This window comes from Buttiauxella sp. A111 (assembly GCF_014189855.1).
Taxonomy (GTDB): Bacteria; Pseudomonadota; Gammaproteobacteria; order Enterobacterales; family Enterobacteriaceae; genus Buttiauxella; species Buttiauxella selenatireducens.
The window spans coordinates 573,452-631,122 of the sequence record NZ_BJFN01000003.1 but is presented as its reverse complement, the minus strand read 5'-3'; the positions used below and the strand labels follow the sequence as shown (position 1 = coordinate 631,122).

The window sequence follows — 57,671 nt, the reverse complement described above, 5'->3', positions numbered from 1 at the left end:
ATCGGGTTAAGAAATTCTTGGCCCGTTGCCGTGCACTTACGTCAGCAGTTATTGCAAATTCGTAGCGATGTTTATTTATTACCTCAACCGGGGCAGACGCTGGCGGAAGATGTCGTGGATATTAACGAGCACGATTGTGTCGTTGTTATCGCGTTTCGCAGGCGCCCGCGCATCATCAAGCCGTTGCTGGCAAATCTGCATGAACGCCAGGTGCCGCTTCTGGTAATGAGCGAAGCGCAAGGCTCTGGACTGACGCCATATTGTCGCTGGCACTTTGCAGCGCCGCTCGATAGCGTATCGGCGTTTGACAGTTACAGCAGTGCGATGAGTCTGGTGAATTTACTTTCCAACGCAGTACTGCATGAAGCGTTAACCACAGGCCGCCAGCGCATTCATCACATTGCAGAGTTGTATTCCGAGCTTGATGAGCTTGAGCAACGTTAACGCACTTTAATAGTGCGTTTGCACATGCCCTGGGAACCATTCTGGTTCATTCACTTGGGCAGGTAAGCATCAACATTAAATTGGAATACTGCATCTTCCTTTCCTTGGCATCAATGAAAGTGAGTGGCACATTAGTTGCAGAATATTTTCATAAAGAATCTTTTGTTTCAGACGAATAAAAGGAAATGCCATGTTCGATATTCAGCACTTCACGCAAATTAACCCGCCGCATCGTTTGTTAATGGGGCCAGGGCCAATCAATGCCGATCCCCGTGTGTTGCGGGCCATGGCAAGCCAGTTGATCGGGCAGTATGACCCGGTAATGACTGGCTATATGAATGAAGTGATGGTGCTGTATCGCGAGCTTTTCCGCACTCAAAACCGCTGGACGATGCTGGTGGATGGCACTTCTCGTTCAGGTATTGAAGCAATCTTGTTATCGGCTATTCGACCTGGCGATAAAGTGCTGGTGCCAGTGTTCGGGCGTTTTGGCCATCTACTATGTGAAATAGCGCGCCGTTGCCGGGCAGAGGTTCACACTATTGAAGTTCCGTGGGGGGAAGTCTTTACCCCTGACCAAATTGAAGATGCCATCAAAACCGTTAAACCGCGCTTGTTGCTAACCGTTCAGGGTGACACCTCCACCACGATGCTCCAGCCACTGGCTGAACTGGGTGAGATCTGCCGCCGTCACGGCGTGCTGTTTTATACCGATGCCACTGCTTCGTTTGGTGGCAACGCACTGGAAACCGATCGTTGGGGAATTGATGCGGTTTCTGCGGGTTTACAAAAATGTCTCGGTGGTCCATCAGGCAGTTCACCCATTACCCTAAGCGATGAGATCGAGGAGGTTATTCGCCGCCGCAAATGTGTGGAGGAAGGGATCCGAACAGTTGCGCATCAGGATGGCGATGACGAGATGATCTATTCGAATTATTTCGATCTCGGCATGGTGATGGATTATTGGGGGCCAGAGCGTCTGAATCATCACACCGAAGCGACCAGCATGTTATTCGCCGCCCGTGAATGTGCGCGCATTATTCTCGAAGAAGGCCTGGATGCTGGGATTGCACGTCATGAATTGCATGGGCGTGCATTGGTGGCCGGGATTCAGGGGATGGGGCTGGAAACCTTCGGCAATCTGCAACATAAAATGAATAACGTATTGGGAGTCGTCATCCCGTCAGTGGTTCATGGGGAAGAGGTGCGCAAAATGTTGCTGGAGGATTTCCATATCGAAATCGGCACCTCATTCGGCCCGCTGCAGGGCAAAATCTGGCGTATCGGCACAATGGGTTACAACGCCCGTAAAGATTGCGTGCTGCAAACACTCACCGCGCTTGAGGCGGTGCTTAATCGCCTTGGTTTTAAAACGACGCAAGGGGCTGCAATGCAGTCGGCGTGGGATGTCTATGCTCAGGAAAGTCGCTGATGCTAAAACATGTGATGAATCCGGCGCAGGCACGTGTTGCCGCAAAGCGTGTCATGTTGCGGGCAGATGAACTGGCACACATTAGCGAAACGGCTGGCCATCTGACGCGCGTCTATCTTTCCAAAGAACATCTGCATGCTAACCATCTGGTGGCTGGCTGGATGGAGCAAGTGGGGATGACGACCTGGCAGGACGCGGTAGGGAATATTTGCGGGCGTTATGAAGGTGCCAGGGAAGGGGCGCAGGCGATTTTGTTGGGGTCACATCTGGATACGGTACGCAATGCCGGCCGGTACGACGGTATGTTAGGCGTGTTGAGCGCACTGGAAGTGGTCGCTTTCTTATATCAACACGACATTCAATTGGAACAAGCAATTGAAATCGTGGGCTTTGGTGATGAAGAAGGCACACGTTTTGGTATCACGCTGCTGGGTAGCCGTGGGATCACCGGGACATGGCCGCAGAACTGGCTGGTGTGTGAAGATTCCACGGGAACCAGCGTCGCCCAGGCGTTAGTGAATGCCGGTTTTGATCCATCGCGAATTCACAGTGCTGCGCGTAATCCTGAGGAATTCAGTGCCTATCTTGAGCTGCACATTGAGCAAGGCCCGGTTCTGGAACAGGCAAATCTGGCACTTGGTGTGGTGACAGCTATCAACGGCGCACGTCGTTTGAAATGTAGCTTTATCGGTGAAGCGGGTCATGCGGGTACGGTGCCGATGGCGATTCGCAAAGATGCGCTCGCAGCAGCCGCTTGCTGGATGACGTACATCGAAAGCGCGACTCGCGCATTTAGCCCGGACATTGTTGCAACAGTTGGCACACTGCAATGTCAGCCGGGTGCCGCAAATGTGATCCCAGGCGAAGTTCAGTTGACGCTGGATATTCGCAGCCCAAGGGACGCTGACCTGGAATCGTTGCTGGAAAATCTGCTTAGCGAGGCACATAAAATCGCTGCACAGCGTGATGTCACATTCCACGCTGAAACCTACTATTCGATTCCCGCGACGCCGTGTGATGCCCATTTGCAGCAACAATTAAGCCGTGCAATTCGCGCGGTGCAGGGAAGAACGATGTCTCTGCCAAGTGGGGCAGGGCATGATGCCATTGCTATTGCCGAAAAATGGCCGGTCGGCATGCTGTTTGTTCGCTGCGAACGCGGGATAAGTCATCATCCGGCAGAGTCGGTTATTGAAGCTGATGTGATGCAAGCCGTGCAGGCTTATACGCAAACAGTGATCGCGCTGGCTACGAAAAATACGTTGGCAGAATTTAACGAAGCGTCGGTGAACGACGCGCTGAGTCTTATCACGCCATGCGTTGCGCTGCCTGCCTGGGCTGAAAGTTTAGTCATAGCGCGTCCCTATTCTAATATTGACGTGTTGCAGCATTATGCTTCACAACTCACCCACCAGTGGGGAAGTGCAGAGCTGAATCTGGCACTGAATGCGCATCCGCGAATTGGCGAAAAGGCGCAAGGCAGCAGCAAAGAAGCGGCGCTTTCTAAAGATGAACAATCTGCGGTAGATGGGCAAAACGCGGCATTAACGGTTGCACTGGCGCAAGGTAATGCCGATTACGAAGCACGGTTTGGGCGCGTCTTTTTGATTCGCGCTAAAGGGCGCAGCGGTGAAGAAATTCTGGGTGAGCTCCGCCGCCGTCTGAATAATTCGGACCTTGATGAAGAGGTTGAAGCGCTGGAACAACTGCGCCAAATCACCTTATTACGTCTGGAAGGAGTATTTGCACAATGAGCCAATTGAGTACTCATGTTCTGGATACCGCCCTGGGGAAACCGGCAGGTGGTGTTGTGATACAGCTTGAACAGCAGGTCGCTGAAAGCTGGGAAGTTATAGCCCGGGGTGTCACTGATATTGATGGGCGTTTGAAAGATTTCACCGGGGAGCCATTAGCGGCAGGGCGCTATCGCCTGACGGCAGAAATCGGGCTTTATTTTGCAGCAACGCAGCGGGAAACACTGTACCCCACTGCGCAAATTGATTTTGTTATCGCGCAAAGCGGCGGGCATTATCACCTGCCGTTTTTGATCACCCCCTGGTCGTGGTCGACCTACCGGGGGTCGTAGAGAATTTAGAGCGTAAACGGATCGGCATCCTGCCAGGCGGGAAACTTCTCACGATATTCCTGCAACGCAATCAATGACAAATCGGCATCGAGACGCATCGCCTGATGCGGTTCACCATTCGCCAGAATTTCGCCCTGTGGATTGATGATCTTGCTGTCGCCACGATAATGATGCCCATTGCCATCGGTGCCAACACGGTTGCAACCTGCAACGTATGCCTGGTTTTCAATAGCGCGGGCGACCAGCAAACTTTGCCAGTGCAGTGAGCGAGGTGCGGGCCAATTCGCAACATACAAAGCTAAGTCATAGTCGTTGCGATTGCGTGACCATACCGGGAAGCGCAAGTCATAGCAGACCTGCGGCAAAATACGCCAGCCGCGCCATTCCACCACCACACGCTCTTCGCCCGCCTGATAATGATGATGCTCATCTGCCATGCGGAATAAATGACGTTTATCGTAGAAATGGACTTTGCCGTCAGGCTGAACCAATAGAAAACGATTCACAGGCCCGCGCTCGGTTTGCAGTGCAGCACTCCCGCCGATCATCGCCTGAGTTTGCTGGGCTTTAAACTGCATCCAGTCAATCACTTCCTCTTCAGCGAGCGACTGTTTGGCTGCTTCCATCGCAAAACCGGTGGTGAACATTTCTGGCAGGATAATCAGGTCACGGCCATGAATACCATCTAACAGCACATCGAAATGACGTAAGTTTGCCGCGCCATCCATCCAGACCAGCGGTTGTTGCAGAACGGTGATTTTCAAACCAGACACAATCGGAAGCCTCATGATAAACAGTGATTCATTCACTTTAGCATGACTTATACCCTTCATACTTCAAGTTGCATGTGCGTTGGCTGCGTTCAATCACCCGAATCACTCACTTGAGTAAGCTCATCGGGGTTCTTTTTCTTGCCGCCTTCCTGCAACTCGAATTATTTTGGGTATAACTGGCTTATGTTGGGTAATAAAAAACCCCGCGAACGGGGTTTTTTTACTCGTCATAATTTGAGTCAGAGTCGTTATGCTGCTTCAATTTTGCGATGCTTTTCCGGCACCTTTACTGGCATGGTTGCCAGTTCCTCCGGCTCGAACTCATCGACGTTGATACTGCGCAAGCGACTGACTTCAGCTTTGGTGAGGATCGCCGCTTCGTCCGCGTTGATTTTCCCTTCAGCCAGCCATTGCTTAGCTTGTTCGTCCAGGCGAGTGAACGGTAAATTATGTCCAGTTTCTTTACAGATGCGCAGATGTATTGGCTCTGCGGCCATTACGTCCATCAATGCTTCTTCCAGTAAACCTGCCGGGTTGAACTCGCTTGGCGTCAGATACTGACCGCGACCAATGCGTGAACGGGTAGCGGACGGGATCTGCATGATCTTCGCCAGTTTATGATCCAACTTGTCCGATGGAGCATCGTAACGGCGGCCAAGTGGGAAGATAATTACACGCAACATGCCAGCGACAAACGCATTCGGGAAGTTACGCAGCAGATCGTCCATCGCTTGTTCTGCCTGGTACAACGCATCCTGAACGCCCCAGTGAACCAGCGGTAAATCGGCTTCGTTACGGCCTTCGTCGTCATAGCGCTTGAGCACTGAAGATGCGAGGTAAAGCTGGCTGAGAATATCGCCCAGACGTGCTGAAATACGCTCACGACGTTTCAGGCTTCCGCCCAGTACGGCCATCGAAACATCAGACAGCAATGCCAGGTTGGCACTCAGTCGGTTCATATATTGGTAGTAACGTTTGGTAGAGTCTTTGGTCGGCGTGGAGCTGGTCAAACCGTTAGTCAGCCCAAGCCAGAGGCTGCGCATTTTGTTGCTGCCAACGTGGCCGATATGCTTGAACAGCAGCTTATCGAATGCGTTGACGTCATTGTTTTGCGCTGCCGTCATCTCTTCGAGGACATAAGGATGGCAACGGATTGCGCCCTGGCCGAAGATAATCATGCTACGCGTCAGGATATTCGCGCCTTCCACGGTAATCGCGATAGGAGCACCCTGGTAAGCTCGAGCCACAAAGTTCGAGTTGCCGAGCATGATGCCTTTACCGCCGACAATATCCATTGCATCCAGAATCGCGCGTTGGCCGCGGTGGGTGCAGTGATATTTAACGATAGCCGACAGAACTGCTGGTTTTTCACCGAGCATAATGCCGTAAGTCACCAGTGATGCCGCTGCATCCATCACATACGCGTTACCCGCAATACGTGCCAAAGGCTCCTCAATCCCTTCCATTTTACCGATAGAGATTCTGAACTGACGGCGGATATGAGCATAAGCGCCCGTTGCCATCGCCACAGATTTCAAACCACCGGTAGAGTTGGAAGGTAGTGTGATACCACGGCCAACGGACAGACATTCCACCAGCATACGCCAGCCCTGACCGGCCATTTTTGGACCACCGATGATGTAATCAATCGGGACGAAAATGTCTTTACCGCGAGTTGGGCCGTTCTGGAATGGCACGTTGAGCGGGAAGTGGCGCTTACCGATTTCCACACCTGGGGTGTGAGTTGGAATTAACGCACAGGTAATGCCCAAATCTTCGCCATCACCGAGTAAATTATCCGGATCCGACAGTTTGAACGCCAGTCCCAGAACGGTGGCAATAGGTGCCAGCGTAATGTAGCGCTTGTTCCAGGTCAGACGCATACCCAGAACTTGTTGACCTTGCCACTCGCCCATACAGACTACGCCGGTATCAGGAATGGCACCTGCATCGGAACCCGCTTCCGGGCTGGTCAATGCAAAGCAAGGGATCTCTTGCCCGCGAGCCAGACGTGGCAGGTAATGATTTTTCTGTTCTTCTGTTCCGTAATGTTGCAACAGTTCACCTGGGCCTAATGAGTTAGGTACACCCACGGTTATCGCCAGAATGCCTGAAACACCAGACAGTTTTTGCAGTACGCGTGACTGAGCGTAAGCGGAGAACTCCAGGCCACCGTACTCTTTCTTGATGATCATCGCGAAGAAGCGATGTTCTTTTAAATAAGCCCACAACTCTGGCGGTAAATCTGCCATTTCGTGTGTGATTTGGAAGTCATTCGCCATGCGACATGCTTCTTCAACCGGCCCGTCAATAAAGGCTTGTTCTTCTTCAGTCAGCTTAGGCTGCGGGTAGTTATGCAGTTTTTCCCAGTCTGGCTTACCGCGGAACAGATCACCTTCCCACCAGGTCGTACCGGCGTCGATAGCCTCTTTTTCAGTACGAGACATCGGCGGCATGACTTTTCGGAAGCTACGGAATACCGGAGCGGAAATTAAAGATTTACGCATTGGGGTAAAGACAAACGGCACCAGAATTATCGCCAGCGGGACGAGCAACCATATTGACCAGATACCGGCGAAACCAAGCGCTGCCGTCCACACCAGCAAAATTGCGCTACTGAGCAGTAAATTGACCTGGTGATAGAAAAGCACACCGAGGAGAACAACCGTTGCAACAATACTCAAAATCAACATAAAGGAAACTCCCTTGCTTGTAGGAGGTCTGACCACTTGGATATATTGGTTTTAGTTCATGTGGTTTTTTTTAGCAATATCTTCACAAAATAATTACAACCTTGCTCACATTGTTATCGCACAGAACCGCAAAAGCAGGTGGATATGGCGCTTCTCGCGCTATCCGGTAAACTGCTTGGGTTTACTCAATCGAAAAATACTGAAGGACATCCTCATGTACCAGGATCTTATTCGTAACGAATTGAATGAAGCGGCAGAAACGCTGGCTAACTTCCTGAAAGATGACGCTAACATTCATGCAATCCAGCGTGCGGCGGTTTTGCTTGCTGATAGCTTCAAAGCAGGTGGCAAAGTTTTATCTTGCGGTAACGGAGGCTCACATTGCGATGCAATGCACTTTGCTGAAGAACTGACGGGGCGCTACCGTGAAAACCGTCCGGGATACCCGGCAATCGCTATTTCTGATGTCAGCCACATCTCCTGTGTTGGCAACGATTTTGGCTATGACCATATTTTTTCTCGTTACGTTGAAGCTGTAGGCCGTGAAGGCGATGTGTTATTGGGGATCTCCACTTCTGGAAACTCTGGCAACGTTATCAAAGCGATTGAAGCTGCGCGTGCGAAAGGCATGAAAGTCATCACCCTGACCGGGAAAGACGGTGGCAAAATGGATGGGACTGCGGATGTCGAAATTCGCGTTCCACACTTCGGTTACGCTGACCGTATTCAGGAAATTCACATTAAAGTGATTCATATTCTGATCCAGCTTATCGAAAAAGAGATGGTCAAAGCTTAGTTTGAGGGCAGAGGGTTTACGCCCTCACCCCGGCCCTCTCCCTCAGGAGAGGGAGAAAACAGATCCAATCCCCTCTCCCTCAGGGAGAGGGTTAGGGTGAGGGTGGTTTAAGCCTGGAGGTTAATATGTGCGAACTGCTCGGGATGAGCGCCAACGTACCAACAGATATTTGCTTTAGTTTTACCGGGTTGGTGCAGCGTGGCGGAGGTACGGGGCCGCATAAAGATGGCTGGGGAATTACCTTTTATGAAGGTAAGGGTTGCCGTACGTTCAAAGATCCGCAACCTAGCTTTAATTCACCCATTGCTAAACTTGTGCAGGATTATCCGATCAAATCTTGTTCTGTGGTTGCACATATCCGCCAGGCAAATCGCGGTAAAGTCGCGCTCGAAAATACCCACCCTTTTACGCGTGAGTTATGGGGACGCAACTGGACCTATGCCCACAATGGCCAACTCAAAGGCCATCGCTCTCTTGAAACAGGCCCGTTCCGCCCCATTGGTGAAACTGACAGTGAGCAAGCATTTTGCTGGTTACTGCATAAATTGACACAACGCTACCCACGAACACCCGGCAATATGCAGGCTGTGTTCCGCTACATCACCGAACTTGCTGGGCAATTGCGTGAGAAAGGTGTGTTTAATATGTTGTTGTCGGATGGTCGTTATGTGATGGCGTTTTGCTCCACAAACTTGTACTGGATTACCCGACGAGCACCCTTTGGCGTGGCAAAACTGTTGGATCAAGATGTGGAAATTGATTTTCAGGAAGAGACCACACTCAACGATGTGGTCACTGTTATCGCGACTCAACCCCTGACGGGAAACGAAACCTGGCACAAGATTGCACCAGGTGAGTCGGAATTATTTTGTCTCGGAGAACGCGTAGTTTGATGCCAACTGCGGTTGTGTCGTAGGCACAACCGGCTTACTGATCACATAGTTACCGCTAATAACAGAAACGCCTGGCGGCTGGTGATTTGCCATAAAGTAGTCATAACCCGGCTTCAGCTGTTTCCAGAAGTTGATGTAATACGAATACTTGTGGCGTTCCATATTGGCGTCAGTCATGCGGAACGGGTAAATGCTCACTTGCACGTTCGGCTGGCCGAATACCAATGCTCCAGTGACAAACTGGAAAATCTCATCAATGTTGGTGTCAGTCATTGCATAGCAGCCAACAGACACGCAAGCACCGTGAATCATCAGATACTGACCTTGATAACCATGTGAGCGATCAAACTCATTTGGGAAGCCGATATTAATGGCTTTATAGAAGCGGCTATCAGGTTTGAGCTGGTTACGGGTCACGTTATAAAAACCTTCAGGGCTCTTAAAATCCCCCTGACGTTGTTTTGGACCTAACCCACCGGAGTAGTTACAGATGCTATAGCTGTCGAGCAACTGAAACTGTTCGCCCATCTTCACATATAACTCTAATGTGCGCTCTTCCTTAAATATCTGAATATAAACAGGAGAGCCCATAAGTTGTTGCTTGAATTCTTTGCTGACAGGCGTGGTTGACGAATTGCTGCTTAATAAGCTGGCAAATGACACGCACGGTATCAGAAGCATCGCAATAACGAGTGCGATCTTACGCATACTGCTTTATTCCTTGATAGAACTTATACCAAATGCCAGGACGGCAAAATAAGAAACCCGAAATCAGAATGCTCTGGATTAGGAACGCTCACATTAGCATCGTTATGATTTTTCGCAAGCCTGAAAAGACACGTTTACACACATAACTGGTCGTTAAGATATACCTATGGAAAGGATAAGAGTTAGGTTTTTGCGTAATAGCTCGCATTGCTGCATATCAGAGTGTCGATTTCTCCCCATTCCAGACCCTATTGATGCTAAAATCCCCCGCGAATGTTGACCTGCGGATAAGAACGGAAACTTTCCATAAGTCAGTTGTCCCGGTTGTTTGGGCGACTTATCACTCCCTCTCGTAATAGTGAACGGATGCGTTTCCATTTTTAATCTGCTTTATGTGTCGCATTGGTTGAACCCTGTTTCGACCCCTCAGTTGTCGGCTACAGTTTTTGTCGGTATGTTTAAGCCAATTTTAAACGTGATAACCTTATGATAAAAATCAAAAAAGGTCTGGATTTGCCTATCGCCGGTTTACCGGAACAGCAAATTCATGACGGCCCAGCGATACCCTTAGTGGCCCTGCTCGGTGAAGAGTATGTCGGCATGCGTCCTTCAATGCTTGTGCAAGAGGGCGACAAGGTATTGAAAGGTCAGCCACTCTTCGAAGATAAAAAGAACCCTGGCGTTCTCTTTACTGCTCCTGCTAGTGGGACGGTAAAAGCGATTAACCGTGGCGAGCGTCGAGTGCTGCAATCTCTGGTTATTGAGGTTCAAGGTGATGAACAAGTCGTTTTCGAACGCTTTGCAGCAGAAAACCTTGCCAAACTGCCGCGTGAAACCGTTCAGGCGCAATTGTTAGCTTCTGGTTTGTGGACTGCGCTTCGGACTCGTCCATTCAGCAAAGCACCACAACCATCAACAATTCCTGCAGCCATTTTTGTCACCGCGATTGACACCAATCCACTGGCGGCTGACCCGCAACCTATTATTCGCGCCCATCGCGAAATGTTTGATGCCGGTTTAACGCTGTTATCCAGACTGACTGATGGCAAAGTCCACGTCTGTCAGGCTGGTGGCGGTAAGCTCGGTGGTCATCCCGCTGGGCAAGTGACTTTTAATGAGTTTGCTGGCCCTCACCCAGCTGGGTTAGTGGGTACACACATTCACTTCCTCGAGCCGGTTAGCCTGCAAAAAATAGTCTGGCACCTGAATTACCAGGATGTGATTGCCATCGGCAAATTGTTCGTGGAAGGCGAGTTGTGGACTGAGCGTGTTATTGCACTGGCAGGCCCACAAGTTAAAAAGCCGCGCCTGATTCGCACGCGCTTGGGTGCTTCACTCGACGTGCTGACGGCGGGTGAATTGGAAGAAGGCGAAAACCGCATTGTTTCTGGTTCGGTATTAAGTGGCACGATAGCTGCTGGCCCACGCGCCTGGCTTGGTCGTTTCCATTTGCAGGTTACCGTTCTGAAAGAAGGGCGTGAAAAAGAACTGTTTGGTTGGGTCATGCCGGGTGCAGACAAATACTCTATTACCCGTACGACTATCGGCCACTTCCTGAAGCGAAAATTATTCAATTTCTCAACAGATACCAATGGTGGCGAGCGTTCAATGGTACCGATCGGCAACTATGAACGTGTTATGCCAATGGATATTCTGCCAACGATGTTATTGCGCGATTTATTGGCGGGGGATACCGACAGCGCTCAGGCGTTAGGGTGTCTGGAGCTGGATGAAGAAGATTTAGCGCTTTGTACCTATGTTTGCCCTGGGAAATACGAATACGGTCCAGTGCTACGCGAAGTGTTAACCCGCATCGAGCAGGAAGGATAAGTCATGGGCTTGAAGCATTTATTTGAAAAACTAGAGCCGCACTTCACGCAAGGCGGAAAGCTAGAAAAATACTACCCACTCTTTGAAGCTACGGCGACATTGTTCTATACACCGGGCATCGTTACGCCTGGGGCCTCCCATGTTCGTGATGCTATCGATCTGAAGCGCATGATGATCCTGGTGTGGTTTGCAGTATTCCCAGCCATGTTCTGGGGCATGTACAACGTTGGGCTACAAACTATTCCCGCACTGAACAAAATGTACGGTGCAGAACAACTCCAACAGGTGATTTCATCTGACTGGCACTATGTCGTCGCACAATGGCTTGGGGTTAACTTTACGCCTGATGCTGGCTGGCTGAGCATGATGACGCTTGGCGCGGTCTTCTTCCTGCCAATCTACATCACTGTGTTTTTGGTGGGGGGTTTTTGGGAAGTCTTGTTCGCAATCATCCGTAAACATGAAGTTAACGAAGGCTTTTTTGTGACTTCTATTCTGTTTGCGTTGGTGGTTCCTCCAACATTACCGCTATGGCAAGCGGCACTCGGTATCAGTTTCGGCGTTGTTATCGCTAAAGAGATATTCGGTGGAACAGGTCGTAACTTCCTGAACCCAGCACTAGCTGGCCGTGCCTTCTTGTTCTTCGCATATCCAGCGCAGATTTCGGGCGATTTAGTGTGGACTGCGGCAGATGGTTTCTCAGGTGCAACACCTCTTTCTCAGTGGGCGAATGGTGGTAGTGAAGCACTGATGAATGTCGCAACCGGTCAGCCTGTGACCTGGATGGATGCATTCCTCGGCAACATTCCCGGCTCAATTGGTGAAGTATCAACACTGATGATCCTGATTGGTGGGGCGATTATCCTGTTTGGTCGCGTGGCCTCCTGGCGCATCGTCGCAGGTGTGATGCTCGGTATGATTGCCACAGCAACCCTGTTTAACTTCATCGGTTCTGCAACCAACCCGCTGTTTGCTATGCCATGGTACTGGCATCTGGTGCTTGGAGGTTTTGCCTTTGGCATGATGTTCATGGCGACAGACCCGGTTTCTGCTTCGTTTACTAATAAAGGTAAATGGTGGTACGGGGCGCTCATCGGTGTGATGTGTGTCCTGATTCGTGTTGTAAACCCAGCCTATCCAGAAGGGATGATGCTGGCGATTCTGTTCGCCAACCTCTTTGCACCGTTGTTCGATTACCTGGTTGTGCAAGCCAATATCAAGCGGAGGAAGTCGCGTGGCTGAAGTAAAAAGTAACGATAGCATCGGCAGAACGCTGCTGGTGGTGCTGGTGCTTTGCCTGGTCTGTTCCGTCGTGGTGGCAGGCTCAGCTGTAGGGCTTAAAGCGCGTCAGCAGGAGCAAAAAGCGCTCGATAAACAGCGTAATATTCTGGATGTTGCGGGCTTAGCAACACCAAAAATGACCGGCGAAGACGTCAAAGCAATCTATGAAACACGCATTACACCGCGTTTGCTGGACCTTAAAAGTGGTGAGTTACTGGATAAAGACGCCTCTAAATTTGACCAGGCTGCGGCATTGCGTGACCCCGACCAGAGCATGACGCTCGCTTCCAGTGAAGATCGCGCCGGGATAAAGCATCGCAGCAATATCGTCGAAATTTATCTGGTTCGCGATGAGCAAAACAAAGTGCAGGAAGTCGTATTGCCTGTTTATGGTAAAGGCTTGTGGTCGATGATGTATGCCTTTGTTTCTCTGCAAACAGATGGCCGTACGGTAAAAGGTATCACTTACTACGATCACGGCGAAACGCCAGGGTTGGGTGGTGAAATTGAAAACCCAGTCTGGCGTGAGCAGTTTATCGGCAAGAAAGTCCTTGATGATAAAGGCCAGCCTGCACTGCGCATTGTGAAGGGTGGCGCACGTCAGGGCGATGAGTTCGGGGTTGACGGTTTATCGGGTGCCACGCTGACGGCTAACGGAGTACAACACACTTTTGATTTCTGGATGGGTGAACTTGGTTTTGGCCCTTTCCTGAAAAATGTACGTGAAGGAGCGCTCAACAATGGCTGATATTTCAGACATGAAAGAGGTCAAACGGGTACTGGTTAGCCCGTTGATAGATAACAACCCCATTGCCTTGCAAATACTCGGCGTCTGCTCGGCGCTGGCGGTAACCACAAAGCTGGAAACCGCGTTTGTCATGACGCTTGCGGTCACCGTGGTGACGGCGTTTTCCAGCATGTTCATCTCGATGATCCGTAACCTGATCCCAAACAGTGTGCGAATTATTGTGCAGATGGCGATCATTGCTTCGTTGGTTATCGTTGTGGATCAGATTTTGCGCGCTTACGCCTACGAGATTTCCAAACAACTTTCGGTCTTTGTCGGCCTTATCATCACCAACTGTATCGTCATGGGGCGCGCTGAAGCGTACGCCATGAAGTCGCCACCGTTGGCAAGCTTTATGGATGGTATCGGTAATGGCTTGGGATATGGCGTGATTCTGCTGCTGGTTGGCTTCCTGCGTGAGCTTATTGGCAGTGGTAAATTGTTTGGTATCACGGTGTTTGAAACGGTGCAGAACGGTGGCTGGTATCAGCCAAACGGGCTGTTCCTTCTCGCGCCGAGTGCATTCTTTATTATCGGCCTGCTTATCTGGGCCCTGCGTACGCTCAAGCCTGCGCAGCAGGAAAAGGACTAACTGACTATGGAACATATGATTAGTCTGTTTGTGCGCGCAGTGTTTATTGAGAACATGGCGCTCGCGTTCTTCCTTGGTATGTGTACCTTCCTTGCGGTCTCCAAGAAAGTCTCTACTGCATTCGGTTTGGGTGTAGCGGTAACCGTCGTTTTAGGGATTGCTGTCCCTGCGAATAACCTGGTTTATAACCTGATTCTTCGTGATGGCGCGTTGGTAGAAGGCGTTGACCTGAGCTTCCTGAACTTCATTACCTTCATTGGTGTGATTGCCGCGTTGGTGCAGATCCTCGAAATGATCCTTGATCGTTTCTTCCCGGCTCTCTACAACGCGCTGGGTATTTTCCTGCCGCTTATCACCGTTAACTGCGCAATTTTTGGTGGCGTATCGTTTATGGTGCAGCGTGACTATAGCTTCGGTGAATCCATTGTTTATGGTGTTGGCTCTGGTGTGGGCTGGATGCTGGCGATTGTCGCGATGGCAGGTATCCGCGAGAAAATGAAATATGCCAATGTGCCCGCAGGATTGCGCGGCTTAGGAATTACCTTTATCACCACTGGATTGATGGCGCTGGGCTTTATGTCATTCTCCGGTGTGCAGCTGTAAGGGCGAAAACGTATGGAAATTATTCTTGGCGTGGTGATGTTCACGCTCATTGTTTTGGCTCTGGCTCTGTTGATTTTGTTTGCCAAGTCAAAGCTTGTGAACTCCGGTGATGTGCTGATCGAGATTAACAACGAAGCAGACAAACAGTTTCATGCTCCGGCGGGTGACAAACTGCTTAATACACTCTCAAGCCAGGGGATTTTTATCTCTTCTGCTTGTGGTGGCGGTGGTTCTTGCGGGCAATGCCGCGTGACAATTAAAGAAGGTGGTGGAGATATTCTGCCAACCGAGCTTTCGCATATCACTAAGCGTGAAGCGAAAGAAGGCTGCCGCCTTGCCTGTCAGGTTGCTGTTAAGCAAGACATGAAAATCGAGCTTCCGGAAGAGATCTTTGGCGTTAAAAAGTGGGAGTGTGAAGTTATCTCTAACGATAACAAGGCGACTTTCATAAAAGAACTCAAACTGCGCATTCCTGATGGTGACGTGGTGCCGTTCCGTGCGGGGGGGTATATCCAGATTGAAAGCCCACCTCACGAAGTTAATTACCAGGACTTTGATGTTCCGCAGGAATATCGCGGTGACTGGGATAAGTTTAATCTTTTCCGCTTCAAATCTGTGGTGAAAGAGCCCTGTGTTCGCGCTTACTCCATGGCGAACTACCCGGATGAGAAAGGCATTATCATGCTGAACGTGCGTATTGCTACGCCACCGCCGAATGTGCCAGATGCACCACCGGGGATAATGTCCTCCTATATCTGGTCGTTGAAAGCGGGTGACAAAGTGACAATTTCCGGGCCGTTTGGTGAATTCTTTGCCAAAGATACGGACGCTGAAATGGTGTTCATTGGCGGTGGTGCAGGTATGGCCCCAATGCGTTCACATATCTTTGACCAGCTTAAACGCCTTCATAGCACGCGTAAAATCAGTTTCTGGTATGGGGCTCGTTCTCTGCGCGAGATGTTCTACGAAGAAGAGTTTGAAAAACTGGCGCAGGAAAACCCGAATTTCACGTTCAATGTTGCCCTTTCTGATCCACAGCCAGAAGATAACTGGACGGGTTACACCGGTTTCATCCACAACGTATTATTGGAAAACTATCTTCGCAGCCACCCGGCACCAGAAGACTGTGAGTTCTATATGTGTGGGCCGCCGATGATGAATGCTGCAGTTATTAAAATGCTTAAAGATCTTGGCGTAGAGGATGAAAATATCATGCTCGACGACTTTGGCGGCTGACGGGAGCCATTATGCTGACACTGTTTTTAGCCACCTTCGTTATATTTCTTCTGGTGATATTTGGAATGTCACTGGGTGTTATCGTGAAGCGCAAAACGCTTCAGGGTAGCTGTGGTGGCATTGCCGCACTAGGCATGGAGAAAGTCTGCAACTGTCCTGAACCTTGTGATGCTCGTAAGAAGCGCATCGCGAAAGCTGAGCGGCAGGCAAAACTTCAGCAAAACCGCATCTTGTAATCGACTAAGACCTCCCGCATTGTCGGGAGGTTTCTTTCCCTAAGACTTTCCTCTTTATTTATTTTAACTGTATACTTATCCAGTTATGTAACTGGTGCGAATACGTATGCGTAAAATCATTCATGTTGATATGGACTGCTTTTTTGCAGCTGTTGAGATGCGTGATAACCCTGCATTGCGGGATGTCCCGTTGGCAATCGGCGGGAGTGCACAACGACGTGGCGTCATCAGTACAGCAAATTATCCAGCCCGAAAGTTTGGTGTGCATAGCGCGATGTCGACAGCTATGGCACTCAAATTATGTCCACACCTGACTCTTTTACCGGGGCGCTTTGAAGCATACAAAGAAGCTTCAAATCATATCCGTGAAATTTTTAGCCGATACACCACACTTATCGAACCGCTGTCACTGGATGAGGCTTATCTGGATGTCACCGATAGTCTGAACTGCCTGGGGTCTGCAACGCTCATGGCAAAGGAAATTCGTCAGGCAATTTCGGACGAACTTAATCTCACCGCTTCTGCGGGTATCGCCCCGGTAAAATTCCTCGCCAAAATCGCTTCTGACCTTAATAAACCCAACGGGCAATACGTGATCACTCCGGAGGAAATTCCCGCGTTTTTGCAAACCCTGCCGCTTGGCAAAATTCCAGGCGTCGGCAAAGTCACGGCGGGAAAACTGGAGAGTTTGGGATTACGTACCTGTGCTGATGTGCAGAGCACCGATCTCGCCTCGTTACTTAAACGGTTTGGTAAATTCGGGCGCGTGTTATGGGAGCGAAGCCAGGGAATAGATGAACGTGAAATTAATAACGAACGGCAACGTAAATCGGTTGGCGTTGAGAAAACGCTCGCTGAAGATATTCATGAGTGGCATGAATGCGAGGCCATCATTGAACAGCTTTACCCAGAACTTGAACGACGTTTGAAAAAGGTTAAACCGGACTTACTGATTGCCAGGCAGGGTATCAAACTCAAATTTAAAGATTTCCAGCAGACCACCCAGGAACATGTCTGGCCGCAGCTAAATAAAGCCGATTTAATCTCAACTGCGAAGAAAACATGGGAAGAACGCCGGGGTGGGCGAGGGGTAAGGTTAGTGGGTTTGCATGTGACTTTGCTGGACCCGCAGATGGAGCGTCAACTGGTGCTGGGGCTATAAAAAAACCCTCACTCGGTTTTCTCCTTCTCCCTGAGGGAGAAGGCCAGAATGAGGGTTATTTAGTGCTTACTTAGCAGGAATGGCTTTCAGCAATTCTGTCAGCAAGATCCAGTATTGACCTACGCTTTCGATATGAACTTGTTCATCAGGAGAATGTGGACCCGTGATGGTCGGCCCAATGGAAACCATATCCATATCTGGGTAAGGTTTCTTAAACAGACCACATTCCAGACCCGCATGGATGACCATGATGTTCGGAGTCTTATTGAACAGCTTCTGGTATGTTTCACGAACCAAATGCATAACTGGTGAGTTTGCATCCGGCTGCCAGCCAGGGTAGCTGCCTTTCGCCACGGTTTGCGCGCCAGCGAGCTGGCCCAAAGCGTGGAGCATGCCAACCACGTAATCTTTACCGCTATCAATCAGTGAACGAATCAGGCAGATGATTTCTGCGCTTTCGTCAGTCATTGTGACCACACCTACGTTCAGTGAGGTTTCCACAACGCCTTTTACTGCATCGGAATTACGGATTACACCATTTGGCATTGCGTTCAGCAGACTCAGGAAAGTGTCGCGACTTTTCGCAGTCAGCGCTTTCTTGTCTGTAGTGACTGTCTCGAGTAAAACTGTGATGTTTTTCTCGACGGCTGCCAGTTCATTTTTCAGAATCGAAAGGAACTTGTTAGCCAGTAATTCCAGCTGCGCTGCTTTATCTGCCGGAACGGCCAGGGTAGCAAAGCCTTCACGTGGAATAGCATTGCGCAGCGTACCGCCGTTCAGATCAATCAAACGAGCATCCAGTTCTGCTGCGTGAGCGAACAGGAAACGAGCCAGCAATTTGTTTGCGTTGCCCAGACCCAAATGGATTTCACCACCTGAGTGACCACCTTTCAGACCTTTGATGGTCAGCTTAAAGGTTTCGTAACCGGCAGGAATCGCTTCGCGTTGCAGTGGCAGAGTGGAGATAAAATCAATCCCACCAGCACAACCCATATAGATCTCACCTTCTTCTTCAGAGTCGGTGTTGATCAGAATATCAGCTTGCAACCAGCCCGCTTGCAGACCAAAAGCACCGTCCATACCGGCTTCTTCAGTCATGGTAAGCAGAACTTCTAATGGGCCATGAGATACCGAATCATCTGCCAGCACCGCCAGAGCGGACGCCATACCAATACCGTTATCTGCGCCCAGCGTAGTTCCGCGCGCTTTAATCCACTCACCGTCAATGTACGGTTGAATCGGATCTTTGGTGAAATCATGGACAGTGTCGTTATTTTTCTGCGGCACCATATCAAGGTGAGCCTGCAGGACCACCGCTTTACGGTTTTCCATGCCCGCAGTTGCAGGTTTACGGATCAGGATATTGCCGACCTGGTCGCGCTCTACATGAAGGCCTTTTTCTTTTGCCCAGGACAGAATATGTTCCGCAAGTTGTTCTTCATGATAAGAAGGGTGCGGAATAGAACAGATTTTGGCAAAAATATCCCACAGCGGTTGCGGAGATAATTGAGACAATTCAGACACGATAAGTCTCCTTGACATCGACTCTGCCGACTATTTTGGTAAGCAGAGACCAGGATTGATCTAAATGAAATACAACACAAGTAAGCATTGTGTGCTGGCTTGAGAATACCACTTTAACTCACGCTATGACGATCTAAAGCACGTAAAAACGAAGGGGGCGAGCCCACAGCACTGGTTTTTAGTGCGCCAGATCTCTATAATCTCGCGCAACCAAAACCCCTTTGAACATTTTTAAGCCGTTAATAACTGGCTGGGATAATTTCACATGAGCGAAAAATACATCGTCACCTGGGACATGTTGCAGATTCACGCGCGTAAGCTGGCAAGCCGTCTGCTTCCTGCTGAACAGTGGAAAGGCATTATTGCCGTTAGCCGTGGCGGCTTGGTTCCTGGCGCACTGCTGGCACGTGAATTGGGGATTCGTCATGTTGATACCGTTTGTATCTCCAGCTATGACCACGACAACCAGCGCGAACTCACTGTGCTGAAACGTGCTGAAGGTGATGGTGAAGGCTTCATCGTTATTGATGACCTGGTAGATACTGGCGGCACCGCAGTGGCTATCCGTGAAATGTATCCAAAAGCGCATTTTGTCACTATCTTCGCTAAGCCTGCAGGTCAGCCTTTGGTTGACGATTACGTTATCGATATCCCGCAGGATACCTGGATTGAACAGCCGTGGGATATGGGCGTGGTGTTTGTACCACCTTTAGCTGGCCGTTAATAACCGTCATCCTTTGAGCCACAGCGGTGTTGGCTGCACTCATTCACCCCAGTCACTTACTTGAGTAAGCTCCTGGGGATTATGAGCCTCGTCCATGAGGCTCACCCTTCGGGCCAGCGCAAGCGCTGTTCAAATCTGTTCCAGACAGATTTGAACAGCGCTTGCCGCCTTGCTGCAACTCAAAAGATTTAGGTTATACATTTCGATATTTGCACTGATTTACGCCCGGCAATGCCGGGCGTTTGTGTTATTTGGTTGCCGACAGAGTACAATAGCTGCATTCCTGACGTTTATATGGAGGCAGAAGGCGATGGTACAGGCCAACCTTAGCGAAACGCTATTTAAACCCCGATTTAAGCATCCCGAGACATCGACTTTAGTTCGTCGCGCTCAACACCAAACTGCCCCCGTTATCCAGTCTGCTCTGGACGGTAAATCTGTTCCTCACTGGTATCGCATGATTAACCGCCTGTTGTGGGTTTGGCGGGGTGTCGATCCACGTGAAATTCTTGAAGTGCAGGCTCGCATTGCGGTTAATCCAGCTGAGCGCACTAATGCCGATCTGTTTGATACGGTTGTCGGTTACCGCAGTGGAAACTGGATTTTTGAATGGTCGAAGCAGGCAATGCTTTGGCAGCAGCGAGCCAACCAGGAGACCGATAAAGTTCTTAGCGGCAAATATTGGTTACAGGCTGCCAATCTTTACAGTATTGCTGCCTATCCCCACCTGAAAGGTGACCAACTTGCCGAACAGGCTCAAGTTTTGGCAAATCGAGCCTACGAAGAAGCAGCCCCACGTCTCTCTGGCGGCTTGCGTGAACTGGAATTTACTATTCCTGGCGGCGGTGCGATAACAGGGTTCCTTCATGTGCCAAAAGGAGGGGAAGGTCCATTCCCAACGGTACTGATTTGCGGCGGTCTGGATGCGTTGCAAAGCGATTATTACACTTTATTCGAGAAATATTTTGCGCCCGAAGGTATCGCGATGTTAACCATCGATATGCCATCCGTCGGATTTTCTTCAAAATGGAAACTGACTCAGGATTCGAGTCTGTTACACCAGCATGTTTTGAAAGCTCTGCCCAATATTCCCTGGATAGACCACACCCGCGTGGCGGCGTTTGGTTTCCGTTTTGGGGCAAATGTCGCGGTGCGTTTGGGGTATATCGAGGCGCCTCGTTTGAAGGCCGTTGCATGCCTTGGCCCGGTTGTTCATAGTTTATTGAGTGATGCATCACGTCAGGCTCAGGTGCCGGAGATGTATATTGATGTGTTGGCGAGCCGTCTGGGAATGCACGATGCATCTGACAATGCGTTACGCGTAGAGTTGAACCGCTACTCGCTAAAAACTCAGGGGCTATTAGGGCGTCATTGTCCAACACCTATGTTATCGGGTTACTGGGCGAACGATCCGTTCAGCCCGGAAGACGATTCTCGTTTAATCACCTCGTCATCTGCGGATGGTAAGTTGTTAGCGATCCCATTTAACCCGGTGTATCGCAACTTTGACAAAGCGCTGAAAGAAATTACTGGATGGATCAAGCAGAGATTACGTTAATGATTTGCTAAATTTTGTTGGTTTGGTAAAACAGATGCTTCACAACAGGAGATCGGAATGACGTTACCAAGTGGACACCCGAAAAGTAGATTGATTAAAAAATTTGCCTCGCTTGGCCCATATATCCGGGAAGAGCAATGTGAAGATAACCGTTTCTTCTTCGATTGCCTGGCTGTGTGCGTCAACGTAAAGCCTGCACCTGAGAAGCGTGAATTCTGGGGCTGGTGGATGGAGTTGGAAGCTCAGGAAAAACAATTTACCTACACCTACCAGTTTGGTTTGTTCGACAAAGACGGTAAATGGACTGCGACGGCAACAAAAGACAAAGAAGTGGATGAAAGACTTGAGCAAACACTGCGTGGTTTCCACGAGCGTTTGCGTGAGTTATTAAGCACACTGGATCTTGAACTGGTACCTGCACAAGATTTTGCGGAAAAACCGGTAAAATTATCAGCATAAAAAAAAGCCCCACTTAATGAGTGGGGCTTTTTTGTCAGACTCTTAGAACTGATAAACCAAGCCTAATGCGACAACATCATCGTTGTTCAGATTAAGTGCATTGTCATCGCTCAACTGGTTAATTTTGTAATCAACAAAAGCTGACATGTTTTTATTGAAATAATAAGTGGCAGCCACATCAATATATTTCACCAGGTCCGCATCGCCCACGCCTTCAATATCCTTACCTTTTGACTGGACATAGCCCAGGGATGGACGCAGTCCAAAGTCAAACTGATATTGTGCAATGACTTCGAAGGCCTGGTTTTTATTTGCAAAACCGTTGATGCTTCTGTTAACACCATTAATAGATGCAGTACCAGAAATTGGCGTCATATTACGCGTTTCAGCATACATTGCTGCCAGATAAACATTGTGATCATCGTATTTCAAGCCCGTTGTCCAGGCTTCGGCATTATCACCCGTACCCACCGCCAGGTTTTTTTGTGCCAAAGTGCGATTGGAATTAGCATAACCAGCACCGATAGTCAGACCCGTATCTGCAATGTCATATGACAGTGAAGTACCGAATCCGTCGCCATTTTGCTTGCTAGTTGCACGTCCATCGCTCTCGTTTTTTCCCTGATATTGCAAGGCGAGTTTCAGGCCATCAACCAGGCCAAAGAAAGTGTTATTACGATAGGTTGCCACACCGTTAGCACGGCCAGTCATGAAGTTATCGGTTTTAGTGTAAGAGTCGTCACCAAACTCAGGCATCATATCTGTATAAGATGCGATGTTATAGAGCACACCATAGTTACGGCCATAATCGAAAGAACCGATATCACCCGCTTTTAACCCAGCAAATGCCAGACGAGTTTTGGTGGTGTTAACATCACCTTCAACTTTGTTAGCAGCAACTTGATATTCCCACTGACCAAAACCCGTTAACTGATCGTTAATTTGTGTCTGGCCTTTAAAGCCCAGACGAACATAAGACTGATCGCCATCTACAGAATTATTATCACTCAGATAGTGTTCAGCTTTTACTTTTCCGTAAAGGTCGAGTTTATTGCCATCTTTATTATAAATTTCCGCTGCCTGCGAAGAAGTTGATGACGCCAGAAAACCCAATACCATTACTGCCAACATGCTTTTATTCATTTTTCATCCCATTAGTGTCTACGCGCTAAAAATTTAATCAGGAGAGATCCCGTTAAAAAACGCAGAGAGTTTTATCGTCTGGAGATGAAACATTTATGACAAAGTAAGAGAAAGTTTAAATAAACGTAATTATTTATATTTGTCATAAAACTGTAAAAATTTACCGCTACGTTTTCCGATCATTTTTCCTCTGGATCCCTATTTTCCTTCCGAGCCTGTTGGCAAGCTGCGTCACTCCTGTTACAACGTCATCTGGCATTTTAATTTTTCCAATTTCGTTGAAACGGCAGAGAATCATGAGTGACAGCCAGACGCTGGTGGTAAAACTAGGCACTAGCGTATTAACCGGTGGCTCGCGCCGCCTGAATAGAGCTCATATTGTTGAGCTGGTGCGCCAGTGCGCACAACTTCATGCCTGCGGGCATCGCATTGTTATTGTGACCTCCGGGGCGATTGCTGCGGGGCGCGAGCATTTAGGTTACCCCGAACTGCCCGCAACGATTGCATCCAAGCAATTACTGGCGGCGGTTGGCCAAAGTCGATTGATCCAGCTTTGGGAACAGCTATTTTCTATTTACGGCATTCATGTTGGACAGATGCTACTGACCCGTGCCGATATGGAAGATCGTGAGCGTTTCTTGAATGCGCGAGACACTTTGCGTGCATTGCTTGATAACAACATCGTACCGATAATCAATGAAAACGATGCTGTTGCGACCGCAGAAATCAAAGTTGGTGATAATGACAATCTTTCTGCGCTGGCAGCTATTTTGGCTGGTGCCGATAAACTATTACTGCTGACCGACCAACAAGGGTTGTTTACTGCTGACCCACGTAATAACCCAGAAGCAGAGCTCATTAAAGAAGTTCACGGCATTGATGACGCACTTCGAGCGATAGCAGGTGATAGTGTTTCAGGGCTTGGAACGGGCGGTATGGGCACGAAGTTGCAGGCTGCTGATGTTGCCTGTCGCGCGGGTATCGACGTTGTGATTGCGGCCGGTAGCAAACCTGGGGTGATTGGTGATGTTATGGCGGGGACGCCAGTAGGGACCCGTTTCCATGCCCAACAGTCGCCATTAGAAAACCGCAAGCGTTGGATATTTGGTGCACCTCCTGCGGGTGAGATTACGGTTGATGATGGCGCGCTTGCAGCTATCCTCGAACGCGGAAGCTCCCTGTTGCCAAAGGGCATCAAAAACGTTACTGGAAACTTTTCTCGTGGCGAAGTTATCCGCATTCGCAGCCTTGAAGGGCGCGATATTGCTCATGGTGTATGTCGATACAATAGCGACGCTTTGCGTCGTATTGCTGGTCATCACTCTCAACAGATCGGTGAAATACTTGGCTACGAGTATGGCCCAGTAGCCGTTCATCGTGACGATATGATTGTTAACTAAGGAGCTGGCAATGCTGGAACAAATGGGCAAAGCAGCTAAAGCCGCCTCTTATCAGATGGCACTGCTTTCCAGCCGCGACAAAAACCGTGCGCTGGAATGTATCGCAGATAATCTGGAAGCTCAGGCTGCAGCAATTTTAGAAGCTAACGAAAAAGACCTGGCTGAAGCAAAGGCCAACGGTCTAAGCGAAGCGATGTTAGACCGTTTACAGCTGACCCCCTCACGCCTGAGTAGTATTGCAAGTGATGTTCGCCAGGTTTGTAATTTGGCCGATCCTGTTGGTCAAATCATTGATGGCGGGATACTGGACAGCGGGTTGCGTATCGAGCGTCGTCGTGTTCCGTTAGGTGTGGTTGGCGTAATTTATGAAGCTCGTCCTAATGTTACGGTTGACGTTGCCTCACTGTGCCTGAAAACAGGCAATGCAGCGATTCTGCGTGGTGGGAAAGAAACCTGGCGCACCAATGCTGCAACAGTGAAGGTCATTCAACAAGCGCTGACGGAATGTGGCTTGCCTGCCGCAGCGGTTCAGGCGATTGAAAGCCCCGACCGTGCGCTGGTGAATGAACTGCTACGCATGGACAAATACGTAGACATGCTAATTCCGCGTGGTGGTGCAGGTCTGCATAAACTTTGCCGTGAACAATCAACCATCCCGGTCATTACCGGTGGTATTGGTGTGTGTCATATTTTTGTAGATGAAAGCGCTGAATTTGAGCCTGCACTGAAAATCATTGTTAACGCCAAAACTCAGCGCCCTAGCACCTGTAATACCGTAGAAACCTTGCTGATCCATCAAGGAATTGCTGCGAGTTTCTTGCCTTCGCTAAGTCAACAAATGGCAGAATCTGGCGTGACATTGCATGCTGATGAACAGTCCATGGTTCTATTGCAAAACGGCCCAGCGGAAGTATTACCAGTAAAAGCAGAAGACTACGACGATGAGTGGTTGTCACTTCATCTGAATGTGAAAGTTGTCGATGATATTGATGACGCCATTGATCATATTCGTGAACATGGAACACAACATTCTGATGCGATATTGACTCGTACGTTACGTAATGCGAACCGCTTTGTGAATGAAGTCGATTCTTCTGCCGTCTATGTGAATGCTTCAACGCGTTTCACCGATGGTGGGCAGTTTGGGCTGGGTGCGGAAGTGGCGGTAAGTACTCAAAAGCTTCATGCTCGTGGCCCAATGGGACTGGAAGCACTAACAACTTACAAATGGATTGGATTCGGCGACGATACTGTCCGATCGTAAGATAATTTCTGAGGTAATACATACAAGTCGGGCTGTTAAGCGATTTTATGTATTACCTTTTTATTTATAACTATTTATATTTTCACCTCTCCCTGAACGAGCATTTATTAAATGCAGAGTTTCAAAAAGCACTCCATTTTTTCCAAATAAAAATACTTTCTGTAGACGTAAATCGCTACTCTAATGAGTTTTCATTTAACCAAATGTTGTTCATTTAATTATTGTCGCTTTCGTTAATGAATAGGTTATGTGCAGCAATTCATTATTTATATGTGTCATTGCATTTATAATAAATACTAATGATATCTAGCAAGTTGTATTTCTCTGTGCACGCCAACTCTTTTTGATTATTTGTCTGTTTCCATACTTACCCAAGAAATTAATTGAACGATTTGCTTTGGGTACATAATAATCCTTCCACTAATACGGTTATGTAATTAGTGATCGCCGCTTACTGCATTGATTATTGATGGACCAACATAAGATTAAATCCCTTGGGAGGGATGAAAAATGCATTCTTGGAAAAAGAAACTCGTTGTATCTCAACTAGCATTGGCTTGTACTATGGCAATTGCCGGTCAGGCAAATGCTGCAAGCAATGATGTCTCAGGTACGACGTACAATACTTTCGTGCACTATAACGACTCTACTCATGACGATAGTGTTTACTATCGTGGATACGTTGGCTGGAATAACTATGGTACTGATAGCTTTTACAATGGTGATATTTATCCAGTAATCAACAACTCAACTGTAAATGGTGTTGTTTCCACGTACTACCTGGATAATGGTCTTTCCACCAACACCAATGACAATAACCTGACAATCAAAAACAGTACCATTCACGGTATGGTAACTTCCGAATGTATGACCGTCGATTGTGCTGATGATCGTACGACTGGTTATATTTACGACCGTCTGGCACTGACCGTTGATAATTCAACGATTGATGATAACTACGAACATTATACCTACAACGGTACTTACAATGGCGCAGCAGATTCACATGTTGTAAATGTATACGATGACGGTACAGCTATCACTTTGGATCAGGAAGTTGATCTGGTCATTAAAAATAATTCACACGTTGCGGGAATTACGCTGACTCAGGGTTATGAGTGGGAAGATATTGATAACAATACTGTGAGTACTGGCGTAAACAGTGGTGAAGTATTCAATAACACCATTACTGTGACCGATTCTACCGTGACCTCTGGATCATGGACTGATGAGGGTACCTCTGGTTGGTTTGGTAACACCGGTAACGCAAGTGATTATTCTGGCGATGATACCCAAGATGATATAGCGATCGCAGCAATTGCTAATCCGAATGCTGACAACGCTATGCAGACAACTGTTACTCTCAACAATTCCACACTGATGGGGGATGTTGTTTTCTCAAGTAATTTTGATGAGAATTTCTTCCCGGCTGGTGCGGACTCTTATCGTGATACCGATGGCAATGTCGATACCAACGGCTGGGACGGTACTGACCGTATGGACGTTACCCTTAACAATGGTAGCAAGTGGGTCGGTGCAGCAATGTCTGTACATCAGGTTGATGCTGATGGTGATGGTTCTTACACATATGAAGTAGGCACTGATGCGACTGCAAAACTGATCGATATCACTGCTAACAGTTTGTGGCCATATTCGACTGGCGGTATTGATAATCCAGATACTGCATATGATGAGAGCCATATTGCTGGCAACGCAGTTTATCAGAGTGGCTTGTTCAACGTAACGCTGAACGGTGGTTCAGAATGGGATACGACCAAAGAGTCTCTGATTGATACATTGAGTATTAACAGTGGTTCTCAGGTAAACGTTGCTGATTCCTCTCTGGTTTCTGACTCAATTACTCTGATCGGGGCTTCTTCTCTGAACATTGGTGAAGATGGTCATGTTGCAACTAACTCGCTGACTATTGATAACAGTACTGTATCTTTGGCTGACGATGTATCTGCTGGCTGGACAGTGAATAATGCAGCTTTGTATGCAAACACCATCAGTGTGACTAATAATGGTCTGTTTGATGTGAAGACTGATCAGTCGAATATTAGTGCGTTCCAGACTGACGTACTGAATGTGACCAGTACCACTGATACTGGTGGTAACATCCACGCTGGTACATTTGACATTCACAGCAACCGTTATGTGCTGGATGCCGACCTGAGCAATGACCGCACCAACGACAATTCTCAGTCTAACTATGGCTTCGGTGTTATTGCCATGAATTCTGATGGTCACTTGACCATTAATGGCAATGGCGATGCTTACGATGCAGACCAGACTGAAGCAGGTCAGAGCGAAGTTGATAACTCAGGCGACAAAGTAGCTGCTGCTACTGGTAACTATAAAGTACGTATTGATAACGCGACTGGTACTGGTTCTGTTGCTGATTATAATCGTAACGAGCTGGTCTATGTTAACGACCAAAACAGCACTGCCACTTTCTCTGCTGCTAACAAAGCTGATCTGGGTGCCTACACCTATCATGCTGAGCAGGAAGGTAATTCAGTTGTTCTGAAACAAGATCGTCTGACTGATTACGCTAATATGGCGTTGAGCATCCCTTCTGCAAACACCAATATCTGGAATCTGGAACAAGATGCTCTGGCAACTCGCCTGGCAAATGGTCGCCATACTTCAGGTGATATGGGGGGCGCGTGGGTAACTTATACCGGCGGTGGCTTCTCTGGCGATAACGGTGTGCTGAATTACGATCAGGACGTTAACGGTATTATGGTTGGTCTGGATAAACAGATCGACGGTAATAACGCTAAGTGGACTGTTGGTGCAGCAGCAGGCTTTGCAAAAGGTAGCATCAGTGACAACAGTGGTAACGTAGATCAGGACAGCCAGTCTGCTCGTATTTATTCGTCTGCTCGCTTCCAGAATAATATCTTCTTGGATTCAAACCTGAGCTATAGCCATTATAGTAATGATTTAACTGCAACCATGAGTAACGGTGATGCGGTTGATGGTGATGTCTCTTCCGATGCCTGGGGCTTTGGTATGAAGTTGGGTTATGACATCCAGCTTAACCAGCAAGGTTATGTAACTCCATATGCTTCTATTTCTGGTCTGTTCCAGGACGGTGATAATTACCAACTGAGTAACGATATGAAAGTTGGCAGCCAATCGTATGACAGTATGCGCTATGAAGTGGGTATGGACACAGGTTATACCTTTAACTATGGTGACCAGGCTGTAACCCCTTACTTCAAACTGGCTTACGTCTATGACGATTCCAATGGCAACAGCGCTGATGTTAATGGTGATAGCATCGACAATGGTGTAGAAGGTTCTGCGGTTCGTGTGGGTCTGGGTACTCAGGTTAGCTTTACCAAAAACTTCGGTGCCTATGTTGACACTAACTACCTCGGTGGTGGTGATGTCGATCAGGATTGGTCAGCTAACTTGGGTGTGAAATATACCTGGTAATAATATATATAATAATGTGGCTCTTTGGATATGAGAGCTGATGCCCTATTAATATTATTTCTAGTTTGAATCAAATTGTTATAATAGATGCCTATCCGTGATACGGATAGGCATGTTACTGGGCCATTAGGGTAAAGGAATATCTTTTATGTATGTAAAACCATTAACCCAGCTAGAGGCTATTCGTAGTAGGTTGGTGGATGTTGGTAAAGAGTTTAGATTGCCAGCAGACAATGAATTGAGCATGTTTAAAGAGGATACCCAACCATTAGTTTGGTTTTTTAGTGAAGGCAGTATCATACTGCATCGAGAAATGGATAACCTTTTGATGGAACTGGTTTCCGCCCCAACATTGATTGGCCTGGCCAATATGTTTCATACAACTCAGATTAAATATCGAATAACGACTCAAACTGAATGTCAGGGTTTTACTCTTCCTGCAAATCTTGCTTTTGATATTATTGAAAAATACAAGCTTTGGCAACCCGCTTTTCACTGGGCAACTTACTTACTGCGTAATCTTGAGCATCGTGATTCTCGTTTCATTGGCACGACAACTTATTCTCAGATTAGGGCCACTTTGCTCACCATGGATTCATGGAGTCCTGATTTACGTGCGCGTACAGGGGTTATTAATTTCGTGCAAAAAAGAACTAAAATATCCCGCTCAGTAGTTGCTGAAGTATTGTCTGCTCTACGTAAAGGTAATTATATTGAGATGGATAAAGGTAAGCTGGTTTCGATAAATCGTCTACCTGTCAGTTATTGAGAAAAGCAGGTCGACAAATCGACCTGCTCAATTATCAGGATGAAGGGCTGGCTTGAGAGGTAAACCCGCTTAATTCCGAAACTAAATCATTTACCCCATCACTCATATTCACGAAACGAGTTAATGGTGAGCGAGTTACAACAACAAAAACCCCGACATTACTTTGCGGAACCATCGCCATATACGTGATGAATCCACCACCCCCTCCGGTTTTTTGCACGATGCCCGGACGACCATTCTTCGGTGCCATATATACCCAACCCAGCCCTAAGGCATCAGCTTTTCCTGGTACATCCATACCAATAACTTTGGTGAGTTGCGCACGTTGATAGATAAGCGTCTGCATTCTGTCGGCTTGGGTGTTACGACGATGGAAATCAGAACTCAGGAATTGCTGCATCCAGCGCATCATGTCATCAGGTGTCGAATAAACGCCACCACTGCCAATTGCTGCGAGCGTATTATCACAAGGGCTGGCACCTTTTTCTGCCACCATCAGGCGCTTGCATTGGTCAGGTGAAGGCGTAAATGTAGTGTCCTTCATACCCAATGGACGGGTGATTTGTTCTTCGAACAGCTGAGGATAAGGTTTGCCTGCAGCACGCCCCAGCGCATCGGCGAGAAGATCAAAGGCGAGATTTGAATATGAGGCAATAGTACCCGGTGCGCTTTTTAAACTCGCATTGGCGAGCCAATTCCAGCGTTGGTCACGCGTCGGCCAGGTAAACACTGTTCGATGTGCGGCACCGCCAGGTTGTTCACGAGGTAATGAACTGGTGTGCGTTGCCAGATTCACCAGAGTAATAGGTTTGCCATTGAAAGTAGGGACTCTGGCTCCGGCAGGGGCATATTTGCTTAATGGATCATGGAGCTGAACCTTTCCCTGATCCAACATTTTCACCAGCATTTCACTGGTCATGAGCTTGGTCAGTGATGCAATGCGGATAACCGAATCAAGTTGCGGGCGAACATTGTTGCCAGGTCGAGTCTCACCAAAACTTCTGAACACGCGTTGGTTACCATCTATCACCACCATTGCCATGCCCGTAGCACCGCTGCCGTAATAAATATGATTGGCATAACGATCTGCTATTTCCGAAGCAAAAACAGGATCGGGAGATGTTTGTGCAAAACTTAAAATTGGCAGCGCAGCAATGACAAGCGCCGCGAGACGCGGGAGACGAATTTTCAACGCGGGTAACCCATTAAACGAAGTGAAGCGATATTGATCGTATTTATACTACTCTAAGGCGCTACGCAAACGGGAAAATGAGGATTGTGATGAGAAAAAGCGTAACGTGGCATTTCAAGAGTATTTTCGCTTAGTAATGCACCACAGTTTACGGCTGCGGTGCAATCTGCATTAATTTGTTTTCTGTACGTCTTTTTGCGTTACGTCGTCAGTTGTGCCGCCTTGCTTGAGCATTTTATCATCACTTTTATGCTCAGAGCGCATCTCGTGTCCTGATTCGCAGCCTTTTTTGTTTTCGTTTCCAGCTGCGCGGCAGTCATCAATAATATGACCGGGATTATTGAGCTGCTCCTTCTCTGCTTGCAAACCCGATGTGCTGGTCGCTGGATTCTCGGCAAAGGCGCCGGCGCTTGCGAATAGAAGAGTGCTGGACAGTAAGGCTAAAGCTAGTTTTTTCATTGTGCCAGGTTCCTGAAGAGTGTAGGGAAATCCCAATAAGTATTAGTCCAGAAATTGATTTTCGATAGCTGAAAAGACTAAAATTTATCCGTTAGAAATCACACTTTTAACTTCGTGTTCTCACAGACTCTTCAGGTGCAGGCAAATGAAACATTCTCTACTGGCTAATCGTCGAAATTTGATTTAAAACGTCTATTTTTTAAACGACTATGTGTGTGTAACTCATAATCTATACGCAATGAAGCGAAATACGTAAAAAAACTGACAACATCTATACATGGCTTGATCAGAAAATGCGTATTATCAGAGTCACTTTGATCTCCCTGCTGCAACTATTACCGCCGTGTGGCGCCATAGTTCGAGCTTACGCTGTACCGCTAATGAGTGACTTCTTTATGCGATACACACCAATTACGCATACAGAAGCTGATAATGTCTAGTAAACCGCGCTTTCAAACTGAACTTCTCCACCCCCGTTATTGGCTAACTTGGTTTGGTCTGGGTATTTTGTGGCTCTGGGTGCAATTGCCTTACCCCGTACTACTGAAAATGGGCGACTTCATTGGTCGTGCATCCATGCGTTTTCTCAAACGCCGGGTTTCCATTGCTCGACAGAACCTTAAACTGTGTTTCCCGCACTATACCGATGCGCAGGTTGATGCCATCGTGGTACAAAATTTCTCGTCGCTCGGTATGGGCTTAATTGAAACCGGAATGGCATGGTTCTGGCCGGATGCACGAGTACGTAAGTGGTTCGAAGTCAGTGGGCTTGAACATATCACTACGGCTTGTGAAAAAGGTCAGGGCGTGATGGCTATCGGCGTTCATTTTATGTCGCTGGAATTGGGGGGCCGCGTGATGGGGCTTTGCCGTCCGATGATGGCAATGTACCGTCCGCACAACAACAAAGCGATGGAGTTTGTTCAAACGCGGGGGCGTTCTCGCTCCAATAAAGCCATGCTGGATCGTCGTAATTTGAAAGGTATGGTGAAGGCTCTTAAAGCAGGCGAAGCCGTCTGGTTCGCACCCGATCAGGATTACGGTCCTAAAGGCAGTTCTTTCGCTCCGTTCTTTGCTGTGCAGAAGGCTGCGACAACCAACGGAACTTACACGATTGCTCGTCTGGCAAAACCAGCGATTCTGACTATTGTGCTCATCCGTAAGAAAGATGGCTCGGGTTATCAACTCGTTATCGAACCTGAGTTTACGGATTATCCATTGGATGACGAACAGGCCGCCGCTGAGTACGTGAATCGTAAGATCGAACGCGAAATCATGCGTGCGCCAGAGCAATACTTATGGCTGCATCGTCGATTCAAAACCCGTCCACCGGGTGAGCCTAAACTTTATACGGTTTAAAGCCAAAACAGGAATGTGTTACGCTCCTGCATTCCTCGTTTAGTGAGAGCTTAATCATGCCTGCCCAACGCGTACTGATGGTTATTGATATGCAAAATGGGGTATTTGAAGCCCCACGTATTAACCGGGACATCTGCACGACACGCATTAACCAATTGATCAACGCCGCCGATAAAGTCATTTTCATTCAACATACGGAACAGGGGTTGGAGCAGGGAACTGCGGCGTTTGAGCTTTTACCTGAGTTAATACAACCCGTTGACGCGCTTTACGTGACGAAAACAGCGTGCGATGCGTTTTACCGTACTGAACTTGCTGAAGTCCTCAATCATCACCAGATAAACGAATTTGTGGTTTGCGGTTGTGCAACGGATTACTGCGTGGACGCTACTATTAAAAATGGAACCAGCCGCGGTTATGCCATGACTGTCGCAGCAGACGCGCATACAACAGCAAATCGCCCGGCGGCGCTTGCTGAAGTGTTGATCGAGCATTACAACGATGTCTGGCGTAACTTTACGATCCCGGGAAATACTCTGTTGGTAAAACCCACCGCGGATATCCTGGAACAGTGGTAAAGCAGTAAACCTTACATCTCTTGATACAACATTGAGTGAGCCTTATTTAGTCGGGATGGTTATAACAATAAAAGTGTGTTTTCAGGAGTGTTGTAATGTTTAAATCGTTTTTCCCACGCCCGACAGCGTTTTTCCTGTCGGCTTTTCTTTGGGCAATGATCGCCGTTGTTTTCTGGCAGGCTGGCGGTGGTAATTGGCTTGAACATCTTGCTGGGGTGAAGGGCGAAGTACCAATCAGTGCTGCCCGATTCTGGTCTTTGGGCTATCTGGTGTTTTATGCCTACTATGCCTTATGCGTCGGTGCGTTTGCGCTTTTCTGGTTTATCTACAGCCCGCACCGTTGGCAATACTGGTCCATTCTGGGCTCTTCACTCATCATCTTCGTGACCTGGTTCCTGGTGGAAGTCGGGGTCGCGGTGAATGCGTGGTATGCCCCGTTCTACGATTTAATTCAGACGGCGCTTAGCTCCCCTCATAAAGTAACCATTGAGCAGTTCTATCATGAGGTTGGAATATTCCTGGGCATTGCACTGATTGCAGTGATTGTTGGCGTGATGAACAATTTCTTTGTCAGCCATTATGTATTCCGGTGGCGCACCGCAATGAACGAATACTATATGGACAACTGGCAAATGTTGCGCAACATCGAAGGTGCTGCGCAGCGTGTGCAAGAAGACACCATGCGTTTTGCCTCAACGCTAGAGGATATGGGCGTCAGCTTTATTAATGCCATTATGACGTTAATCGCCTTCCTGCCTGTGTTGGTGACTCTATCCGCACATGTTCCTGATTTGCCTATTGTCGGGCATATCCCTTATGGACTGGTGATCGCCGCGATTATTTGGTCATTACTGGGGACCGGTTTACTGGCGGTTGTTGGGATTAAACTGCCTGGGCTCGAATTTAAAAATCAGCGTGTAGAAGCGGCTTATCGTAAAGAGCTGGTTTATGGTGAAGATGACCCGTCTCGTGCCTCCCCACCAACGGTTAAAGAGCTGTTTGACGGCGTGCGCAGAAACTATTTCCGCCTGTACTTCCATTACATGTATTTCAATATTGCACGTATTCTCTACCTGCAAGTGGATAACGTATTTGGTTTGTTCCTGCTCTTCCCGTCAATTGTTGCGGGGACCATTACCTTAGGTCTGATGACGCAAATCACCAACGTATTTGGCCAGGTACGCGGCTCATTCCAGTATTTGATTAGCTCATGGACAACGCTGGTTGAGCTGATGTCTATCTACAAACGTCTTCGCAGCTTTGAGCGTACGTTGCAGGATATTCCTGTCGAAGCGGCGGGGGAATCAGCCTAAACAGTAAAATCTGGCGGGGAGCCCCGCCAGATTGATTTAGTGTCCCGCCGCTGGAGCACCAGGTGCACCCGAGCGAATAAACGGTGGACGAGCGAACCAGATAATCACAATCAGCCCCATAAACCCCCATCCCAGAATCCAGAAGTAGTCAATGGTCGACATCATGTAGGCCTGCTGCTCTATGGTTTTATCGACAAACGCCAGATGCTGCTGTGTCGCGCCACCCATCTTATCCAGGTAATCAACTGCTGACGGATTATAAATCGATACGCTCTCGGTCAGATTTGCATGGTGGAAAACTTCCCGACGTGACCAAATCCAGGTGGTCAGTGACGAGGCAAATGAGCCCCCCAATACGCGGAAGAATGTGGCTAAGCCTGAACCTTCCGCCACTTCGGCACCCTGAAGATTCGACAACACAATCGTCGTCAAAGGCATAAAGAAGAATGCCACGCCAATGCCCATAAACATCTGTACTTCCGCGATGGTGCGGAAATCAACATTGGTATTGAACTGCGCACGGAACAAGCAGGATGCGCCCATAATCAGGAACGACATCGACGCCAGGATTCGTAAATCTACTTTGCTGGCATAACGACCGACAATCGGCGTAAGTAACAGTGGCAGGAAGCCCATCGGTGCAGCAGCAAGCCCGGCCCAGATTGCCGTGTAGCCCATCTGCGTTTGCAGCCATTGCGGCAGGATAATGTTGATGGCGAAGAAGGCTGCATACCCCAGCATCAATGCTGTGGTACCAATCGCAAAGTTGCGTTCTTTAAACAGACGCAAATTCACAATCGGATGTCGCTCGCCCAATTCCCAAATAACAAACGCTATCAGGCCAATCGCAGAAATCACCGACATGATGATAATTTCTGGCGAGGCAAACCAATCAAGGTCGTTGCCTTTATCCAGCACCACTTGCAGCAGCCCAACGCCGATCACCAGCAAACCGATGCCGATATAGTCGATGGGTGCTGTGGTGGTCGTTTCTTCGCGCCCACGCATTTGTGTCCAAACTGCAATCGAGGCGAAAATGCCGATTGGCACGTTGATATAAAAAATCCACGGCCAGGAGTAGTTATCGGTGATCCAGCCGCCGGTAATTGGCCCAACTATCGGAGCAACCACTGTCACCATCGACAGCAGCGCCAACGCCATACCGCGTTTCATGGGCGGGAAAATGACCAGCAGCAGTGTCTGGCACATCGGGAACATAGGCCCGGCGAAAAAGCCCTGCATGGCGCGGAAGATAATCAACTCCGTCATGCTGTGGGCGAAACCGCACAGGAAAGAGGTGAGGGTGAACATCACCACCGAGCCAATAAACAATTTTAGCTGCCCAAAGCGCCGGGTAAACCAACCGGTGAGCGGTAATGCAATAGCGTTACACACTGCAAACGAGGTGATAACCCATGTGCCTTGATCTGCGCTGACTCCAAGGTTGCCGGCAATCGTCGGCAATGCGACGTTTGCGATAGTCGAGTCCAGTACCTGCATGAAAGTTGCCAACGACAGCGCGAGCGTCGCAAGCAGCAGACTGGGGGGCGTATACGCCGCCTTATCTTGCATAACGTCTCTCTTAATGGGTGCGTAAAGTTATCGCATTGCTGTTGTCATGAAGGATTTTCGCCACCAGTTTGTCAGCTTCTTCCAGAGAATCTTGATAGACATCGGTGGTGAAGCGAGGCGAGCTAACCGTTTTCTGTGGCAGCAGGTGACCATCCTCGTTGCGAATATCCACTCGTGCATTCATCGACAAACCAATACGCAGCGGATGTTTCTGCATATCGTGTGGATCGAGCGTGATACGAACGGGCAAGCGTTGAACGATCTTTATCCAGTTACCACTGGCATTCTGCGCAGGGAGCAAAGAAAACGCGCTGCCGGTACCGATACCCAGACTTTCAATGGTTCCATGGTATTCAACATCGTCGCCATAGAGGTCGGCGTTGAGTGTCACTTTCTGCCCCAAACGCATGGTGTTCATCTGGCTTTCTTTGAAGTTGGCATCAACCCACACCTCATTGAGCGGCACAATCGCCAGCAATGTTGTACCTGGGTCCACACGCATCCCTAACTGCACGGCACGTTTAGCGACGTAGCCACTCACCGGTGCAACAATGGTCGTCCGCGAGTTATCCAGATAACGCTGCCGAAGCGTTGCTACGGCGGTTTTGATTTCCGGATGGCTATCAATCACGGTGTCATCAACCATCGCCAGGTTGGTATGCAATGCCTGTTGCGCGGCGGCTAAGTCACTTTGTGCGCTGGTTACTGCATCGCGGTAATGCGAAAGATCTTCAGCCGCAATCGCACCCGTCGAGAATATTTTCTGGCGGCGGGCATAGTCATTTTGAGCAGTTTGCAGGGCGACCTGTTTGGTGGCGACCTGTGCACGGTAATTATCCGCTGTGCTGTATAACCCGCGAACTTGCCGCACAGTATTTGCAAGGCTGGCTTCTGCTTGTTGAAGTGCAATCCTGGTATCGCTGGGGTCAAGTAACACCAGCGGCTGACCTTTTTCGACAAAATCCCCTTCATCCGCGGTGACCTGAGTGACTGTTCCGCTGATTTGTGGCGTTAGCGCGACCTGGTTGCCGTTCACATAGGCATCATCTGTGGACTCATAAAAGCGAGCGTACAAAAAATACCATGCGAGACAGCCTGCGGCTGCCAACACAAGAATCAGGATAAAAATAATAAAATTACGTTTGCGCTTACTGGAGCGCTGAACGTGTTCTTCTGGAGTCGTTTCCATCTTTTGGCCTTTATACGGTGTTAACGATGTGGCGCAGTGATGTCGTCCGGTAGCATTTTGGTAATTAATGCGACCAGTTGTTGAGATTCATCTTGCGTCAGGCGTGCGGTGAGAGAGCCGATAATTGAGGCGAGTGCTTCATTCTGAAAGCGGTCACAAATCAACAGACCTTTGTCAGTCAGAGCCAGAATCACCTGGCGTTTATCTTGCGGATTCGGGTGACGAACGATGAGTTCGCGCTTGACCATGCGGTCAACCATACGGCTCATTGCACCTGCGTCCATGACCAGGGCTTTGCTTATTTCCGCTGGGCTAGTCACACCTTTATAAATATTAATCAGCACTTTAAATTGTGGCGCAGTGATATCCATGCCAGAGAAGTATTGGCTGATAAGCTGATCTTTAAACTGGTTTGCGAGGTGAATGAGCAAACCGAGATGGAATTTGTTATCGATAATACCCGGATTGTTTTTCATGATACTTGCCTGGTCAATAATTACATATGAAATTACTGACCAGGCAAGCAACTGTCAAGTTTGCGTCAAGAAGACCGCACTTTATGTCAGTGCGCGAGTTTGTACTTAACTCTAAGCCAATCTCCGATAAACGCCCGGGCTCAGAACTGTTATTGTTTGCAAGTCTTACAAAAACAATCACAACGGAACGTTATGACCACAGCCACTTTAAACAGACAGCATGGATTTTTCGTACTTAGCCTGGGCGCACTTTTTGTTTTGGCGGGGTGTACAACTAAAACTGCACCTTCAGTATCAGAAACATCAAAACCGGTAGACGTCGAAACGGTGGTAAAGCAGAAAATCCCTGCCAACGTAAAAGACCGCAACAACCTGGCGAAAGAGTTAGCGACTACCTTTAAGAGCCAGAAGATTGCACCAAGCGAAGAAAATATCTGCTCTGTCCTGGCTGTCGCGCAGCAAGAATCCAATCTGGTTGCTGATCCGGCAGTGCCAAACCTGAGTAAAATTGCCTGGAAGGAGATCGACCGTCGCGCTGAAAAAATGCATATTCCGGTTTTTTTGGTGCATACCGCGTTGTTAATCAAATCACCGAACGGCAAGAGTTACAGCGAACGTCTGGATAACGTGAAAACGGAAGGGCAGTTGAGCGCGATTTTTGATGATTTCATCGATATGGTGCCAATGGGGCAAAAGTTGTTTGGCAATCTGAACCCGGTTCATACTGGCGGCCCGATGCAAGTGAGTATCGCTTTTGCTGAACAGCACACTGCGGGTTATCCATGGAAAATGGAGGGAACCGTGCGGCAGGAAGTGTTCACACGGCGAGGGGGCTTGTGGTTCGGCACCTACCATTTACTGAACTATCCGGCGAATTACACCCAACCACTCTACCGTTTTGCAGATTTCAACGCCGGATGGTACGCCAGCCGCAATGCTGCATTTCAGAGTGCAGTCAGCAAGGCAACCGGCGTAAAACTGGCGCTGGATGGCGACTTAATTTTGTATAACACCGATAAAGCTGGCAGCACCGAACTGGCGGTCAGGAAGTTGGCAAACCAACTCGGGATGAGTGAAAGCCAAATTCATCGCGCTTTGCAAAAAGGTGACAGTATCGACTTTGAGAAAACCGATTTATATCAGCAGGTTTATGCGCTAGCGGAGAAGAAGACCGGTAAGAAGTTACCGCGAGAAATGCTGCCGGGTATCACACTGGAAAGCCCGAAGATCACCCGCAACCTAACGACAGCATGGTTTGCAAAACGGGTAGATGAGCGACGAGCTGCGTGTATGAAATTGTAGTCAATTCCCTCCGTAATTATCGTCTGCTAAGCGATCACAACTCGCAAGTAACCAACAATCCGTAGTGAGATGGTCTAAATAATCTCACTACGGATATAATCATTTCTTGATTAAATAATATAAATTGTCATTTGGCGATAAAAGGAAATTATCCTTTTGTGAGAACTTTTGTATAAACATAAGTAAGTCAATTTTATTTTTTAAATTAAACTTCAACATCATATTGTACTTGCGAGAAAAAGCTGTTTTATACGGTATACCCAACTCTTCAGCTATCTGCCTGATTGACATATCATATAGAAGATTCAATATCATAAATTCTGCAGTTGTGATTTTCTTTATTGAGCAACCTTCACATGGATTTTCATTGCTTTTATTTGCATTACAATTTTTTTCTTTGTTCTTAACCGCAAGAGACAGCCTTTTTTGTAGGGTAACTTCTGTATCATTTTTTGTCAGGAAAACAGTGCTTTTTATACACTTTGGCAATTCTGAAGTGGAAGGTGCTTTGTCTGCTATACCGATTAAAACACTGTTGTTTCTCTTTAAGTAACGAGCGTGGCAAATATTTTCGTCACCGGGATTAAATCGAAAGAAGATAACGTCAGCTTTTTTTAAATTTTCTTCTGACTCATTTAGCATGAAGTCTATGTCACTATTATAGCACTGACTTAATAGATTTTTTATTCCTTCGTTAAGATATAAGTTTGAATCGTTTATTATTATTTTCATGACTATCACTCTCTTCCTGTCAATGCTAATTATTGCAACTCCAGTTTGTCCCTATTTTGAATTTCATAAAAGTATAATAAAACACTTTCCTGTGTCTATTTTTGGGGGTGAGGCAGTGAATGCGGTATTTATAGAGTCGAAGCAGTAGTTTAAGCACTGGCCCGGTATTCTAAATGAAGCGTTTCGCAATGACTATAGATAATAATAAAAATGGTGGATTTTAATCAAACAAAAGCAACATAAAGATTTTAACTTTAAGTAATTGTATTTGTTATGAATTACATCAGTGATTAGTATCCTGATGGTAATTTGTTCATTTCAACTAATTTCCCTCTGTTCATTTTGATATAGCCGCCAGACACGAGGTCTTTAAGTACTTTATTAAGAGAGCTTCGAGATACTGGTGTTCTGTTCAGGATGAAATCAAATACTGATATTTCATCAAGCTTATCCCTTTTAAATCTCCAGAGAATTTCAAGATGATTCTTTATAACATTGTAAACACTATCTTGATATAAAATAGAATCTCGTAAATAGCAAACATCTAAATAGTGTGACATTATTGTTGAAATATACATCCAAAGATTTTTTTCATTGGCGGTTTTTACTAATTCTGACATCGGTATTGAAACAAGCTCTACGTCTGTAACAGTATTTATATAAAATAAATCATTAGACGTAAATATACTCGAAAGCCCAATAATTGCAGGGGCGTAGACATTGAGAACAATTAAGTTACTATTCGTGCTTCGTAGTTCTATTTCGCCAGAAATTAAATGGTAAACTGATTTTTCTTTATTGTTGTAAAAAGAAATTTCTTGCTTTTTTGATGAAATGATTCTCATTTTATGAGGGCTGCTATCAATTTCTAAACCTATTTTTTCATGGGCTTCCTGTACGATTTCGCTAACAACTAACATATTGGTAAACATAATCAAAAGTCCTTCGAGATAACTTACTCAATGTAAGTATGATCCATACTGTAGTCTTTGCCTGTCCAATTCATTGTTAGCGATCGATCACTGTATGTGATAAGGCTAAAAAGAACAATGTTAAAATAGTTTTGTAAGTTAAAAAACTAATAGTGCATAAATATAATAATATTTTATAAAACAAAATATTATTATGGCAGAAGATGAAATTATTAAAAAGAAATTTTATGTGTAAAAAAGAACTTTGCTATATGTATATATATACATGATAAATTTTCATGATGAGGTGTAATCAGAATGAAGTTTCAAACACCTTTGGGATAATGAGATTTTATTCGACTCATGATTAGAGATCGAGTGCGTCAGGCTTTTGAATATAGCAGCTCTGCTGAAATAAGCGAGGTTTGTGTTATACCTTGCGTGTTTTCCAGGATAATCACACATATTACCGATGCGAGAACTTTCTAGTGTCTGCACTTTTGATATTTAATTTCAAAAAGCCGAGTCAATTCTTGGGCCGATTATCGATAAGTAAGCCATCAATGATCTAGAGTTGATGTGTTGTTTTTTGTAATGAAATCATGATGTTGAATTTTTCAGCTGTAAGAGTGCACATTGTGTTATTTATTTTTGGTTAATCATTTGTCTATTTTTGGCTATTTAATTGTTTGCAAGCAGGCTTTATTTCATTTTGGTTGAATGATACTTTGGTGTATCTAAATAATAGTTTTAATCTTTGTAAAAATGCGATTTTAGCAATAGCTAATTGGCATTGGTCGGTTTTCCTTTATTGAATCTTTCATTATGTATTAATAATGCAATTAATTTAGACGTCGCTTTGGCAATGTTTAAATTAAAAGGTAATTTTTGAGAGTGTGGGGTTCATAATATTAGCATCGCTGCGTACATCAGTGCGTACGGAACCCATTTTATATAGGTAATGCAGGGACGTTAACGATCGATAGTGAGATAGTATGCTCGTTGCTAATGATGAGTTAGGCCGCGGAAAGGCTGCTGTTTGGAGGAGGTAACGGTACTCTGGATAGTCAGGACGGCAGTAAAGTTTACACGATGCTTATTAACATCGGGTAAAACTCCGGTGGTACTGGGGCCATTACCTTGGAGGGTGCGAATTCGCTAATATTAGCGACCACCGGCAAAGATATTTTTTAATGAGCCAGGGTTAAAAATGATGGCGGTGGTGGATTCTCATCACCAGGCAAACCACGCCGAGTAACATGCATCCAGCAAGAAACGGCACCAGGCCAAAAACAGTGCTAATTGCAAATCCCATTTCAATGCGCGGGCGTGTGGCATCGTTACCTTGGGCGAGATGTTCAAGTACGCCAGGGGCGTGAACCATCAAACTTAGGATCTGGGTACCAACCCAAAAGCAGAACAAAATGAACGCGGCGTATGCCAAATTACTCCGGGTAGATCTCTCTGCTTTCATTGTTGAAACCGTGGTTATGACCGGAACAACCTGTTTTGACAAACTCATATCAGTCATCACGCCCCCCATGAAACAGTAAAACGGTCCAGGCATCTGCCTGATACTTCAATTGCGTTGAGTTTGGCAGGTCATACTGTTTGTCAATATCAGATTGTTGGTAATTATTGGGGCAGAATAGTCCTGGTTTGTGAATATATGTCTGAGATCACATATTCGTAACTTAGGTGAAATTTCCGTAACATTATCCTGTTTGTCTCGCATTAACGTGGGGTTTAACGTCGCGCGCTATGCCACAATAAGTATTCTTTTTAGCCCTGACGGATTGCACCATGTCTGCGAAAACATTGTCTTTGAAAATGCGCCGTGACTGGCACTATTACGCCGTAGCGATTGGCCTGATCTTTATTTTGAATGGTGTAATTGGCTTGCTGGGATTTAAAACCGAAGGCTGGCAAAACTATGCGGTTGGGCTGGTGACCTGGATTATTTGTTTCTGGGTAGCGGGATTTATCATTCGCCGCCGTCCGGAATCAGAAGAACCGGCGGCGGCGAAAGAGTAGGGCTTAAGCCGTAATCGAACTTTTCAGAGCGCTATCTTGTTGGTGGCGCTCAAGAGCCAGCTCAATCAAACGGGTAATCAGTGTTTGATAATCTAAGCCGCTTGCCTGCCAGAGTTTTGGATACATGCTGATATTGGTGAAGCCTGGTAGTGTATTGATCTCATTGATAATAACTTCATTATCAGCGGTCAGGAACACATCCACCCGCGCCATTCCACTGCATTCCAGCGTCTGATACGCACGTACTGCAATTTCACGGATTTTATCGTTGATATCAGCGGTAATCGCAGCAGGCACCACAACTTGCGCACCTTTATCATCGATATATTTGGTGTCGTAAGAGTAGAAATCACTGTTTACGACCACTTCACCGCAGGTGCTCGCTTGTGGTGCATCATTACCCAAAACCGCACATTCAATCTCACGGCCTTTGATGCCAGTTTCCACCACAACTTTATGATCAAACTCGAAGGCTAATGCCACAGCCGTTTCATACTGCTCTGCGGTGCTGACTTTGCTAACACCAACAGATGAGCCCTGGTTGGCAGGCTTAATAAACAATGGTACGCCCAGTTTTGCTTCGACTTCAGCAAAGCTGATGTTGTGACGGTTTGCACGGGTAAGGGTAATAAAAGGTGCGATATTCAGCCCGGCATCGCGCAGCAGGCGTTTTGTCACGTCTTTATCCATACTCACGGCGGAACCCAACACGCCGGAACCGACAAACGGTAAGTTAGCCATGCGCAGCATCCCTTGCAGGGAGCCATCTTCGCCTAACGTGCCGTGAACGATTGGGAAAATAACATCTACTGGCGCTAAAAACTGTGCGGAGGAGGATTCAATCAGCTGGTTTTCTGTTTGGCCTGGCACCACGGCGACATTTGTCCCTGAGCGATTCAAGGCGATCAATGCCGGGTTTTCTGCGTTTAACAGATAGTTGGATGCATCATTGACGTGCCACTGGCCCTGTTTATCAATCCCCAGTAACACCACTTCAAACTTTGATTTATCTATGGCGTCGACAATATTTTTCGCCGACTGCAGCGACACTTCGTGTTCTGCTGACTTGCCACCAAACACGATACCCACCCGCAGTTTTGCCATGCCTAAACCCATCCTTAAACTGTACAAAGGCGGACAACATACCACGCTCATTGCGAGGATTCATGTGCTTCCTGCAGCTTAAAATCGCGCAACTTCTATAATGATTATTCCTTAATCAATGATGTGCGGATATCAGCGGTTTTAGTTTGGCCAATTTCATTTTGGGATGCGCGACTACGACATATATCGTTAATTTAAAATTTTATGATATGGTTCAAAGTATTCCGCTTATTTATTTCACTTATAAAGCGTGCACGGTATGGAATCCTGGAAGGTCAATTTAATCTCGGTATGGTTCGGGTGCTTTTTTACCGGATTAGCCATCAGTCAAATTCTGCCGTTTTTGCCGCTCTATGTTGAACAACTCGGCGTTACTTCTCATCAGGCATTGTCAATGTGGTCTGGGCTGACCTTCAGTGTGACGTTTCTGGTTTCTGCTATTGTCTCGCCAATGTGGGGTAGCCTGGCCGACAGGAAAGGCCGGAAATTGATGCTGTTGAGGGCATCGCTCGGGATGGCGGTCGCCATTTTATTACAGGCGTTTGCCACTAACGTTTGGCAGCTCTTTATTCTACGCGCTGTTATGGGGCTCACCTCTGGCTATATTCCCAATGCGATGGCGTTAGTGGCCTCTCAAGTCCCTCGGGAACGCAGCGGCTGGGCTTTAAGTACACTTTCAACCGCACAAATCAGTGGGGTTATTGTCGGCCCACTTCTGGGCGGATATATGGCAGACACCCTCGGATTGCGGGTGGTTTTTTACGTCACAGCAGCGTTATTAATGGTCAGTTTTTTAGTGACACTCTTCCTGATAAAAGAAGGTGCGCGGCCTAAAATAAGTAAAGCCGATCGTTTATCAGGCAAAGCGGTGTTTGCTTCTCTTCCTTATCCTAAATTGATGATCAGTTTATTTGTCACCACTATGGTCATTCAGCTCTGTAATGGTTCGGTGGGGCCAATACTTGCTCTGTTTATAAAACATCTTTCCCCAGAAAGTAACAATATTGCGTTTATCAGTGGTTTTATAGCGGCGGTTCCGGGGATCTCAGCCCTTATTTCAGCGCCACGATTAGGTAAGTTGGGTGACAGAATAGGTACCGCCCGAGTATTAATGGCGACGCTGATTTTTTCGGTAATATTATTTTTTGCTATGTCGTGGGTGACTTCACCTGGGCAGCTGGCCGTATTACGTTTTTTATTGGGTTTTGCCGATGGTGCAATGCTACCAGCGGTTCAAACGATGCTCGTGAAGTATTCCAGTGACCACGTGACCGGGCGAATTTTTGGATATAACCAATCGTTTATGTATCTGGGGAATGTGATTGGCCCCTTAATCGGTGCTGGCGTGTCAGCCGTGGCGGGTTATCGCTGGGTGTTCATTGCTACAGCGTTGGTCGTCCTACTTAACGTGTGGCAGTTGGCCATTATGTTACGGCGTAAAAAGCAGCAAGATGCCATGCGAGATCAGATGCTGCCGTAATCTTTAATGTTTGTGCTGCATATTACTCCTTTTAATAGGGGCAAAAACTAACCAAAATTACATCAGCTATAAAGTATGCTGTTAATTTTAGATCTGAAATAACTTCGCGATGCTATTTTTAAGTTAGCAGGCTGAAGATATTTTGCACTCTGACACAAATTCGCTAAGACATATAAAAATAGTCGTGATCCCCTCTAGGCAACATGAAACCAGAATGATAACGTCATGCTTCAAATCCTTTGGGGCAATTAAGATGAGAAATCTCATTTCTGAGTTACTGACCAGACTCGCCGAAAAAGAAGAAGAGTCAAAAGAGTTTGTTGCACAGATAGAAGCCCTTGAAATAGTCGTTACCGCAATTCTCCACAAAATGGAGTGCAGTCAATTACAGGCAATAACGACCAGCATTGAAGACGCTTTATCCAATGTCAGACCCAGTGATACGATTACATCTCATGACGCTCACCTCTTGAAGAAAAACTTAACGAGGCTCCTGAACCGCCCTTGCGTTTAAATTTTTTTATAATTATTTTGGACTACATTTTATTATTACCCTTCTTAATAGTTAGTAAGGGTAATTAATGTTATGCCATATACATTTTTATCTCAGCTATAATCTATTTATTCTCATTACTCCTCTGAAAAGGTTCCAATAAATAGCGAAGCGGCAGGATATCTCCCTCTGACAGTTCGCCTTTTCGCCATAAACATACCAAAATTAAAGCACTCCATTAAAAGGGATAGTGCTATGAAAACAGTATTAATGATGGCTTTATTGGTCAGTGTTATGGGTTCTGCGGTGGCAGCAGACAAAGTGCAGACGCCGCAGCAACAGCGTATGACGACGTGTAATCAACAAGCTACCGCGAAAACCCTTAAAGGGGATGAACGTAAAACCTATATGAGTAATTGCTTGAAAAATAGAGAGTCAGCCCCCGCAGATAAAAGCCTGACTCCGCAACAGCAGAAAATGAAAGAGTGTAATGCTGAAGCCGGGAAACAAACATTATCCGGTGATGCGCGTAAAACCTTCATGAGTAATTGCCTGAAAAAACAGCCTCAGTAAGCTAAATGGGTGAGTCGCTTCGCTGACTCACCCGAAAAATCATACTTTCCCCCAAAGTACGCTTTCTATAATTACGGCAAATGTTTCAGAATATTCCTAAATATCATGAATGATGATCATAACTCTGGTAAATGGCTTCCTGGGGGATTTATGGATAGCTCGACTTACCTCGATGAAGACCGGCATCGCTCAGGACGGCGATTTGCCCGTCGCATTTATATACCGAGAACTATTGGGTTAGGGACGGGCTTTTTCTGTGTCGCTTCAGTGCTGGTTATGCAGCCGATATCAGGATGGTGGTGGTTACTCCTGGTTGCCAACGGTTTTATCTGGCCGCATTTAGCATGGCAAACAGCCGATCATGCGCCAGACCCTGCTCAGGCAGAAATCCGTAATTTAATGATTGATTCTTTGATGGGCGGCGTTTGGATTGGGGTAATGGGTTTGAATGCGCTTCCCTCAGCATTAATACTTGCGATGATATGCATGAACAATGTCGGTTGTGGCGGGCTGAAATTGTTCTTTAACGGCTTAGGTTTTATTGTGCTGAGCTGCCTGTTGACGCTTGGCCTGTTTCTTATCCCGCTGAATCTACAGACCATGCCTTCTCAGGTATGGGTTTGCTTACCGTTTTTATTGATTTATCCCACTTACTTTGGACTGGTCAGTTACCGTACTGCACTAAAACTGTCCGAGCATAAACGTCGCTTTATGCAATTGAGCACACGCGATGGCATGACGGGGGTATATAACCGCCGTCACTGGGAACATCTGCTGCACGGGGAATATGATAACTGCCAACGCTACCAGCGAAATGCAACCTTGCTTTTGATTGATATCGACCACTTTAAGTCGATTAATGATTCATTTGGCCATGATGTTGGAGATGAAGCTATTCTGGCCATCACCGAACATTTGCAGCTCACATTGCGTATTACAGATGTAGTGGGGCGCTTCGGTGGTGACGAATTTGGTGTGATCATGTCCGGCACGTCGCAAGAGAGTGCGATACAGGCAATGGCTCGTGTACGAGACTATCTTGATGAGTTCCGTTTACCTCATGCACCGCATTTCTCACTGCGTATCAGTGTTGGTGTGGCGGAATTTGATCACAATATGGTGAGCTATCGCGAATGGTTAAAAGCGGCTGATGTGGCGTTGTATAAAGCGAAAAAACTTGGGCGCAGCCGTACAGAAGTGGCTGATATCGCCGCTTAAAACCCTCTCCTGCAAACAGGAGAGGGGAACAAAATTATGATTTACCTAAGTGCTCGGACTTCGCCATACATTTCACCATGGCTTCCATCACTGCGGCTCTGAATCCTTTCTCTTCCAGAACTTTCACCGCTTCAATAGTCGTACCGCCTGGCGAACACACCATATCTTTCAGCTCACCTGGGTGTTTGCCGGTTTCCAGTACCATTTTGGCTGAGCCCATGACGGCTTGTGCAGCAAATTGATATGCCTGTTTGCGCGGCATACCGCCCAGAACAGCTGCATCAGCCATGGCTTCGATAAACATAAACACATAAGCAGGCGCTGAACCGCTAACTCCCACAACGGGATGAATCATGGATTCAGAGACCACTTCGGCAAGCCCAAAGCTGCGGAAAATGTTAACCGCATCTGCAATGTCTTCGGGAGTGGCCAGCGCATTTGGCGTGATGGACGTCATGCCAGCATTGACTAACGCAGGGGTATTTGGCATTGCGCGAATGATTTTGCGATCGTGGCCGAGCGCTTTAGCCAGAGAATCCAGCGTAATACCCGCAGCAATGGAGATCACCACCGAGTCTTTATTCAAGCTGGAACTGACTTCACTGAGCACTTTTAACATGACATTCGGTTTCACAGCGCCAAATACGATATCCGCAATTTGTGCCACGTCCTGCGCACTTTCTGCTGCGTTAACACCGTATTGCTCGTGCAAGGCTTGAACTTTATCGGGTGAAGGGGTATAGACCCAGATATTACCTGGAAGTACCTGTCCACTGGCTATCAGACCACCAAGGATGGCTGTTCCCATGTTGCCGCAACCAATAAAACCAATCTTCTTATCCATAGTCTCACTCCATCTTTTGAGTTGTGTGATGAGCATAGCTTAACGTGCATTCTGATACTCGCGCTACGCTAAAGCAAAACAGCCTTCCTTCGTAGCCGTGAAAGATAAAGTTTGCGATTCTGGAAAAGCACGGCAAGATCGCCCCCATTAGCCCCGACAATCAGGAGTTGTCATGCAAATCTGGGTGGATGCTGATGCGTGTCCAAAAGTGATTAAAGAAGTGTTGTTTCGCGCAGCGGAGCGCGCTCAAATTATGGTGACACTGGTTGCTAACCAGGGGCTGAAAGTCCCGCCATCGCGCTTTATTCGTACCTTGCAGGTAGCAACGGGTTTTGATGTAGCAGACAACGAAATTGTGCGCCGTTGTGAAAAGGGGGATTTAGTGGTGACCGCAGATATTCCTCTGGCCGCCGACGTGCTGGAAAAGGGCGCGATTGCCTTGAATCCTCGGGGTGAGTTGTACACCCCTGCCACCATCCGGGAACGCCTGACCATGCGCGATTTTATGGACACATTAAGAGCCAGTGGTGTACAAACTGGCGGGCCAGATAGCCTTAGCCAGCGCGACCGTCAGCTGTTTGCCAATGAACTGGAAAAATGGTTGCTCGTCGCCAGTCGTTCAAAAAGCGCCTAAAAATAATGTAAATCTATTCCGCGTACTAGCTTGCTGATATTATGTTTCGCGTAACGAAAATCGTTACAGATTTTTACCCACTCTGGCGGACTGCTGAGGATTAGCCACTGATGACTCAACCTATTTATTTAGTCGGCGCACGAGGTTGTGGCAAAACAACCGTGGGTGTTGCACTAGCGCAGGCATTGGGCTGTAACTTTGTTGATACCGACCACTACCTTTTAACCAGCACTAAAATGAGCGTCGCTGATATCGTGGCACAAGAGGGCTGGGAAGGTTTTCGCCGTCGTGAATCCATGGCGCTGCAAAGCGTTACGGCACCTGGAACGGTTATTGCCACGGGTGGTGGTATGGTTCTGGCCGACAGTAATCGTCAGTTTATGCGTGAGAACGGAGTGGTTATCTATTTGCGAGCACCGGCGCAAATCCTGGCATCCCGTTTAGAAGCTTTCCCTGAAGAAGGCCAGCGTCCTACGCTTACGGGCAGACCTATTACGGATGAAATCGTTGAGGTACTCGCCGCACGTGAAGCGCTCTATAACCAGGCTGCGCACCATGTTGTAGATGCCACGCGTCCTCCGGCAGAAATCGTTGAAGCGGTTCTGGCGGTACTGAATACGGCTCGGGCCTGCTGATTGTTGTCTATACTTAATGCTCATTCATCTCCAAAGGAAGTGTGATGGCGAGCAATCCTCCATATCCTCGGGAAGCGCGTATTGTTGCTGTTGAAAAAGGGGTCACGGACCAAACGGTGACCTGGTATCAACTTCGTGCTGACCATCCCCATCCTGATACGCTGATCAGTGAGCACGAGACCGAACAAGAAGCGCGTGATGCAAAGCTGCGCTACGAAGATCCGCAAAAAACGTAAGATCCCGGCATGGATGCCATAATCGTCCCCTCATCTTTAAAGTTAATTCATTGATCTGGTGATTAATCACATCTTTCACTTTATTCATTTGTTAATAATTCATTATCGTGAAGTTGTATTAATGTCATTGACGTTTCGTTGAACATTGCGACAGGTGCTCTGCAATTATGCTGCTACGCTTTGTGCTTAATTATTAATCGACCTTCAGCAGAGTATCATTCACAGGAAAGGTACCAGCGCAGCAGTGAGGGGCTGATATGGGACAAGGGCGGAACGAAGCATGAAACAAACATTGGCAATTATTACCATCGGTGTTGTCCCGGTCAGTGAAATGCTGCCGCTACTCACAGACCATGTCTCTGAAGAAAAAATCAAACTATTCAGTCTGTTGGGTAACCTATCACATGAAGAAGTGATGACGGAATATGCCCTCTCCCCTGGCGAAGAACCACTCATGACGCTTCTGTCGGGGAACGTTTTAGTTGATTTAGGAAAACAAAAGGTGGAACGCGCCTTGCAGGATGTGATTGAAGTGCTGGATAACCAGGGTTTCGATGTCATTTTGCTGATGTGCTCGCACCGTTTTTCTAACCTTACCGTGCGTAAAGGTATTTTGCTGGAGCCGGAGCGCATTATCCCGCCGCTGGTGGCTTCAATTGTCGATGGGCATCAGGTGGGTATCATTATCCCCGTCCCTGAAATGTTGAAATTTCAGCATAAGAAATGGCAGCTATTGCAATGCGAACCCTTGTACGAGCTGGCGAATCCGATTCACGGAACCGAGCAGGATTTAATCGAGGCTGGGGAAAAACTGGTTAAGGACGGTGCAGGTGTATTGCTTCTTGACTGTCTTGGCTTTCACCAAAAACACCGCGATTTGTTGCAAAAATCGTTAGATGTCCCAGTATTATTATCGAACGTGCTGATTGCTCGCTTAGCGTCAGAATTACTCGCGTAACGGCGGGCAATAATTTGCGTGACAGGTTCTTCCGTTCCCCTCTATATTGTTTTTTCAACTATTTTAAAAAGGGCCAGGTCATGCTTCAAAGTAATGAGTACTTTTCCGGTAAAGTGAAATCTATTGGGTTTACCAGCAGCAGCACTGGCCGCGCGAGTGTTGGGGTAATGGTTGAAGGTGAATATGCTTTCAGTACTGCCCAACCAGAAGAAATGACAGTGGTTAGTGGGGCATTACACGTTTTGCTGCCGGGTGAAACCGAGTGGAAAACCTATGCTGCGGGCACCGTGTTCCATGTTCCTGGACACAGTGAATTCCATTTACAAGTTGCCGAACCAACGTCTTATCTTTGCCGTTATTTGGCTGACAAATAATTTACCCGTCATACTTCAAGCTGCAGTTGCGTTGACTGCACCCGTGCGCCCCAGTCACATAGTTATCTATGTTCCTGGGGACTTACGGCCTTGTCGCCTTGCTGCAACTCGAATTATTTAGGGTAAATCTCTTTTCCCCTGGCAGGGAGATGATTTAGCGTTGCGCTTCGCCACCTAACGCTTCAACCAGGTTTTTAATCAACGCTGCTAACTCGCCAGTCATCAGAATAAAATCGGCATCAAAACGCCCACCGAAATCTTCACGGTCAATATCTTCGTTTTGGTCGCGCAGCGTATCGGCAAATTTCAGACGTTTAATCGAGCCATCATCGGCGACCAGGAACTGAATACGTTCTTGCCAGTCGAGAGCCAGTTTCGTCACGACTTTATCGGCTTCGATATGGGCGGCAATTTCGTCGCACACCAGATCCTGCTGCTTACAACGAATCACACCACCACCTTCAAGAATAGCCTTCAGCTCGGCTTCATCCATCAGCGCAAAACCTGGAGGAACGTCGCCTGAACGTACCCATTCAGTCAGCGTCAGCTCGATAGGGGTTTCCAGTGCAAGTGGGACAACCGGCAGAGAACCAAGGCTTTTACGCAGCAATGCCAACGTATCTTCCGCTTTTTTGGCGCTGGCGCAGTCCACCATGATTAAACCGTTAACGGTATCGATCCACATCATCGTTTGATTGAAACGACTGAATGCGCGTGGCAGCAAAGAGTGCAGTACTTCATCTTTCAGAGAATCTTTCTCGGTCTTTTTCAGCTTGCGAGCCTGATCGGCTTCTAGCTTGCTGATCTTTGCTTCCAGTTCTTGTTTAATCACTGGAGCCGGGAGGATTTTTTCTTCTTTACGAGCACAAATCAGAATTTGCCCGTTGGCGACATGGGTCAATGCATCGCTGTGTGAGCCCATTGGCGACACCCAGCCAGTCTTGGCCATATCCTGGCTGCCACAAGGGGTGAAGGTAAACGCGGCCAACTGTTTTTCCATCTCATCCGCTGAAAGCGTGATGTCACGGCTTAAACGGTAAACCATTAAATTTTTGAACCACAGCATGATTATTTCCCGGACTGTCAGTTAAACGCAGCGGGCATGATAGCGAATCAGGCGCTCTGTTTCATTGCCTTTACGGCCACACACTTCTATTCTATTGATAACATTAATTAAATGAGGGTATCGCTGTGCGCATTGGTATCGACTTAGGTGGGACAAAAACAGAAGTGATCGCTCTGGCGAACGATGGCAAACAACTTTTTCGCCATCGCCTGCCGACGCCCAAAAATGATTATCAGCAAACAATCGGTACCATCGTTGAGCTGGTGCGCCTGGCTGAAGAGGCAACGGGTGAGAAGGGAACCGTTGGGATTGGTATTCCTGGTTCGATTTCGCCATATACCCGTGTGGTGAAAAATGCCAACTCCACCTGGCTCAACGGACAGCCTTTCGATAAGGACCTGTGTGATGCGCTACAGCGTGAAGTACGTTTAGCCAACGATGCGAACTGCCTGGCTGTTTCAGAAGCCATCGACGGTGCTGCTGCCGGGGCGGCAATGGTCTTCGCAGTCATTATTGGCACTGGGTGCGGCGCGGGTGTGGCCATCAATGGTCGCAGTCTGATTGGCGGCAACGGGACGGCGGGCGAGTGGGGGCATAACCCATTGCCGTGGATGGACGAAGATGAACTCCGTTTTCGTGAGGAAGTGCCTTGCTACTGCGGCAAACAAGGTTGTATCGAAACGTTTATTTCCGGTACTGGCTTTGGCACTGACTACCATCGCCTGAGCGGAAAGCCGTTGAAGGGTAATGAGATTATGCATCTTGTCGATCAACAAGATCCGGTAGCCGAACTGGCGATCGCGCGCTATGAAATGCGTCTTGCTAAATCGCTGGCCCATATCGTCAACATTCTGGATCCGGATGTCATCGTGTTGGGTGGCGGGATGAGCAACAACGAACGTCTTTATAAAACGGTGCCGCAGCTGGTGAAACCGTGGGTGTTTGGCGGCGAGTTTGAAACCCCAATTCGCAAAGCAGTGCACGGCGATTCCAGCGGCGTGCGTGGTGCGGCGTGGTTGTGGCCGCTTGAGAAGTAATTTCCCCTCACCCTGACCCTCTCCCTGATGGAGAGGGAATTGCCCGAGTTTGATTTTCCCTTCTCCTGATGGAGAGGGAATTGCCCGAGTTTGATTTTCCCTTCTCCTGATGGAGAGGGAATTGCTCGAGTTTGATTTTCCCCTCTCCTGTGGCCAGGTGATGTTCGGTTTTCTCCCTCTCCTGTGGGAGAGGGCTGGGGTGAGGGCCGCATTACTCGACAGCAAATTCCTTCGCCAACCGACTCACGCCCAACCCGTTAATCTTCTTCACTTTAATTTGTACCGGTATACGCTCTTTCATCGCTTCGACATGGCTTATCACGCCGATGGTTTTGCCGCTGGCATTGAGGGTGTCCAGTGCATCCAGCGCGGTATCCAGTGTCTCCGCATCCAGCGTGCCAAAACCTTCATCAAGAAACAGCGAATCGATGCGCGTTTTATGGCTCACCAGGTCGGATAGCGCAAGTGCCAGCGCGAGGCTCACCAGGAAACTCTCACCACCTGAAAGCGTGCGTGTATCGCGTACCGCGTCAGCCTGCCATGTATCCACCACTTGCAGATCCAGCGCTTCGCTATCTTTGCGTTGTAGCAAATAGCGCCCATGTAAACGATTGAGCTGATTGTTCGCCAGCCACACCAGATTATCGAGCGTCAGTCCCTGGGCAAACTTACGGAATTTATCGCCTTCCTTCGAACCAATTAATGCATTCAGATAACCCCAGTCTTCCACTTGCTGTTGGCACTCCACGATGGACTGCATCAGTCCTTGCTGGCGCTGGCGGTTTTCCGCGTCATGGCGAAGCTGTTGCTGAATTTGCCCCTGCTGTGTGGTGTTCTCGCGCAGTTGCTGATGGCATACCCTCAGTTGTTCTTCCAGCGAACTCAGTTCTACATCTTCAGCAAGCGTTGCAGGGCGAGCGGCTTTATGCTCGGTCAGCGCCTTTGCAGCCTGCTGATACAGTGTGGTTTGCTGCTGATGCTGTTGCTCAAGATGTTGTTTTTTCAACTCAAGCTGCTGGCGTTCTGTTTCTTCCAGTAGTGCGGCCTGGAATGACTCCGTATCCGCGAACGGGCTGGTGGCCAGTGCTGTCAGGAACTGCGCGCTTGCCTGCTCTACGCGGCTTTCTTCCTGTTGCAGCTGCTGTTGCAGCGTCTTCCACTGGCTCTCCAGAGCAATGCAGTCGTTGTGTAGGTTATGCCAGTTTTGCAGTGCAGAAATTTGTTCGCTTTCGGATAGCGGTGCGGGCGTAGTGCCATCATCAACCATCGCATTAAGCAGGCTTTCCAGTGCGTCGAGTTGCTGTTGCAAGCGCGGGAGTTGCTCATGGTGCTGCTGCCAACGCTGTGATTCCTGTTGGCGTTCCGCCAGCCAACTGCTTTCTTCACCATTGGCCGGATATTGAAGGCCTGCACTTTCCAGCGCAGCGTTCAGTGTTTCGCGCAGGGACGCTATCTCTGCGCCAAGTTTTTGGTGCTGAAGCCGCAATTGAGTGAGCTGTTCTTCCAGTAAGATCCGTTGGCTAAGTTGATGCAGTTGCTGTTCACGTTGTTCTTCGCTTTCCAGCCACCGCTGGAGGTCATCTTCTGGCGTCAGTGCCAGTTGAAGGCGGGAGCACAATTGCTGCCAGCGCAAATGCAGAGCTGTTTCTTCTTCAGTGAGCGTGTTAATGGCAGCCAACATGCTTTCACGCTGTGAACGCAGCGTATCGAGTTGGCCTTTCATTGCAAAACCGGCTTCCGCAAGGCTTGCCACTTCGCGCTTAAGTGCCGCCAGTCGCTGCTGATTTTCCCCGGGTTGAATGGCCTGGTAGTCAGCAACCGCCGGATGTTGCATCGAGCCGCACAACGGGCAGGGTTGCTCAGGTTGCAGACGGGCGCGTTCCGCTTCGAGGCTGACAATACGGCTTTCCAGCTCGCACACTTTTTCCAGGTCACTTTCGTGCTGGCGTCGTTCTTTGTATTGCTGGCGTTTAAGTGCCAACTCCGCATCGCGCTGGGTTATCTGCATTTCAAGCGCGGCAATATCCTGTTGCTGCTGTGTTTTGCGTTTTAGCAGTGAGGAAAGTTGCGGTTGTATGGTCGCAAGCTGCTGGCGCAAAGGGCGTGCTGAAATCGTTTCTTGTAAGTGCGTGCTTACTTCATCTGCACTGAGTGCAAGTTCAACTGCTGGCAGTAATTCGAGCTTTTTCTGAAGGGCTTCGATGTCACGCTGAAAGTCTTGAAGCTTTTTTGCCTCATTTTGCTGTTGGCTGAAGGCCATACGCCAGCCTGTGAGTTCAGCACCCCACAGGCGATAACTGTCGTGTGTTTTCAGCCATTGTTGCAGTTCGGTACTTTCATGCGTCAATTTTGCCGCCTGGCTTGCGGCAGCAAGTCGCGTCTGCTGGCGGCGCACTGTCGCCTGACGTAAGCGAGTATTCACTTCTTCCGTCTGAATACGGGTATTTTTCAGCGTAGTTTTCAGTTCTTGCAGGCGCTGCCAGTCAGGGCGCAGTTTTTCTGCAGGTTGAGCTCGCATCAGCTTTTCGAGTTGCGGTGCTGCTTCCTCAATGGCGCGAGCGGCCGCATTCAACGCCGCTTCTGAATGCGCGTGGTTTTGAGTCAACGGGTTGAGTTGACTCAGCCACTTCTGATGGAGCTGAAGGGTTTGCTGCTCCGTAAGACGATTTTTTTCTTCAAGAGTAAGTAATTGCAAACTCGCAGAAAGCTGCTGGTGCTGCTCATCGCTTAACAGAGCAACACCTGCCGCCTGCGCTTGTAAGTTCTCAAGTTGGCTGCGTACATTTTTATGATTTTCAAATACCGCCGCAGAAACAGCGCCGTAAATCTCAGTTCCGGTAAGCTCTTCAAGCAAGGAGGCACGGTCATTGGCATCGGCATTTAAAAACGCCGCAAACTGGCCCTGCGAGAGCATCATGGAGCGGGTAAAGCGGTCGTAATCGAGGCCGGTTAATTTGGCGGTGACATCGAGCTTATCTTTTACTTTATCGGCGATGATTTTGCCGCTTGCCACTTCCGCAAGCTCAACGCGTGGAGCTTGAAGGTTACCGTTTGCTGCGTTGCGTGCCCGGTTTTGGCTCCAGAAGGCACGGTAGGCTGTGCCTTTGACTTCAAACTCCACTTCCGCCAGACATTCGGCAGTGTCGCGGGTCATGAGATCATTTTGCGATTGTGAGACCGTGTTGAGGCGCGGAGTTTTGTGATAAAGCGCGAGGCAGATAGCATCCAGCAGTGTCGTTTTTCCGGCACCTGTCGGCCCGGTTATTGCAAACAAACCATTGCTGGCGAAAGGTTCGCGGGTGAAATCAATTTTCCATTCCCCTTTCAGGGAGTTTAGATTTTTTAACCGTAGGCTGAGGATTTTCATGCCTGTTCCTCCGCGTCATGCAGACTTGCCACTGTTTGGGCAAACAAGGTGCGCAAACGGTGCGCGCGCTCCTCGGTAGTCTCTTCCTGAACCAGACGGCGCTCAAAAACGTCTTCAACCGTCAGTTCGCTCAGTGTTTCTTTGTGTTGTTGAGCAATGACGCGCTCGCGCTGCTCACGGCTACGGCGCAGCAAAACGACCTCGACCGGCAGTGTTTCAGTCAACTGCTGAATATGGCGCTGCATATCATGTAGATATTCGTCCGTGGCGATTTCGATATCCAACCAGACTTTGGGGTCTGCGGGGGCATCGAGCCATTGAGCAAGCTGCTGTTCAATTTCGCTCAGTGAACCTTTGATCACAGCCAAAGGCTGGCTAACAGGGACCGGAAGTGGGGTAACCTCACTCAATTTACCTTCTGCAAACTCAACCAGATAAACGCTTTTGACCTTGCCGGTTTCGTCAAAACTCAACGGTATTGGGGAGCCGCTGTAGCGGATATGTTCGGTGCCACCAATTAATTGGGCGCGATGAATATGGCCCAGTGCGATGTAATCCGCTTGCGGGAAATGCTGCGCCGGGAAGGCGTCTAGCGTGCCAATATAAATGTCGCGCACCGCATCCGTTTTCGTCACACCCACCGTGGTTAAATGCCCTGTTGCGATAATCGGCAGCTTCGCATCCGCACGTAAATC

54 protein-coding genes and 1 pseudogene (2 of these 55 running past the window's edge) are annotated in these 57,671 nt (G+C 47.9%); 37 read left to right on the top strand and 18 right to left on the bottom strand.

Annotated elements, in window-relative coordinates:
* From BSPA111_RS12235 to uraH, 5 genes and pseudogenes are all read left to right on the top strand, one after another.
* On the top strand, positions 1–444 hold the 3' portion of the coding sequence (locus tag BSPA111_RS12235) for a MurR/RpiR family transcriptional regulator (protein WP_183271413.1). 396 nt of this gene lie to the left of the window's left edge; only the last 444 of its 840 coding nucleotides appear in the window; its start codon lies beyond the left edge, outside the window; the stop codon is at positions 442–444.
* Between the two features lie 190 nt (positions 445–634).
* Positions 635–1,876: an alanine--glyoxylate aminotransferase family protein gene (locus BSPA111_RS12230; protein ID WP_183271412.1), complete on the top strand. Its 1,242-nt coding sequence runs from the start codon at positions 635–637 to the stop codon at positions 1,874–1,876.
* A pseudogene (gene hpxK / locus BSPA111_RS12225) lies at positions 1,876–3,126 on the top strand (allantoate amidohydrolase); the annotation flags it as partial. The gene BSPA111_RS12230 and the pseudogene hpxK, both read left to right, overlap by 1 nt.
* A complete protein-coding gene (gene uraD / locus BSPA111_RS22675) occupies positions 3,112–3,630 on the top strand; it encodes a 2-oxo-4-hydroxy-4-carboxy-5-ureidoimidazoline decarboxylase (RefSeq protein ID WP_255459271.1) in 519 nt (172 codons plus the stop codon). The pseudogene hpxK and the gene uraD, both read left to right, overlap by 15 nt.
* Positions 3,627–3,962 (top strand): hydroxyisourate hydrolase, encoded by a 336-nt coding sequence (gene uraH / locus BSPA111_RS12220; RefSeq protein ID WP_183271410.1) that lies wholly within the window; start codon positions 3,627–3,629, stop codon positions 3,960–3,962. The genes uraD and uraH overlap by 4 nt, the downstream gene beginning before the upstream one ends.
* Positions 3,963–3,967: 5 nt before the next feature.
* Here uraH and BSPA111_RS12215 read toward each other — a convergent pair whose 3' ends face one another.
* Positions 3,968–4,735 carry an amidohydrolase gene (locus BSPA111_RS12215; RefSeq protein WP_183271409.1) on the bottom strand — a complete coding sequence of 256 codons (768 nt, stop codon included), beginning with the start codon at positions 4,733–4,735 and terminating at the stop codon, positions 3,968–3,970.
* Positions 4,736–4,983: 248 nt separating this feature from the next.
* Positions 4,984–7,428: an acyl-CoA dehydrogenase FadE gene (fadE, locus tag BSPA111_RS12210; protein WP_183271408.1), complete on the bottom strand. Its 2,445-nt coding sequence runs from the start codon at positions 7,426–7,428 to the stop codon at positions 4,984–4,986.
* A gap of 214 nt (positions 7,429–7,642) precedes the next feature.
* Here fadE and lpcA point away from each other — a divergent pair, with 214 nt between their 5' ends.
* Both lpcA and BSPA111_RS12200 read left to right on the top strand, forming a co-directional pair.
* Positions 7,643–8,224, top strand: a complete 582-nt coding sequence (lpcA, locus tag BSPA111_RS12205) for a D-sedoheptulose 7-phosphate isomerase (RefSeq protein ID WP_064553165.1) — start codon at positions 7,643–7,645, stop codon at positions 8,222–8,224.
* A 125-nt stretch (positions 8,225–8,349) separates the two neighbouring features.
* Complete coding sequence (locus tag BSPA111_RS12200; protein WP_183271407.1) at positions 8,350–9,117, top strand: class II glutamine amidotransferase; 768 nt, start codon at positions 8,350–8,352, stop codon at positions 9,115–9,117.
* Here BSPA111_RS12200 and dpaA read toward each other — a convergent pair.
* Positions 9,088–9,825 carry a peptidoglycan meso-diaminopimelic acid protein amidase gene (gene dpaA, locus BSPA111_RS12195; protein ID WP_183271406.1) on the bottom strand — a complete coding sequence of 246 codons (738 nt, stop codon included), beginning with the start codon at positions 9,823–9,825 and terminating at the stop codon, positions 9,088–9,090. The genes BSPA111_RS12200 and dpaA overlap by 30 nt on opposite strands.
* 486 nt (positions 9,826–10,311) lie before the next feature.
* Between dpaA and BSPA111_RS12190 the strand changes: the two genes are divergently transcribed.
* From BSPA111_RS12190 to dinB, 8 genes are all read left to right on the top strand, one after another.
* Positions 10,312–11,655 carry a Na(+)-translocating NADH-quinone reductase subunit A gene (locus BSPA111_RS12190; RefSeq protein WP_183271405.1) on the top strand — a complete coding sequence of 448 codons (1,344 nt, stop codon included), beginning with the start codon at positions 10,312–10,314 and terminating at the stop codon, positions 11,653–11,655.
* 3 nt (positions 11,656–11,658) lie between these two features.
* Positions 11,659–12,897 (top strand): NADH:ubiquinone reductase (Na(+)-transporting) subunit B, encoded by a 1,239-nt coding sequence (locus BSPA111_RS12185; RefSeq protein ID WP_183271404.1) that lies wholly within the window; start codon positions 11,659–11,661, stop codon positions 12,895–12,897.
* The gene (locus BSPA111_RS12180) at positions 12,890–13,684 is read left to right on the top strand and encodes a Na(+)-translocating NADH-quinone reductase subunit C (RefSeq protein WP_183271403.1); all 795 of its coding nucleotides are present in this window, start codon (positions 12,890–12,892) and stop codon (positions 13,682–13,684) included. Before BSPA111_RS12185 ends, BSPA111_RS12180 begins: the two co-directional genes overlap by 8 nt.
* Positions 13,677–14,315, top strand: coding sequence for an NADH:ubiquinone reductase (Na(+)-transporting) subunit D (locus BSPA111_RS12175; RefSeq protein ID WP_183271402.1), 639 nt, complete (start codon positions 13,677–13,679; stop codon positions 14,313–14,315). Before BSPA111_RS12180 ends, BSPA111_RS12175 begins: the two co-directional genes overlap by 8 nt.
* A 6-nt stretch (positions 14,316–14,321) precedes the next feature.
* Entirely contained in the window at positions 14,322–14,918 is a 597-nt protein-coding gene (gene nqrE / locus BSPA111_RS12170) for an NADH:ubiquinone reductase (Na(+)-transporting) subunit E (RefSeq protein ID WP_183271401.1), read from the top strand.
* 12 nt (positions 14,919–14,930) lie between these two features.
* The gene (gene nqrF, locus BSPA111_RS12165) at positions 14,931–16,154 is read left to right on the top strand and encodes an NADH:ubiquinone reductase (Na(+)-transporting) subunit F (protein WP_183271400.1); all 1,224 of its coding nucleotides are present in this window, start codon (positions 14,931–14,933) and stop codon (positions 16,152–16,154) included.
* Between the two features lie 11 nt (positions 16,155–16,165).
* On the top strand, positions 16,166–16,390 hold the full coding sequence (nqrM, locus tag BSPA111_RS12160; RefSeq protein WP_183271399.1) for a (Na+)-NQR maturation NqrM: 225 nt from the start codon (positions 16,166–16,168) through the stop codon (positions 16,388–16,390).
* A 106-nt stretch (positions 16,391–16,496) separates the two neighbouring features.
* Entirely contained in the window at positions 16,497–17,552 is a 1,056-nt protein-coding gene (gene dinB / locus BSPA111_RS12155; protein WP_183271398.1) for a DNA polymerase IV, read from the top strand.
* Positions 17,553–17,618: 66 nt separating this feature from the next.
* Here dinB and pepD read toward each other — a convergent pair whose 3' ends face one another.
* Positions 17,619–19,076: a cytosol nonspecific dipeptidase gene (gene pepD / locus BSPA111_RS12150; protein ID WP_183271397.1), complete on the bottom strand. Its 1,458-nt coding sequence runs from the start codon at positions 19,074–19,076 to the stop codon at positions 17,619–17,621.
* Positions 19,077–19,341: 265 nt separating this feature from the next.
* Between pepD and gpt the strand changes: the two genes are divergently transcribed.
* From gpt to crl, 3 genes are all read left to right on the top strand, one after another.
* Complete coding sequence (gpt, locus tag BSPA111_RS12145) at positions 19,342–19,800, top strand: xanthine phosphoribosyltransferase (RefSeq protein WP_034457839.1); 459 nt, start codon at positions 19,342–19,344, stop codon at positions 19,798–19,800.
* A 310-nt stretch (positions 19,801–20,110) separates the two neighbouring features.
* Positions 20,111–21,358, top strand: coding sequence for an esterase FrsA (gene frsA / locus BSPA111_RS12140; RefSeq protein ID WP_183271396.1), 1,248 nt, complete (start codon positions 20,111–20,113; stop codon positions 21,356–21,358).
* Between the two features lie 57 nt (positions 21,359–21,415).
* Positions 21,416–21,817 carry a sigma factor-binding protein Crl gene (crl, locus tag BSPA111_RS12135; RefSeq protein ID WP_183271395.1) on the top strand — a complete coding sequence of 134 codons (402 nt, stop codon included), beginning with the start codon at positions 21,416–21,418 and terminating at the stop codon, positions 21,815–21,817.
* Between the two features lie 42 nt (positions 21,818–21,859).
* On the opposite strand, the gene BSPA111_RS12130 is transcribed toward crl, so the two are convergent.
* Complete coding sequence (locus tag BSPA111_RS12130; protein WP_183271394.1) at positions 21,860–22,960, bottom strand: porin; 1,101 nt, start codon at positions 22,958–22,960, stop codon at positions 21,860–21,862.
* A 296-nt stretch (positions 22,961–23,256) separates the two neighbouring features.
* Here BSPA111_RS12130 and proB point away from each other — a divergent pair, with 296 nt between their 5' ends.
* From proB to BSPA111_RS12110, 4 genes are all read left to right on the top strand, one after another.
* Positions 23,257–24,360, top strand: a complete 1,104-nt coding sequence (proB, locus tag BSPA111_RS12125) for a glutamate 5-kinase (RefSeq protein ID WP_183271393.1) — start codon at positions 23,257–23,259, stop codon at positions 24,358–24,360.
* Between the two features lie 10 nt (positions 24,361–24,370).
* Complete coding sequence (proA, locus tag BSPA111_RS12120) at positions 24,371–25,624, top strand: glutamate-5-semialdehyde dehydrogenase (RefSeq protein WP_183271392.1); 1,254 nt, start codon at positions 24,371–24,373, stop codon at positions 25,622–25,624.
* Between the two features lie 510 nt (positions 25,625–26,134).
* Complete coding sequence (gene ehaB / locus BSPA111_RS12115) at positions 26,135–29,071, top strand: autotransporter adhesin EhaB (protein ID WP_183271391.1); 2,937 nt, start codon at positions 26,135–26,137, stop codon at positions 29,069–29,071.
* A 148-nt stretch (positions 29,072–29,219) separates the two neighbouring features.
* Positions 29,220–29,840: a helix-turn-helix domain-containing protein gene (locus tag BSPA111_RS12110; RefSeq protein ID WP_183271390.1), complete on the top strand. Its 621-nt coding sequence runs from the start codon at positions 29,220–29,222 to the stop codon at positions 29,838–29,840.
* Between the two features lie 34 nt (positions 29,841–29,874).
* Here BSPA111_RS12110 and ampH read toward each other — a convergent pair whose 3' ends face one another.
* Both ampH and BSPA111_RS12100 read right to left on the bottom strand, forming a co-directional pair.
* On the bottom strand, positions 29,875–31,026 hold the full coding sequence (ampH, locus tag BSPA111_RS12105) for a D-alanyl-D-alanine-carboxypeptidase/endopeptidase AmpH (RefSeq protein ID WP_255459270.1): 1,152 nt from the start codon (positions 31,024–31,026) through the stop codon (positions 29,875–29,877).
* A gap of 177 nt (positions 31,027–31,203) precedes the next feature.
* Positions 31,204–31,491 (bottom strand): hypothetical protein, encoded by a 288-nt coding sequence (locus BSPA111_RS12100; protein WP_183271388.1) that lies wholly within the window; start codon positions 31,489–31,491, stop codon positions 31,204–31,206.
* 432 nt (positions 31,492–31,923) lie between these two features.
* Here BSPA111_RS12100 and lpxP point away from each other — a divergent pair, with 432 nt between their 5' ends.
* From lpxP to sbmA, 3 genes are all read left to right on the top strand, one after another.
* Positions 31,924–32,850 carry a kdo(2)-lipid IV(A) palmitoleoyltransferase gene (gene lpxP, locus BSPA111_RS12095; RefSeq protein ID WP_183271387.1) on the top strand — a complete coding sequence of 309 codons (927 nt, stop codon included), beginning with the start codon at positions 31,924–31,926 and terminating at the stop codon, positions 32,848–32,850.
* Between the two features lie 56 nt (positions 32,851–32,906).
* Positions 32,907–33,428: an isochorismatase family protein gene (locus BSPA111_RS12090; RefSeq protein ID WP_183271386.1), complete on the top strand. Its 522-nt coding sequence runs from the start codon at positions 32,907–32,909 to the stop codon at positions 33,426–33,428.
* 95 nt (positions 33,429–33,523) lie between these two features.
* A complete protein-coding gene (sbmA, locus tag BSPA111_RS12085; RefSeq protein ID WP_183271385.1) occupies positions 33,524–34,741 on the top strand; it encodes a peptide antibiotic transporter SbmA in 1,218 nt (405 codons plus the stop codon).
* Between the two features lie 36 nt (positions 34,742–34,777).
* On the opposite strand, the gene BSPA111_RS12080 is transcribed toward sbmA, so the two are convergent.
* The 3 genes from BSPA111_RS12080 to BSPA111_RS12070 are packed head-to-tail and all read right to left on the bottom strand — an operon-like array spanning position 34,778 to position 37,978.
* On the bottom strand, positions 34,778–36,313 hold the full coding sequence (locus BSPA111_RS12080; RefSeq protein ID WP_183271384.1) for a DHA2 family efflux MFS transporter permease subunit: 1,536 nt from the start codon (positions 36,311–36,313) through the stop codon (positions 34,778–34,780).
* 10 nt (positions 36,314–36,323) lie between these two features.
* Positions 36,324–37,502 carry an efflux RND transporter periplasmic adaptor subunit gene (locus tag BSPA111_RS12075; protein WP_183271383.1) on the bottom strand — a complete coding sequence of 393 codons (1,179 nt, stop codon included), beginning with the start codon at positions 37,500–37,502 and terminating at the stop codon, positions 36,324–36,326.
* Between the two features lie 20 nt (positions 37,503–37,522).
* A complete protein-coding gene (locus tag BSPA111_RS12070) occupies positions 37,523–37,978 on the bottom strand; it encodes a MarR family transcriptional regulator (RefSeq protein WP_183271382.1) in 456 nt (151 codons plus the stop codon).
* Positions 37,979–38,170: 192 nt separating this feature from the next.
* Here BSPA111_RS12070 and BSPA111_RS12065 point away from each other — a divergent pair, with 192 nt between their 5' ends.
* Positions 38,171–39,280 (top strand): DUF1615 domain-containing protein, encoded by a 1,110-nt coding sequence (locus BSPA111_RS12065; protein WP_183271381.1) that lies wholly within the window; start codon positions 38,171–38,173, stop codon positions 39,278–39,280.
* Positions 39,281–39,379: 99 nt separating this feature from the next.
* On the opposite strand, the gene BSPA111_RS12060 is transcribed toward BSPA111_RS12065, so the two are convergent.
* From BSPA111_RS12060 to BSPA111_RS12050, 3 genes are all read right to left on the bottom strand, one after another.
* The gene (locus BSPA111_RS12060; RefSeq protein WP_183271380.1) at positions 39,380–40,012 is read right to left on the bottom strand and encodes a LuxR C-terminal-related transcriptional regulator; all 633 of its coding nucleotides are present in this window, start codon (positions 40,010–40,012) and stop codon (positions 39,380–39,382) included.
* A 290-nt stretch (positions 40,013–40,302) separates the two neighbouring features.
* Positions 40,303–40,944 (bottom strand): helix-turn-helix domain-containing protein, encoded by a 642-nt coding sequence (locus BSPA111_RS12055; protein ID WP_183271379.1) that lies wholly within the window; start codon positions 40,942–40,944, stop codon positions 40,303–40,305.
* A gap of 1,183 nt (positions 40,945–42,127) precedes the next feature.
* Positions 42,128–42,454 (bottom strand): DUF2755 family protein, encoded by a 327-nt coding sequence (locus tag BSPA111_RS12050; protein WP_183271378.1) that lies wholly within the window; start codon positions 42,452–42,454, stop codon positions 42,128–42,130.
* A 272-nt stretch (positions 42,455–42,726) separates the two neighbouring features.
* Between BSPA111_RS12050 and BSPA111_RS12045 the strand changes: the two genes are divergently transcribed.
* Entirely contained in the window at positions 42,727–42,957 is a 231-nt protein-coding gene (locus BSPA111_RS12045) for a DUF2754 family protein (RefSeq protein ID WP_183271377.1), read from the top strand.
* Between the two features lie 3 nt (positions 42,958–42,960).
* Here the strand turns inward: BSPA111_RS12045 and ddlA are convergent, their stop codons facing one another.
* Positions 42,961–44,061 carry a D-alanine--D-alanine ligase gene (gene ddlA / locus BSPA111_RS12040; RefSeq protein WP_183271376.1) on the bottom strand — a complete coding sequence of 367 codons (1,101 nt, stop codon included), beginning with the start codon at positions 44,059–44,061 and terminating at the stop codon, positions 42,961–42,963.
* 259 nt (positions 44,062–44,320) lie between these two features.
* On the opposite strand from ddlA, the gene BSPA111_RS12035 reads away from it, so the two are divergent.
* The 4 genes from BSPA111_RS12035 (at position 44,321) to adrA (ending at position 47,825) form a co-directional block, all read left to right on the top strand.
* On the top strand, positions 44,321–45,541 hold the full coding sequence (locus BSPA111_RS12035; RefSeq protein ID WP_183271375.1) for a multidrug efflux MFS transporter: 1,221 nt from the start codon (positions 44,321–44,323) through the stop codon (positions 45,539–45,541).
* A gap of 253 nt (positions 45,542–45,794) precedes the next feature.
* Positions 45,795–46,055 carry an anti-adapter protein IraP gene (gene iraP / locus BSPA111_RS12030; RefSeq protein ID WP_183271374.1) on the top strand — a complete coding sequence of 87 codons (261 nt, stop codon included), beginning with the start codon at positions 45,795–45,797 and terminating at the stop codon, positions 46,053–46,055.
* A gap of 234 nt (positions 46,056–46,289) precedes the next feature.
* Positions 46,290–46,607: a PsiF family protein gene (locus BSPA111_RS12025; RefSeq protein WP_183271373.1), complete on the top strand. Its 318-nt coding sequence runs from the start codon at positions 46,290–46,292 to the stop codon at positions 46,605–46,607.
* A gap of 90 nt (positions 46,608–46,697) precedes the next feature.
* Positions 46,698–47,825, top strand: coding sequence for a diguanylate cyclase AdrA (gene adrA / locus BSPA111_RS12020; protein ID WP_255459268.1), 1,128 nt, complete (start codon positions 46,698–46,700; stop codon positions 47,823–47,825).
* Between the two features lie 34 nt (positions 47,826–47,859).
* On the opposite strand, the gene proC is transcribed toward adrA, so the two are convergent.
* Positions 47,860–48,669 carry a pyrroline-5-carboxylate reductase gene (proC, locus tag BSPA111_RS12015; protein ID WP_183271371.1) on the bottom strand — a complete coding sequence of 270 codons (810 nt, stop codon included), beginning with the start codon at positions 48,667–48,669 and terminating at the stop codon, positions 47,860–47,862.
* A 172-nt stretch (positions 48,670–48,841) separates the two neighbouring features.
* Between proC and BSPA111_RS12010 the strand changes: the two genes are divergently transcribed.
* From BSPA111_RS12010 to ppnP, 5 genes are all read left to right on the top strand, one after another.
* Entirely contained in the window at positions 48,842–49,303 is a 462-nt protein-coding gene (locus tag BSPA111_RS12010; protein ID WP_183271370.1) for a YaiI/YqxD family protein, read from the top strand.
* A gap of 110 nt (positions 49,304–49,413) precedes the next feature.
* Positions 49,414–49,938 (top strand): shikimate kinase AroL, encoded by a 525-nt coding sequence (gene aroL / locus BSPA111_RS12005; RefSeq protein WP_183271369.1) that lies wholly within the window; start codon positions 49,414–49,416, stop codon positions 49,936–49,938.
* 44 nt (positions 49,939–49,982) lie between these two features.
* Positions 49,983–50,174, top strand: coding sequence for a YaiA family protein (locus BSPA111_RS12000; protein ID WP_183271368.1), 192 nt, complete (start codon positions 49,983–49,985; stop codon positions 50,172–50,174).
* A gap of 280 nt (positions 50,175–50,454) precedes the next feature.
* Positions 50,455–51,132: an AroM family protein gene (locus BSPA111_RS11995; protein ID WP_183271367.1), complete on the top strand. Its 678-nt coding sequence runs from the start codon at positions 50,455–50,457 to the stop codon at positions 51,130–51,132.
* A gap of 80 nt (positions 51,133–51,212) precedes the next feature.
* Entirely contained in the window at positions 51,213–51,506 is a 294-nt protein-coding gene (gene ppnP, locus BSPA111_RS11990) for a pyrimidine/purine nucleoside phosphorylase (RefSeq protein WP_183271366.1), read from the top strand.
* A gap of 154 nt (positions 51,507–51,660) precedes the next feature.
* On the opposite strand, the gene rdgC is transcribed toward ppnP, so the two are convergent.
* Positions 51,661–52,572, bottom strand: a complete 912-nt coding sequence (rdgC, locus tag BSPA111_RS11985) for a recombination-associated protein RdgC (RefSeq protein WP_183271365.1) — start codon at positions 52,570–52,572, stop codon at positions 51,661–51,663.
* A 125-nt stretch (positions 52,573–52,697) separates the two neighbouring features.
* Between rdgC and mak the strand changes: the two genes are divergently transcribed.
* The gene (mak, locus tag BSPA111_RS11980) at positions 52,698–53,609 is read left to right on the top strand and encodes a fructokinase (protein ID WP_183271364.1); all 912 of its coding nucleotides are present in this window, start codon (positions 52,698–52,700) and stop codon (positions 53,607–53,609) included.
* Between the two features lie 211 nt (positions 53,610–53,820).
* Here the strand turns inward: mak and sbcC are convergent, their stop codons facing one another.
* Both sbcC and sbcD read right to left on the bottom strand, forming a co-directional pair.
* Positions 53,821–56,976, bottom strand: coding sequence for an exonuclease subunit SbcC (sbcC, locus tag BSPA111_RS11975; RefSeq protein WP_183271363.1), 3,156 nt, complete (start codon positions 56,974–56,976; stop codon positions 53,821–53,823).
* On the bottom strand, positions 56,973–57,671 hold the 3' portion of the coding sequence (sbcD, locus tag BSPA111_RS11970) for an exonuclease subunit SbcD (protein WP_183271362.1). The gene runs 519 nt beyond the window's last position; 699 of the gene's 1,218 nt are visible here — the last part of the coding sequence; its start codon lies off the right edge, out of view; it ends in the stop codon at positions 56,973–56,975. Before sbcD ends, sbcC begins: the two co-directional genes overlap by 4 nt.

Coding starts and splice junctions, on each gene's coding strand:
- BSPA111_RS12175 (WP_183271402.1), top strand. CDS start 13,677: ATGGCTGATATTTCAGACATGAAAGAGGTCAAACGGGTACTGGTTAGC.
- BSPA111_RS12110 (WP_183271390.1), top strand. CDS start 29,220: ATGTATGTAAAACCATTAACCCAGCTAGAGGCTATTCGTAGTAGGTTG.
- BSPA111_RS12075 (WP_183271383.1), bottom strand. CDS start 37,502: ATGGAAACGACTCCAGAAGAACACGTTCAGCGCTCCAGTAAGCGCAAA.
- sbmA (WP_183271385.1), top strand. CDS start 33,524: ATGTTTAAATCGTTTTTCCCACGCCCGACAGCGTTTTTCCTGTCGGCT.
- BSPA111_RS12130 (WP_183271394.1), bottom strand. CDS start 22,960: ATGAATAAAAGCATGTTGGCAGTAATGGTATTGGGTTTTCTGGCGTCA.
- BSPA111_RS12000 (WP_183271368.1), top strand. CDS start 49,983: ATGGCGAGCAATCCTCCATATCCTCGGGAAGCGCGTATTGTTGCTGTT.
- dinB (WP_183271398.1), top strand. CDS start 16,497: ATGCGTAAAATCATTCATGTTGATATGGACTGCTTTTTTGCAGCTGTT.
- ehaB (WP_183271391.1), top strand. CDS start 26,135: ATGCATTCTTGGAAAAAGAAACTCGTTGTATCTCAACTAGCATTGGCT.
- sbcC (WP_183271363.1), bottom strand. CDS start 56,976: ATGAAAATCCTCAGCCTACGGTTAAAAAATCTAAACTCCCTGAAAGGG.
- BSPA111_RS12185 (WP_183271404.1), top strand. CDS start 11,659: ATGGGCTTGAAGCATTTATTTGAAAAACTAGAGCCGCACTTCACGCAA.
- BSPA111_RS12025 (WP_183271373.1), top strand. CDS start 46,290: ATGAAAACAGTATTAATGATGGCTTTATTGGTCAGTGTTATGGGTTCT.
- iraP (WP_183271374.1), top strand. CDS start 45,795: ATGAGAAATCTCATTTCTGAGTTACTGACCAGACTCGCCGAAAAAGAA.
- proB (WP_183271393.1), top strand. CDS start 23,257: ATGAGTGACAGCCAGACGCTGGTGGTAAAACTAGGCACTAGCGTATTA.
- nqrE (WP_183271401.1), top strand. CDS start 14,322: ATGGAACATATGATTAGTCTGTTTGTGCGCGCAGTGTTTATTGAGAAC.
- nqrM (WP_183271399.1), top strand. CDS start 16,166: ATGCTGACACTGTTTTTAGCCACCTTCGTTATATTTCTTCTGGTGATA.
- BSPA111_RS12080 (WP_183271384.1), bottom strand. CDS start 36,313: ATGCAAGATAAGGCGGCGTATACGCCCCCCAGTCTGCTGCTTGCGACG.
- BSPA111_RS12060 (WP_183271380.1), bottom strand. CDS start 40,012: ATGAAAATAATAATAAACGATTCAAACTTATATCTTAACGAAGGAATA.
- BSPA111_RS12090 (WP_183271386.1), top strand. CDS start 32,907: ATGCCTGCCCAACGCGTACTGATGGTTATTGATATGCAAAATGGGGTA.
- lpcA (WP_064553165.1), top strand. CDS start 7,643: ATGTACCAGGATCTTATTCGTAACGAATTGAATGAAGCGGCAGAAACG.
- dpaA (WP_183271406.1), bottom strand. CDS start 9,825: ATGCGTAAGATCGCACTCGTTATTGCGATGCTTCTGATACCGTGCGTG.
- gpt (WP_034457839.1), top strand. CDS start 19,342: ATGAGCGAAAAATACATCGTCACCTGGGACATGTTGCAGATTCACGCG.
- BSPA111_RS12050 (WP_183271378.1), bottom strand. CDS start 42,454: ATGACTGATATGAGTTTGTCAAAACAGGTTGTTCCGGTCATAACCACG.
- BSPA111_RS12190 (WP_183271405.1), top strand. CDS start 10,312: ATGATAAAAATCAAAAAAGGTCTGGATTTGCCTATCGCCGGTTTACCG.
- fadE (WP_183271408.1), bottom strand. CDS start 7,428: ATGTTGATTTTGAGTATTGTTGCAACGGTTGTTCTCCTCGGTGTGCTT.
- BSPA111_RS12200 (WP_183271407.1), top strand. CDS start 8,350: ATGTGCGAACTGCTCGGGATGAGCGCCAACGTACCAACAGATATTTGC.
- lpxP (WP_183271387.1), top strand. CDS start 31,924: ATGTCTAGTAAACCGCGCTTTCAAACTGAACTTCTCCACCCCCGTTAT.
- uraH (WP_183271410.1), top strand. CDS start 3,627: ATGAGCCAATTGAGTACTCATGTTCTGGATACCGCCCTGGGGAAACCG.
- crl (WP_183271395.1), top strand. CDS start 21,416: ATGACGTTACCAAGTGGACACCCGAAAAGTAGATTGATTAAAAAATTT.
- BSPA111_RS12035 (WP_183271375.1), top strand. CDS start 44,321: ATGGAATCCTGGAAGGTCAATTTAATCTCGGTATGGTTCGGGTGCTTT.
- nqrF (WP_183271400.1), top strand. CDS start 14,931: ATGGAAATTATTCTTGGCGTGGTGATGTTCACGCTCATTGTTTTGGCT.
- proC (WP_183271371.1), bottom strand. CDS start 48,669: ATGGATAAGAAGATTGGTTTTATTGGTTGCGGCAACATGGGAACAGCC.
- BSPA111_RS12065 (WP_183271381.1), top strand. CDS start 38,171: ATGACCACAGCCACTTTAAACAGACAGCATGGATTTTTCGTACTTAGC.
- ddlA (WP_183271376.1), bottom strand. CDS start 44,061: ATGGCAAAACTGCGGGTGGGTATCGTGTTTGGTGGCAAGTCAGCAGAA.
- BSPA111_RS12010 (WP_183271370.1), top strand. CDS start 48,842: ATGCAAATCTGGGTGGATGCTGATGCGTGTCCAAAAGTGATTAAAGAA.
- BSPA111_RS12055 (WP_183271379.1), bottom strand. CDS start 40,944: ATGTTTACCAATATGTTAGTTGTTAGCGAAATCGTACAGGAAGCCCAT.
- BSPA111_RS12045 (WP_183271377.1), top strand. CDS start 42,727: ATGTCTGCGAAAACATTGTCTTTGAAAATGCGCCGTGACTGGCACTAT.
- frsA (WP_183271396.1), top strand. CDS start 20,111: ATGGTACAGGCCAACCTTAGCGAAACGCTATTTAAACCCCGATTTAAG.
- rdgC (WP_183271365.1), bottom strand. CDS start 52,572: ATGCTGTGGTTCAAAAATTTAATGGTTTACCGTTTAAGCCGTGACATC.
- ppnP (WP_183271366.1), top strand. CDS start 51,213: ATGCTTCAAAGTAATGAGTACTTTTCCGGTAAAGTGAAATCTATTGGG.
- aroL (WP_183271369.1), top strand. CDS start 49,414: ATGACTCAACCTATTTATTTAGTCGGCGCACGAGGTTGTGGCAAAACA.
- BSPA111_RS12100 (WP_183271388.1), bottom strand. CDS start 31,491: ATGAAAAAACTAGCTTTAGCCTTACTGTCCAGCACTCTTCTATTCGCA.
- BSPA111_RS12230 (WP_183271412.1), top strand. CDS start 635: ATGTTCGATATTCAGCACTTCACGCAAATTAACCCGCCGCATCGTTTG.
- proA (WP_183271392.1), top strand. CDS start 24,371: ATGCTGGAACAAATGGGCAAAGCAGCTAAAGCCGCCTCTTATCAGATG.
- BSPA111_RS11995 (WP_183271367.1), top strand. CDS start 50,455: ATGAAACAAACATTGGCAATTATTACCATCGGTGTTGTCCCGGTCAGT.
- BSPA111_RS12070 (WP_183271382.1), bottom strand. CDS start 37,978: ATGAAAAACAATCCGGGTATTATCGATAACAAATTCCATCTCGGTTTG.